A 57,671-nucleotide genomic window follows, 5' to 3' on the forward strand; every position below is an offset into this window, starting at 1 on the left:
TTTTTTAATTCGTTTCAATGAGTTAACTGGGTTTTAATTAAGTAATTATCTCCTAATTACTGCCAGTTTCCCCTGTTGAGGGGCGTATTATAGACGCTTTAAATCTCGAGTCAAGAGGTAATTTAACTTAATTCAAATAAGCTTGGTTATCCACATCACTAATCTACTTCCCTTACGATTAAATGCATCCTACGAGATCTTAAATAGAAAACAAGGAAAGTTTTTCAGAAATCTTCTAACTTCATAGATTTAATTGATTGAGCCTACTATCAAAAACAATAGTAGGCTCAAGTATTTTTTGATTTCTTAACACTAAACGTTAGTCAAAAGTATAGCTTACGCCAACGTTACCACCATTTTGGCTGCCACTACCACCAAAAGCACTACTGATAGAAAACTGTCCGTCAGATGTGGTGTAACCGACACCAAATGCATAACCTGTCTCACCTTCCCATGTACCACCGCCCAGACCAACGCTGACTTTACCCGGTACATTGGGGTAACGTAAAGCACCGAAAGCAAGCGCGCCTGCAACTGCTGAGTAGGTCTCTCCTTCTAGATCATTTATTCTTCTATCTGTATAACCGAAGGCTTCAGCACGATTTTGATCAAGCTGAGAGACATTAACTGCATCAGTTGGACTGATACCAGCGGCGACATTGGTAATTCGGCGCTGGCTGTTTGCGTTGCCCACTGATACGGTATTGTCTGCACTGGTCTGCGACCCTGCTCCTAATGCTATAGCATTGCTATGAGTTACACTACTATTAGCACCGATAGCCACTGCATTAGCTGCTTGAATGTTCACCGACTCACCGATAGCGACGGAGTTTGAGGCATTAGTCTCGTTTTCAAAAGCTGGTGTACTATTGGTACCAACTGTTGCCGCTGTAGCACCAACAGTTGCATTGCTACCTAGTACTACAGAGTTACTAGTAGTATCACCAATGACATTGTCGTTACCAACTGCATAATTGGCGTTACCACCGACGATATTGGGATCTCCAAATGCACCTGAGCGATCACCTGAAACAACATTGCCATTACCCACGCTAGTAGATTGATCGCCAGTCACTGTATTATTGATGCCTATAGCGACGCTGTCTTTACCTTTAGATTGAGCGTTAACCCCGATCGCTATCGCACCGTCAGCAGTAGCACCATTACCGCTATAATTACCTGCATCTTCGCTGTTATTAGAGTCATTAACGCTAAAAAAGCGAGCTTGGCTATCTTCGATTTTGTTTTCTAATTCAACTTTAGCTTCATCACTGATACCTGAATCACCTTTATCTCCTTTAGCGCCGTCGATACCATTTGTACCATCAGCACCGTTCAAACCATCTGTTCCGTTCTGACCTGCTGGACCAACTGGACCTTGAGCACCATCAATGCCGTCTTTACCATTTGTACCATCAGCACCGTTTAAACCATCTGTTCCATTCTGACCTGCTGGACCAACAGGGCCTTGAGTACCATCAATGCCGTCTTTACCATTGGTGCCATCAGCACCGTTTAAACCATCTGTTCCGTTCTGACCTGCTGGACCAACTGGACCTTGAGCACCATCAATGCCGTCTTTACCATTTGTACCATCAGCACCGTTTAAACCATCTGTTCCATTCTGACCTGCTGGACCAACTGGACCTTGAGCACCATCAATACCGTCTTTACCATTGGTGCCATCAGCACCGTTTAAACCATCTGTTCCGTTCTGACCTACTGGACCAACAGGGCCTTGAGCACCGACAGCACCATCTTGGCCGTTAATGCCATCCGTACCATTCTGACCGTCAATACCGTTTGTTCCATTGATACCGTCAGATCCTGCTGGACCTTGTGGACCAATTACTCCCGTATCGCCTTTAGGTCCAGGTGTGAGCTCAATCGTATTTATCTGTGTTTGTAAATCCGTTAACTTTCCGTCAACTGCGGTGAGCGCTGCACCTACATTGTTGTAGTCTGCATTGCTTATTCTATATGTGGGTGCTTGAAATACACCTGTATTACTGAACTGTGCACCCCCACCTAAAGCGGTTGCTACATTACTGAAATAAGAAATACCTGTTGTTTCTAACTTTTTTAACTGAGCAATATTCACGGCATCAGTATCGGATGTACCTGCTGCTACACCCGTAATTTGACGCGTCTGCAAGTTATTAGCATCACTAGTGTCACCGACACTGACTGCGGCTAAAGTCGATTGCCATGTGGCATCGGTTCTAGCATCAGCACCAAATCCCTGTACACCTGCGTCAACTGATGTTTTGCTTTGTGCGCCTAGAGCAATACTGTTACGAATATTAGCCGTTGATTCTGTACCCATCGCTACGCTGTCACGACCACTTGCTACTGATGTATTACCGATAGCTGTCGCGCGGATGCCGCTTGCTGTTGCGCCGATGCCTAGAGCTTCGTAGTCACTCTGTGCAAACTCAAAAATTTGACCGCCATTACCATCATCTTTAAAACGGCGATTCTGATTGTCTGTTTGTATGGGGGTGGTCGCGTCGACAAACTCAGCTTGCACCACTGCACCTACTACTGCAACTTGTGTAGAAGTACTGCCACTACCAACGGCAGTCGCGCCTGATTCTGAAGCTGTGTTACGAATACCCATCGCTGAGCTATTAAAACCTGAGGCTGTGTTACGGCTACCCATCGCTGAACTATCAATACCTGAGGCTTCATTTGCAAAACCCACTGCTGAGCTGGTAACTCCTGAGGCTGTGTTATTATTACCTAGTGCTAAGCTAGAATCTCCTGAGGCTACGTTGCCCCTACCCATCGCTGAGCTAGCAACACCTGAGGCTCTGTTAAAATTACCTATCGCTGAACTGGTAAGTCCTAAGGCTGTATTACCACTACCCATCGCTGAGCTACCATTACCTGAGGATTCATTGTTAAAACCCACTGCCGAGCTGAAACCTCCTAAGGCTTCGTTAGAACTACCTACTGCTGAGCTGTCATCACCCGAAGCAGTATTATCGTTACCTAGTGCTGAGCTACGGTCACCAGTTGCCTCATTGCTATAGCCCACCGCTGAACTATACAGCTTTGAGGCTGTGTTTAGACTACCTACCGCTGTACTACGTTCGTTGGCGGTTGAGTTGTCGCTACCTATTGCCAAGCTATAATCCCCTGCAGAGGTATTAATATAACCTACTGCTGAGCTAAAACGACCAGAAGCTACGTTCCTATGCCCTGCTCCCAAAGCCATTTGCCCATCTACTATATTGCTAGACCCTACCGCCGTACTATAAGTATTATCTACTTGGTTCAGTATGCCTAATGCGGAACTTCCTAGCTTATCAGCCCTATTTTGCGATCCTATAGCAGAACTACCAACACCTAAGGCGCTATTGTAAGCACCTATCGCTGAGCTACTTTCGCCAGAAGCAGTGTTTATAGTACCAACAGCTGAGCTATAAATATTTGAAGCTGTGTTGTCATAACCTATTGCAGTACTACGGACGCCTAATGCATCGTTTGAAAATCCACAAGCTATAGACTCTATTGATGGAGAGACACTGCCACCTGTTCCATTAAACTGCGTTAAGCACACATCTGCCTGAACACTCATCGCTGTCAATCCTAGCAATGAGCCAATTGCAACAGAAATGGCATGGCGACGTAGCGATGCGCCTGTTTGGCTAGCTGGCACAGTACCAACTTGACCTGATGTGTTGCTAGACTTTCCACCCGACTTGCTAATTTCACTAACGGCTGTATAGCAACCCGTAGAACGATTAAAAACAACGCGGTAAACATGGTTTAACATGAGAATATCCTGTGTGTATAAAGTTGCTATCGAAGCGACCATATGATGGCTATAACAAATAGAGCAACAGTTGCACTGTCGATCAAAAATATAAACGTTAATTTGAATGAATAATTACCTGTAGAATTTGATATCCGTATCGTTTGATAAGTGATAAATCAAGCACTAGATTGACTTGCTCTTGACTTAAGCTACCTACTAAATCCGTTCTTCTGATTCTAAAAAATAATTTTATATGCAATACAGACATAAAAAGAAACGTTATAAGTACATTCTGGAATGTTATGTTAAATTTGTAAAGTTCTTGTTTTGAATTTGTAACAGATGAACATATACTTTCAGGAATATATTGAAATGTCTGAAGCAAAAGGTAAAAACAACTATTTGATAGCACGCATAGAAAAGCCGCTTATTAGAAAATAAGCGGCTCTCATTACATGTATTTAATAGTTAGTCTAACATGGACTACTTTGATTTAGCTCCAGCCTGAAAACGACTAGTAATGGTATAAAGTAACATGAGATAGATATCTGTTTTAAATTTTAAATTTTATTTTGACCGTAGTAACAATACCAGACAACGCATAGATAATACCAATCGCTAAAAGGCCGACAGGGATATCATAGAGTATGATACTCATGACCAGCACACCGATGATAAGAACAACGAAAGGCACTTTCTTCTTATCAAATTCTTTGAAGCTATAGTACTTGACGTTACTGACCATTAGTAGACCACAAGTTACGACCCAAGCGGCAAACAAGAACATGACAGCTGTATCGTACTGACCAATCCACTCATTATGATCGACTGCGACCATGACAGCAGACGTCACTAAGATAGCGGCAAGTGGACTTGCTAGGCCAACAAAGTATTTTTTATCGACAATGCCAACCTGCACATTGAAACGTGCGAGGCGAAAAGCGGCACAAGCAGTAAAGACGAATGCACAGCCAATCCCGATACGACCTAACGGCTCTAAAGCAAAGCTATAAATCAAAATAGCAGGTGCAACACCAAACGCTAGCATATCTGCCAAAGAATCGTATTGCTCACCGAATGGGCTCTGTGCATTGAGCATACGTGCCACGCGCCCATCAGCCCCATCAAGAATAGCGGACAAAAATATAGCCAATGAGGCTTTATAAAACTCGCCTTGTGTACTGGCCAAAATTGAATAAAAGCCTGACAGTAGCGACAAAGTTGTAATTAAGTTGGGCGCTAAATACACACCGCGACTGACCACTCGCTGACCTTCTGTTACTTCAGCTTCAATCACTTCAAAGGTCAAACCGTCATAACTGTCATTTTCCGCTAGGCGGATATTGAACTCATGCTCATCGATAAATGGTGGCTGAGTTGCTGCACTGTCTTGTAGCAATCCATCATTTAGAGCCGTATCCTTTGAGGAAACGTGGTTTGATTGACCTGTAGATGATGGTGTATTGGTCATCTTAATATCCTTATTTGCCGACATTGCTACTCATTGAACCAGTTATTCACCGACTAACCAGCGCACATTGGTCGCGCTATCAGGTGTTAAGTCTGGCGCATCAGCTACTTTTAAAGCAGGCTGCAAGAAACGCACAATCTCACGCGCATGATTGTCAAACTGCCAAGGTGGATTGATAACCAGCAGACCTGTACCGTTAAGGCCAACCGCAACATCGTTTGGATAAATATTCAACTCACACACCAACTGACGGCGCATTTCAGTACGTTTCAGCTTTTTATAGAACAGTTCTACAGCTTCGACGTTCTTAATAGGGAACCAAAGCGCATAAGTGCCTTGTGGCCACTTATTATAAGAGTTAACCAACAAATTGATAAGGCGTGTAAAGTCTTTATGCTCTTGCTCATAAGGAGGATCAAGAAAAATTAGACCACGCTTCTCTTTTGGCGGAATAACTGCAGTGATACCTTCAAAGGCATCACGGTGATGGATACCGATTGGCAATTTATGTAGCTGATAGTTCAACGCATCATATTCGCTGGCTTTGGCTTCAAAAGCCTCGCCACGTACGCCCGCTTCCGGGTTTTTTTCGACATGATGGGCAATCCACCAAGGAGAACCAGGATAGACTTTACTGTCATAAGTGAATCTGGCTTGCTTGATGCCTTCCATATAATCTTTGACAGCAGCAGGTGCCTTTTCAGTATCGGCATTCAATAGGGCTTGAATACCACCTTTGGCCTCTCCAGTCTTGCGTGCTTCTTCACTGCTCAGTGAATAAAGTCCGCGACCGCCATAAGCGTCAAGCACATAAAAAGGTTTGTTTTTTTGCCCCAGTTGATTGAGCAGTTGTACCAATAAAATGTGTTTGACCACATCAGCAAAGTTACCAGCGTGGTAGGCGTGTTTATAGTTCATAATCTCAAAAGTTTAAATAAGAAAAATTGCATCTATGGTAGCATAGGCAGAGTAAAAGATAATGTGGTTTTGGTAAGTGCTTTCAATAAAAACGCATTGAATGACGGTATATCGACAGCTGATTGACAATAATGAGATGAAATGACGCAGATTATTAGCAACCTGAACGTGACAGAGTTGATAGCCGATCAGCCAATAGGTCCGGACAATCCACCATTACTGTTTCCAGACGGTCATAGTGACATCCCAGATATCCCAACCCAACATGTATTACAAGCCTCTGATTTTGCCGTGAGCTGGGAAGACAATCTGACTGAAATACAGCTTGATAAGTTCGTCAACGATGGTTGGATTATTATCGATGATGTCTTTAATAGTACCGCGTTGCTAGCCTTGCAAGCAGAAAGCGGTTTTATTGAATATCGTGATGCACAGCTCACTGCTGGTATTCGGGTAAGCGATATTCGCGGTGATAAAATACGCTGGATCACAGAAAACTTCTTTGCAGGCTTTTTTTATCTAGAAAGTATCAATACCCTTGCTTCCCTATTCAATCGTAGCTTGTTCGCGGGTATTCGTCATAGTGAAGCGCATTATGCCTGCTATCCGATTGGCTTTGGCTATCAATGGCACAGTGACAACCCTGCTGGGCGTGACGAACGTGTTATTTCAGCCGTGTTTTATTTGAATGATGAGTGGGCTGCCAGTGATGGTGGCGCATTAGAAGTCGTCGATAAACATGGTGTTCATCATAATGTGATGCCTGTTGCCAATAGACTGGTGATATTTGACAGTGACTTACGACATCAGGTGCAGATTGCTCATCGTCAGCGTTACTCTATCGCTACTTGGATGCGCCGAGATGGCTTGGTACCGTTCGTTGAAGAAAACAATTAAATCGTCACTTATTCATAAATAATATAATGTGATTTGAGTCGTAAACCACTATAAAAACAAACAAGTATTCCACTACTTTCGCAATATCAATCTTAAAAGTTAACTTTACACATAAAAGGTTTATCCATGTCTGACAGCAATCACCAAACTACCAATAATCAATCCGCAAGCCATCAACAAGAAGCGTTGGATTTAAGCATCGAACTGCTAGAACGTCCTTCAGTGACGCCAGATGATGATGGTTGCCAAGATATATTGTCAGAGCGATTGGAAAAAGCGGGCTTTGACTGTGAGTTTATGTATTATGGTGATAGACAGGCAAAGGGCGAACACGCTGAAGTCAAAAACTTGTGGGCGCGTCGCGGCACGACTGACCCAGTCATTTGCTTTGCAGGCCATACCGATGTCGTACCAACTGGTGATGCTAAAAACTGGACCTACCCACCATTTACCCCGACCATTGCTGATGGGTATCTATGGGCGCGCGGTGCGGCTGACATGAAAACAGGTATTGCGGCTTTTACTGTCGCAGCCGAACGTTTTGTCGCCAATCACCCTGAGCACAATGGTTCGATTGCTTTTTTAATCACCTCAGATGAAGAAGGCCCATCAATCAACGGCACAGTAAAAGTCATTGAAACCTTAGAAGCGCGTCAAGAAAAAATCACCTATTGCTTGGTTGGTGAACCATCAAGTACCGATACGCTAGGTGATATCATTAAAAATGGTCGTCGCGGCTCATTGGGTGCAGTGCTCACAGTGACTGGTAAGCAAGGTCATGTCGCCTATCCGCATCTAGCGTGCAATCCTATTCATGCTGCAATGTCAGCATTGGCTGAATTGACCTCGACTGCATGGGACAATGGCAATGACTATTTCCCAGCAACATCACTGCAAATCTCAAATATCAATGGTGGCACAGGCGCAACCAATGTCATTCCTGAAACGCTAGAAGTTGTGTTTAACTTCCGCTTTTCAACGGAAACCACTGAAGATGAACTGAAGGCAAAAACGCATGCTATCTTCGATAAGTATTTTGCCGATAATCAGATGTTAGAGAATAAGGCGAGCTACGATATCCATTGGAAGTTATCTGGTCAGCCGTTTTTGACCCCTGAAGGTAAACTGGTTTCTGCCTGTCAAAAAGCAATCAAAAAAGTTACTGATACTGATACCACGCTATCTACTTCAGGCGGTACTTCTGATGGGCGTTTTATCGCACCAACAGGCGCGCAAGTAGTCGAGCTAGGTGTGCGTAATGCGACAATTCATCAAGTTGATGAAAAGGTAGAAGTCGATGATTTGGGTAGATTGGCACAGATTTATGAAGGGATTTTAGAAAACTTACTGCTAGATTAGTTATTCGTTAAAGAAAGCAATAAAAAGCGCCAAATCTTAATTAGATTTGGCGCTTTTTATTATTTTGACTGATTTATTCAATACTAATTTTATTCGATACCGATATAAACATCAACTTGACCATACTCTAGATTGCCATCAATATAATGCTCAAAATCAACATCAAAAGTTCGGGTGTGCTCACAACTGCGATCATTAAAATAAGTCCAAGCTTTTTCCCAGGCATTCATCACAGTGTAAGGCATTCTACCCTCTTCAGAGAATACCATGTACTTTCCTGCAGGAATATCTACTGTTACTAGGTTTGTAGACTTAGCAGTCTTTTCATTGTCTGATGGCTCTTGCTCACTGACTACTTTCCAACTAGCAACCACATCAAAAGCACCGACCAAATCATCGCTCTCATAGTTATGATAGACACCATAAATATCTTCACCTTTAGGCAGATCACTGGCGTGGTTTTGGTAAAACTTCTGCCATAAACGACCCAGTTTGGCTGTTTCTTCGCTAATCTCAGCGTTGTTAGTAGTACGAACGCTAATGCCACTGCAAGCTATCGCTTCTGGTAGCTCTTTAATTTGTGAAATCATGATACGGTATATCCTGTATATTTATACGGTTTTTTATTTGAGAAAGATTGAAATGAGCGCGTACTAAAAAAGCCATTAGCGTTGCAAAGTAACTCTAATCTGCTTCATCAATCCAATTCATCTGAATGGCTTCTAAAATGCCCTCATTTGATTTTTGTGGATCATCATCAAAGCCTTCAAGTTCAGTCACCCAACGATGCAAATCGGTAAAACGTATATATTGTGGATCAGTCTCTGGGAACTTTTCATACAACTCAATAGCGATATCTAAGCTGTCCGTCCATTTTAATTTTTGCGGGATCATAGCGGCTCCTTATCTTTTAAACGATTTTGATAAAATGGTTTTGACGATTTGATAGGCGCTATTTTACCAAAATTCATCAGATGATTATAGACAAGTTAATTTTATATGGCAGCTTATACTATCTACGCCGACTTGGCAGACTTCAAAGCAGCCTGATGGTTGTTCCATGTGGCAATAGTGTCGGTCAAATGCTCCCCTACCATGTCCAATACTTCTGGCGTACACTTGCCTTTTTTATCTGTAAAGATAAATTTGGTCATACCCATACTCATCAGCTGATTTTTCACAAAGAAACGATGCTCAAAATATACATATTTCTGATCCCATCCTGCAACCTTACTACTGAGTGTCACTTTATCCAAAAACTTGATTGGTTTCAGATAAACCATCTCTTGCATAGACATCACCCAATTCAATTTCTTAATACCTTTTTGATGACAGCACGCCATTACCCAGCGAGTGACATTTAATTCAATAAAAGACAAATAGCGGTAATTAGGCAAGTGGTCACGAAACCCCATGTCATGCGGCAATACTCGATAGTTACGGACAGTCGGTGCGGTCAACGTCTCTATGCTAATGCGCTCGCTCATTGATTGCTGTTTTAGTTGTTGTTTTAGCAAGCTAACCATAATAAAAAAACGGATCAACATGTTCATAAGTAACTCCCTTAACTCTTATTTTTTATAGATATCGATGTCATATAAATGCTGCCTACTTTAACGCAAAAAAAGCCACCTCAGTGACTTTCTTTACTTAAAAATTTATAGGCAAAAGCTAACAGTTAAACATACATTTCAATGACTAATGACCTGCGCCATTGATACTACGAACCATCTCTTCGACCATTTTCTTCGCATCACCAAAGATCATCATGGTTTTGTCCATATAGAACAGACTGTTATCAAGACCTGCATAACCCGTGTTCATTGAACGCTTGATGACCATAATCGTTTGGGCTTTGGTGACTTCTAGAATTGGCATACCAAAAATTGGCGAAGTTGGGTCATCTTTCGCAGATGGGTTCACAACGTCATTTGCACCGATAACCAAGACAACATCCGTACTTGCGAAGTCTGAGTTAATCTCATCCATCTCTAAAATATCATCATAAGGTACATCGGCTTCAGCCAATAGTACGTTCATATGACCTGGCATACGACCCGCGACCGGATGAATGGCAAAACGCACATTCACACCTTCTTCTTTTAGCAGCTCGTACAACTCTTTGACTGCATTCTGCGCACGACCTTGCGCCATACCATAGCCCGGTACGATCACAACACTGCTTGCATTGGCCATTAAGAAGCCTGCATCTTCTGCCGAACCGGCTTTGTAGTTCTTCGGTGCGCCATCATCGCCGCCCGCTGCCACAGCGCCTGTACCCATACCGCCAAATAAAACGTTGAGTAATGAGCGGTTCATGGCTTTACACATGATGTAAGACAAGATCGCACCTGATGAGCCAACGAGCGACCCTGCGATAATCAGCATTGAGTTGCCAAGGGTGAAACCAATGCCTGCTGCTGCCCAACCAGAGAATGAGTTCAATAGCGATACAACCACTGGCATATCGCCGCCACCGATTGGGGCAATCCACATCCAACCGAAGATAACGGCAATCACAGCCATTGCATAAAATGCTGGTAATGAGTCAGTAACGAAATAAACGCCACCAAAACCAATCATTGCAATGAACAATAGCGCTTGGACAGGTTTTACCCAGCCGCCAACCAATGTTTTAGCCCAGCTTTTCGCTGCTAATTTACCAAAGGCAAAGACCGAGGCTGAGAACGTAATCGCACCGATGAAACAACCAATAAACAGCTCAACTCGGGCAACGGCGCCATGCTGTTGCTCAGTATGTAGCACGGTTGCCAAGGCAATGGCGACTGCAGCTAAACCGACGAATGAATGCATCAAAGCCACGGTTTCTGGCATTTGGGTCATCGCAACCGTCTTTGCCTTCCACATACCAACGAGGGCACCTAAAATCATCGCGCCAATAATTAACCAAAGCACAGGGCCTTCTGCTAAGAAGAAGGTCGTCACGACGGCAATCGCCATCGCTACCATACCAAAGCGGTTACCTCTGATAGCCGTCTTTGGGCTAGACAAACCACGTAAGGTTAAAACAAAAAGAATCGCGCCGACTAGATAGAACCAATCTGCATTTGCCGCAATCATTGCTGAGAAGTCGTTCATGCGTCACCTCCAGTTTCTGTTGCTACTGGTGCTTTTTTTACTTTCGGTTTAAACATCGCAAGCATACGCTCGGTCACGGCAAAGCCACCGAAGATATTGATACTGGCTAAAAATACGGCAAAAGCGCCAAGTATACTGGTTGGTGTAAAGATAGAGCCATCAATGGTGACGGTCTGTAGCATGGCACCAACGATGACGATACTTGATAGTGCGTTGGTGACGGCCATCAATGGTGTATGTAGTGCAGGCGTAACGCCCCAAACCACGTAGTATCCGACAAAAATAGCGAGTACAAATACGGTAAAAATCGCGACAAATGGTGTACTAGCCATTGCGGCACCAGCTGGTGCTGACGCTAAAATAGTGGCAATCATCTAATCCTCCTAAAATTTATTCATGTCTGGCAAATGTATGGTGACAACGTTAATAGTGACAGGCTGTAAAAACTTAGCCCAGTCAAACTAGCGTTTGGCCAGTCGTACCTGATTGTCATGTGTCACTGCCAGTGCGCCCTGAATCTCGTCTTCCATGTCTACGTTAAGTGCCAATTTTGCTGAAGCGTCATCTCCAGCAGGCGCAATTAAGGTCGTGATAAAGTTAACCAAGTTATTGGCATACAAATCTGAAGACTGGGCGGCAAGCTGTGAAGGGATATTGGCAGCACCAACGATACGTACGCCATTGTCCGTGGTAATGGTTTGGTCAGGCAAGCTGCCTTCCACGTTACCACCGGTACCAGCCGCCATATCGATCAATACTGAACCTGCTTTCATTTTAGCGAGGGTTGCGCCGTGCACCAGACGCGGAGCATTACGACCAGGAATCTGCGCTGTGGTAATAACGATATCCGCGTTGCTTAATGCTTTGTCTACAACAGCTGCTTGATCTTTGACATATTGCTCTGATGGCGTCCAAGCATAGCCACCTGTAGACTTGGCGGTCTCAGCCTCCTCTGCACTCATTGGCACATCCAGCCATTTACCACCGAGTGACTCCACTTGCTCACGAGCAGTCGGACGTAAATCACTAGCTTCTACCACTGCACCCAGACGCTTTGCCGTTGCAATCGCTTGTAAACCTGCCACCCCGACACCTAAGATAACAACCTTGGCGGGTTTAACCGTACCGGCTGACGTCATAAACATTGGGAATGGACGTGAATACTCATTCGCCGCTAGCAATACGGCTTTATAACCCGCAAGGTTGGCCTGTGATGACAGTACGTCCATATTCTGTGCGCGTGACAAGGTACGGGGTAATAGCTCCATGGCAAAGGCGGTTGCACCTTTAGCCGCATAACTATCAAGCTGAGTGTTGCGATAAGGGTCAAGCATGCCAATGACGATCTGACCAGATGACAAGCCATCGATGGCTTCAGCTGATAGGTCATTGACGGTGGTAATAATCTGAGACTGGGTAATGACCTCGGCACTGCTACTGGCAATGTCGGCACCAGCAGCTTGATATAGCTCATCAGCGTAGTACGCTGCTTGACCTGCATTTGACTGAATGACAACTTCAAACCCAAGTTTACGCAACTTTTTGACTGCGTCTGGGGTTATGGCTACACGGCTCTCGCTCGCGCTATCTGCACTGATTACACCGATTTTCATACCGTCTCCTTACTTACGTCCAATGACTGTACTTATAATGACTATAATTACGTCTCACGACTACCTTTAATACCCTCAACGCACATCTAAAAAGCACAGGGGACAAAAAAACCTTTGGTTTTGATTGGATCAGTATTGCGACCAAAGGTTTATCAATTTAATAAATGATAGCGACTTTGCCATCATGCCTTTTTATTATAGGTACATCGTCCACCAACTTTCATTGTTTAATGATGACCCATAAGTAAATAAAAAGTTAATTATTTGTACCATCTATATAACTTTTATTGTTATATTAAAAAAATTTATTTTTTTAATACCCTTAATGCTTTGCAAAATATAACCTTGTATCACTAGGCCACCCCCATATCACAGACCATTACCTCAATAGACACACAGCTGATAGCTCCCTCGATATTATCTGTGCTGTTTCTCTTGTTTTGATGGTTATATTTGAACTGAAGGTAAGCTCTAACAGTCACAATTGATATATTTTAGAATCGTGTGAAAAAGCAACGAGCCGGTTAAGTTCAAACGATAGGTGTCGTATAATAGGTAAGCTTGACGTGGTAATTGGATCGTCAATGACTCACTATAATAAGGAATAACGATGTATTTTTTACTCTCCCCTGCTAAATCTTTGAACGAAGCAGACGCTATACCGTTAAATCTAGGCAACTACTATAGTCAGCCTGAACTGATTGAACATTCACAAGTATTGATGCAAGTACTGAAGTCTAAAGAACCGATTGACTTACAAGAGCTGATGAGCATTTCTAATGATTTGGCACAGCTTAATGCGACGCGCAATCAGCAATGGCACTGGAGTAAAGAACAACCATTCACTGATAATACTAATGTGGCAAAACCTGCTGGGTATTTGTTCGATGGTGATGTTTATACTGGTCTTGATATGTATCACATGGATAAAGACACGACTATCTACGTCAATGAGCACTTAGGCATTTTGTCAGGGCTTTATGGTGTGTTAAAACCTTTAGATTTAATCCAACCATATCGCTTAGAGATGGGTACCAAGCTGAAAAATGAGCGCGGTAATAACTTATATGAGTTTTGGGGTGAGGAAGTGACTGAGGTTATCAATGCGCGAATGGCTGATAGCGACGATAAAACATTGATTAATCTGGCTTCTAATGAATACTTTAAGTCTGTAAAGAAAAAAGCATTGAATGCTGACATCATTACACCACGATTTGAGGATGAAAAAAATGGTCAATATAAAGTGATTAGCTTTTATGCCAAAAAAGCACGTGGACTAATGGTTAAGTATGCGGCAGATAATAAGCTGACCAATGCTGAGCAACTAAAGCAGTTCGATCTAGCAGGATATTACTACTGTGAAGAAGCATCTGATGATAAAACGTGGACGTTTAGGCGGGATAGTGTGCATCAGTAAATTTGATTTTATTATTAGTTAAAAGATACTAAACATTTATAAGAAAACCTCGATAAGCTCAGCCTATCGAGGTTTTTCTATGTGACACCCACTACCCTATTAAACTAGATACAAAAAAGCCCTGCTATCTTTCGATAGCAGAGCTTTCGGTAGTTCAAACACTTTCACAAAAATACTTATAACTACAGTGAAAAGCGCTTTATGGATTGACTAAAGCAGTACGACTAGGCGACCAAGTGAAGATTGTACTAATAGTACATCGAACGAGGTTAACAACGTCGTACAAGTTTAGTCGGGGCATAAATTACATCATGCCGCCCATTCCACCCATACCGCCCATTCCACCGCCAGCACCCATGCCAGCCATACCGTCATCACCTTGCGGTAAGTCAGTAATCATAACTTCAGTGGTAAGCATTAGGCCTGCAACAGATGCAGCGTTTTCTAGTGCTGAACGTGCTACTTTAGCTGGGTCAAGAATACCCATCTCGATCATATCGCCGTATTCACCAGAAGCAGCATTGTAACCATAGTTACCGCTACCGCTTTTCACTTCGTTTACCACAACTGACGCTTCTTCACCTGCGTTGGTTACGATTTGACGTAGTGGTGCTTCCATCGCACGACGTAGGATGTTGATACCTGCGTTTTGATCGTCGTTATCGCCTGTTAGTTCAGACAATGCGTTCATAGCACGTACTAGCGCAACACCGCCACCAGGTACAACACCTTCTTCAACTGCTGCACGAGTCGCATGTAGCGCATCGTCAACACGGTCTTTTTTCTCTTTCATTTCAGTTTCGGTCGCTGCGCCAACTTTAATAACTGCTACGCCGCCAGCTAATTTTGCAACACGCTCTTGTAGCTTTTCTTTGTCATAGTCAGAAGTAGACTCTTCGATTTGACGGTTGATAGACTCAACACGGTTTTCGATATCAGCTTTGTTACCAGCACCATCAACGATTACCGTATTTTCTTTACCAACAGTCACTTTCTTAGCAGTACCCAGTTGCTCTAGAGTAGCAGTCTCTAAGCTCAGACCAATCTCTTCAGAGATAACCGTACCGCCAGTTAGCGTTGCGATGTCTTCTAGCATTGCTTTACGACGATCACCGAAACCTGGTGCTTTAACCGCACAAGTTTTTAAGCCACCACGCATGTTGTTAACAACCAAAGTCGCTAGCGCTTCGTTCTCAACATCTTCAGCAATGATAAGCAATGGCTTGCTTTGCTGCATTACTTGCTCAAGTAATGGCACGATTTCGCGGATGTTGCTAATTTTTTTGTCAACTAGCAAGATATACGGGTTTTCAAATTCAGCAGTTAAGCTGTCTTGCTTGTTCGCGAAGTACGGGCTGATATAACCACGGTCAAACTGCATACCTTCTACAACTTCTAGGGTATCTTCGAAGCTTGAACCTTCTTCAACAGTAATAACGCCTTGCTTACCGACTTTTTGCATCGCTTGCGAAATCAACTCACCGATTTTAGTGTCTGAGTTAGCAGAGATAGAGCCTACTTGTGCAATGGCTTTTTCATCGTCAGCTGGTGTAGACAACAAATGGATTTGCTCAACAGCAGCACGTACCGCTTTATCGATACCGCGTTTAAGATCCATTGGGTTCATGCCAGCAGCCACTGACTTCATGCCTTCTTGCAAGATTGACTGAGCCAATACCGTCGCAGTAGTTGTACCATCACCAGCGACATCGTTGGTACGGCTAGCAACTTCACGTACTAGCTGTGCGCCCATGTTTTCAAACTTGTTTTCTAGTTCGATTTCTTTGGCAACTGAAACACCATCTTTAGTGATGGTAGGTGCGCCAAATGATTTATCGATAACAACGTTACGACCTTTAGGGCCTAGTGTTACTTTTACTGCGTTTGCTAGAACGTTTACGCCGTCCATCATTTGTTTACGGGCATCAATGCCGAATTTTACGTCTTTTGCCATGTTAAATTACTCCACTATTATAAGTATGAGAATACGGTTGAATGATTCGATAATATGGTTATAAATGTGCTTCGCTAACAACTGACTCAGCCAACAGGCCTCGTGAGCAATTAGCCTTCTAGCACACCCAATACATCAGATTCTTTCATAATAAGCAGCTCTTCGCCGTCAACTTTTACCGTTTGACCAGCATATTGACCGAACAAAACTTTGTCGCCAGCTTTTACATCTAACGCGCGAGTTTCGCCGTTGTCACGAATCTGACCGTTACCAGTAGCCAGTACTTCACCTTGTGAAGGTTTTTCTTGAGCTGAACCAGGAAGCAAGATGCCACCAGCCGTTTTTGTTTCTTCTTCTATGCGGCGGACGACAATACGGTCATGTAAAGGACGAATGTTCATCGATATGACTCCAAAAGTTGATTATTAAAATTGAGGGTTTATTTGAATTAATAGTCTCAATGCCAGTATCTACAAGGACTACTACTCAAAAGTAATATTCTGAAGATAAGCATTAAGCTTGTATCAAAAAGTGGGGGCAAGGTGTGTTCGCTTCAAGTGTAAAGCCTAAAATTTTACAAGAATTATCTCAGGGAGCCGCTTAGTGCTGTCGTGATCTCAAACTGTTGTACTAATCGCCTATTATTTCTTCTTAGCCAAGGTGTTTTTATAGCAACATTGACTACAAGAGCAACACACCATAGACAGCAAATACTCTTGAAAATGTAACCAAGTATGACCATTATAGTGCTTGTAAATACAATAATAGTGGTAGATAGAATCTGATATACCAACACTATATTACTTAAGGAACATCTATGATTTTTTCATCATCGAATAAAAATTCTAATAACACAAAACGTAGTAAGTCAAAAATTTTGACCGCCTTAACATCAGGCGCCAGTATTGCTGCTATCGGAGCATTAAGTATGACTGCACCTACCATCGCTAGTGCAAAGACCATCCAAGCATCAAGCGCTAACTATAGCTTTACGGTCGAAGACAAATATAAAGGCACCGCCACACGTACCTTAAGCAAGTCAGGTGATACTTGGAAATACAATGTCAATGCACGAGTTGCAGGTGTCGCTAGCGCCTCGCAAGATAGTACCTTTACCATCAATGGCAATAACGTCACACCAACACAAGCCAGCACGACTTATAAACTCTTGGGCGTTGGTCGCACACACAAACTAGATTTTAATCCAAGTAGCAAAAAAGTCGTGAGTAACTATCGAGGCAAATCAACGACAATGAACATGTCGCAACAAGCCTTTGATGACTTAAGCCTTGAAGTACAGATTCGTCAGGATTTATTAAACGGTAAATTCTCTGGCAATTACTACATGGCGAAGAAAGACAAAATCGAAAAGACCCCATTTAAGAAATCTGGCAACACCAAAATAACTGTACCAGCAGGTACTTTTGATACAGTACGTGTCGACCGTGTCCATGATGACGATAGCCGTTCTACCAGCTTCTGGTTAGCACCAAGCTTGGATTACCTACCCGTGAAAGTGAGTCAGATTAACGATGGCAAAAAAATGGATTTAGAATTGACCAAGGTTAATTAAACCGTTTGTTAAACTGCTGAAAAAATATTAAAAAAAGCGGCGCTCTAATGTAGAGCGCCGCTTTTTTTGGTTTTACACTGATAGCTAACAAACATAACTTGTTAAGCGTTGATTATTAAGCATTTGGCAAGTTAAGTATTAAGCAAGCTAGATTACTGACGAGGTTTCTTAACGACATTATTCATCGAAGGCAGACGTTTAAGCAAAATAAACAACCATACATTGATAAGCAGCAATAGTAAAAAATCCAGTAGATAGACAACTATCTCCGCCCAACTACTGCCATAAACTCGCGTAAACAACACCACGCCACTCGCACCTAAGTACACGAGTATAAACATACTGCTTATTAACAACGCATAAGGCGAGCGTCCACGCAGTATCGATGGTGTCAGGATAAATGCTGGCACTAACCACAACATTTGCCATGCGACACCGCCGACGATATCAGGACTACTTGGATTGAATACATTAATAAAAATAGGCAGTCCAAGCAATCTATAGACGAGCCAAATTAACCACGTAACCATCAAACGCTGACGGATAGGCGCAATAGGTTTACTTACTTTGGCAGGCTTACCAGTTTTCTTTACTGGTGGTGCAGCATTCATCTCACTATCGGAGCGGTTTGTAGCCATTAGATATATTTACTTCCTCATTAATAGCGTTAATAACGCTGTCGCATTTTAGGCTCAATGATCATTGTAGGCTTAACAGTACAAAGGCCCCTTAGCGACTCCAGTTAGCTTGAGCCAATGCTGTCGCACTGATAGCCAAACGGCGACCTTGGGCGATGCCTAGCTCACGCTCATCAGGTGAGATAGGCTGATCATGTGATGCCCCACTGACATGGCTAGCACCATAAGGTGAGCCGCCACGTTGGGTGCGATTGAGCGCTAGCTCCGCATAAGGTACACCAACGATAATCATACCGTGATGCATCAATGGCAACATCATCGTCAGTAACGTCGTCTCTTGACCGCCATGCATGGAGCCTGTCGCAGTAAATACTGAGGCTGGTTTGTTCTGTAGGTTTCCTGCCAGCCATAGCGTGACGGTATTGTCCCAAAAATATTTCATGGGTGCTGCCATGTTGCCAAAGTGCGTCGGACTACCAAGCGCAAGGCCGCTACAGTCTTTCAGATCTTCCATCGTGCAATAAAGATCACCCTCATCAGGTATCGCAGGCTTGCTAGATGTCGTCTCAGGAGCAACCGTTGGTACCGTACGAATACGTGCCGTCATGCCAGCGTCCTCAATACCTTGCGCGATAGCGTATGCCAATGTCTTGGTTGTACCATGATTAGAATAATAGAGTACCAATACATAAGGGGCAGTCTGACTCATTAGCAACACTTCCTTAAATCATTCATGTGGTTAATGATAGCAATATGTAGCCAACAGCTGACACTATCAATATATGTGCACATTATGCCCGAGTCATTCACTGACATGCAAACAACCTAGCTGTGCATTATCGTCAGAACACTCTATCGCGTTGACTACTGTGCATTTTGACACAATTAAAGGGCAGATGATAACCGCCTATGTTTGTTACACTATTGTCACTCTAATACCTGCTAGATGATCGATATGGAAAAGTTAGCAAAGAAAATCCCGTTTTTACACCAGCGCTGGTTTCAGTTTTTACGATTTTTGGTTAGGCATTTCTTTGAAGACAACTGCCAGCAAAAATCAGCCTCTCTGACCTATACGACCATGCTATCGATCGTACCCATGCTGACCGTACTCTTGATGATTTTGTCTTCAGTACCAGCACTTTCGTCGGTCAGAGCACAAATATATGAAGTCATTTATAACAACTTACTACCGCAATCTAGCATGCAGGTTAGTGAGTACATCAACAACTTCGCTGAAAAATCATCCAACCTGACCATTATTGGTGCGATGGTGCTGTTTTTTACAACGATTATGACATTGACGACCATTGAGCGAGCTTTTAACCAAATATGGCGGGTAGAGAATCGGTCCGGTGGCATCAAAAGCATGCTGCGCTATTGGACGATGGTGACCTTAGGCCCATTAGTGTTGGGCACAGCTTTCATCGCCTCAAGTGCGATACAAAGCATTAGTTTTTTAAATCAGCAAGTCGCCGGTTACGGCATTGATTGGTCTATCTGGATACAAGCCGTCACGATTGGCATCACTGTCTCAGGCTTCATCGGTATGTACTGGTTCATTCCAAAAGCACGTGTGCCAGCCAAAAATGCGGCCATCGCTGGCATATTTGTGGCCATCGTCTTTGAGATGATGAAGCATCTTTTTGGGACCGTGATGGCAAACTTTACCAGTTATGAAGCTATTTACGGAGCCTTTGCAGCCTTACCAATATTTTTGCTATGGATTTATTTGTCGTGGAATTTAATTCTACTGGGCGTTGAGATCAGCTATACCCTGACCATCTTTGGGACAGAAGAAGTGGAGCCACGCCATCCATTACTGAGCTTGCTAGACATGCTCAACTTAGTATATACACACCATTTAAAAGGTGAGGCCGTCAGCGAACAAGCGCTTCGCAATATGCTAGGACGCAAAGAGCTGCCGAAATGGTATACCTATATTAACTATTTACAAGACAGCAACCTCATCACCATGACCGAAGATGACGACTATGTGCTCAAAAGAGATTTGAGTAAAATGACACTGTGGGATTTTTATCGTACTTTACCTTATCCGTTACCCATCAAAGATGAGTTCGATGAGGTAAGAATAGAAGATCAAACGCCTTGGGTTAGGCTATTGATAGAGCGTTTTGAGCATACCGAAACTTATGCTAAACAACAACTAAATCTACCGTTAAGCGCTATATTTACCAATACGGAACCACGTAAAAAGGCCGCTTCTGATAAAAAAGGTAGCCATAGAAATAATGATGCCCATTTATTTAGAAAGACTTCAGCGCCGACGATGGAAACATCGGCGAAGGATGACTCAAATAAACAAAATACACCGCACTTTGAGCCCATGTCATATGACAAAGACAGTGATATAGAATGGGATGACCGTAATAATGAAATTATCATTCCCCAAGATATAAACGATGATAAGAAACAAACTCAGCCCAATAATAAGGGCGATATTATTACTGAAGCGGATAACCCCAAAGTAAGCTAACCAAAATAAAAAGAACTAGGGCGTGTCCTCATTTTAAAAATGGCGATAAAAATGAGATAAATTGCCGTCAAACGAGAAAAATAGTGCAGATAATATCGAGATATTGACCAACTATTTGACGATGTTTGGCAAAATTTAGCTATTTTTAGCCCATTTAGAGAACACTCGTTTGAATTGAGGACACGCCCTAATATGACAGTCAAAGCCCTATCGTATATTTATGAATAAGCTATAACACTATAAGTTTAATATGATAATTTTTGGATACCTCAAAGCTGATGACAGTGAATAAAGATGACAAAAAAAGCTTATGGATACGTACACTTGATATAAGCCAAAACAAGCTAAAACAGTTTGCCCAGTTATGGTCATTGCAAACCCTCACTGACCTGCCCGATCGTCTTCGAAACTTATGGCAACAGCTGATTGGCTCTTATTGGTTTATCCCAACGGCTTGCGTCATCATAGGTATATTGCTTGCGCCTTTATTAGTAACCATCGATCAGCACTTTGATCGTGAAACGGTCAGAGATATTACCTTTGCCTTTACAGGTGACGATGATGCAGCGCGCGCTATTATGACAGCGATAGCGGGTGCTGTTTTGGGTGTCGCGGGCACGACCTTTTCAATTACGATTGCCGTATTGTCAATGGCATCATCACAATTTGGGCCACGTTTGTTACGCAATTTTTTGACAGACACACCCAATCAATTGGTATTGGGTGCATTCATTGGTACCTTTAGCTATAGCTTGTTAGTACTAAAGTCTATCCATAAATACGACGTCGCTTTCGGTGTGCCACAGCTGGCTGTGACCTTTGCCATTATTATGGCCATTGTCTGCGCGCTATTGCTCGTGTACTTCGTACAGCATATGGTACATGCCATCCAAGCATCGCATGTCATCCAAAATGCGAGCAACGATGCCATTAATAATATTCACTATTGGTATGGCAGTCATTGTGACATCCAACATCAACGTGATATCGAGCATCATGATGTCGAACAGTTTCACAACTGGTCATCAATGCCTATCTATCCACCACGCTCAGGTTATATCCAACAGATTTACCTTGAGTCGCTGATTACTCTGACACAAGATTATGGTGGCGTGATACAGATTCATGTCAATCTGGGTGATTATGTGACTGATAAAAATGTCATTGGCTATTTTTACCAGCGTCCAACAGCACATCCAAATAACCGACAGAAAACATCAACACCGCAGTTGGCCGTTGTACCGCGCGCACCTGATGGTGTTTTTTGGCAACGCTTCGCAAACTGTATCCGTATCGAACAGCGACTGGTACACTCTAATGATATTGCTTATAGCTTAGGACAAATGACTGAAATCGCTGTACGAGCACTGTCTCCTGGTATCAATGACCCAAAAACAGCGGTCAACTGCGTACAATCACTGACGAGCTGTTTGAGTATTATGATGCGCTGTCAACCACCCAGCCCCTATCACTTTTATGTACCGGCACCAAATGATGATGCATCAAATGCCGAAGTTAAGCAGCAACGACTGGCTATATTAGCCGTGGTCACTCATACGCCAAAAATTTCTGACTTTATTAATACATCGCTTGGCGAAATACGTCGTTATGCAGCCGCTGATTTGATGGTTTTAAAAGCACTGTGTCAGGCAATGGTCAATCTTAATTATGCGCGAGTCAATAGCGCACAGCAGCAGACACTATTACATGAACTGACATTAATTGAGCGTGCAGGTGAAGAAAACCTAAACTATCAAGAATTGACCGATGATTTAATCGCCATGTCCAAGCAAGCCAAGCAATTTATTCTTAGTGATGATGCTCAGCATCGATATTTTGACTACGTGAGTGAGTTTGATGCTCATATCCGTAAAGCCCTGCAAACACAATCGAAATAATCATATCAAGACCCATCAATTGATATTCATTACTGGTGTCCAAGCGAGAAGATAACTACGATCCAAACCATTTAATTCTTATCAGCACTACGTTTAAGAATACTTTTCATCATTATTTGAGACCTTTTTCATGGCCCCCACAAGCAGCCTAACCATACTTGAAATCAGCGCGATATTTTTATCCATCACAGCATTATTGACCTATGTCAATCATCGCTTTATTGGTCTGCCGACCACGATTGGCGTGATGGTTATCTCCATCTTATTGTCTATTGGCGCCATATTTTTGGGATTTTTAGGCTTTGATCAGCTTATTGATTACGAAGTCAGCTTATTAGCACAGCTCGATTTTACCGAAGTCTTATTGGATGGCATGCTTTCTATGCTGTTATTCGCAGGTGCTTTACATGTCAATATTAGCGACTTAAAACGCTACAAACTGCCTATTGGCATCCTTGCCTGCATCGGCACTATTGTATCAGCGATGCTTATTGCCACTGCCCTATACTTTATGTTGCCGCTGCTCGGTTTTGGCTTGCCATTTCTGTGGTGCCTGTTATTTGGTGCCTTAATATCACCGACCGACCCCATTGCGGTGATGGGTATTCTCTCATCAGCGGGCGCCCCAAAGAGCATCGAAACTGTCATCGCAGGCGAATCATTATTTAATGATGGTATCGGCGTGGTTATCTTTGTGCTGCTACTTGGTATTTTATCGAGCGGCGACATTCCGACAGCCAATTATGTGGCGCATACCCTAGCAGTGGAAGCAGGTGGCGGCATTGTCTTTGGTTTGGTACTTGGGGCGATTTTGTATTACATGCTCAAAAGCATCGACAGTTACCAAGAGGAAGTGTTGTTAACGCTTGCAGGGGTAATCGGTGGTTATGCGCTAGCCAGCCATTGGCACCTATCAGGACCACTCGCGATGGTAATGATGGGATTAATGGTTGGTAATCGCGGGCGAGCATTAGCGATGAGCGATAAGACTCGTCATTATATTGACTTGTTTTGGGAATTAATCGATGAGATTTTAAACGCTATTCTGTTCGTGTTGATTGGTCTAGAAGTGGTCATGATTGCTTACTCAGGTAACCTGTTTATCGCCGCTGGTCTGACGATTATAATCGCCCTGCTTGCTAGATTTATTGTCGTGGGTATGACCACTAAGAGCTTTAGCCGTCAGCTTGATTTACCAACTGGCGCATGGAAGGTGCTGACATGGGGCGGATTGCGTGGTGGTATCTCCGTTGCCCTAGTGTTGCAACTACCTATGGGCACTGAGCGCGATATATTATTGGCACTCACTTATGCGGTCGTCATATTCTCTATATTGGTACAAGGCTTGAGCGTTGGTAAAGTGGCAAAAAGCATTCGTGCGGATGCCACAGAAACATAAACGGTAGATGTATTCAGTGACATAAAAGCCAGCATAAGAAGATGTCTTATGCTGGCCTTTTTTGTACCCATATATTTTGTCGTACGTTTTTATATCAGACCTTTTCGTTTCATATTGCGATAAACCACAATGACGATAAAAATATTTAAGATCAATATGCCCAATTTAAACCAGTCAAATGGGCGGGCAATTAAATAGTAAATCTCAATAGGGATAAATATGCCATAGCCAAGCACACCAAACCAATACGCCCATGTTCTGTCTTGCCATAGGCCATATGCTTCAAGAAAGCGCAGACTGGCATAGGCAAAAATCAATAATAAAAACAACGGCCAGTTTTTGCTAGCCTGTTGGGCAATTCGTACCACACTATCAAATTGCGGTGCAAACAAGTGACCAAAGCTCTGTTGCCAAGAGGCTGTTGCCGTCGTCAGCCAACGTGCAAGATTGGTATGCCATGACCATAACGCAACAGCACCGAGCAATGCACCCAACCCTTTTACCATCTCATAGATTGCTACCGCTTTGATAGACTCACTAGAAGTGCTTCGTGGCTTTTGTTTCCGGCCAATTAAGTCCGTCGCATTATCTTTTAAAGATGGTGGCGGACTGTCATTCTGTCGGGGCAAATTAGCCAAAGAATGTCTCCACAACGCGACCTTGCAACTGCTGATTAAAAAACGGTGTGTTCTTACCGTTTGACAGCATAGATTGCGCTGTCACCTGCCACTCTAGATTAGGATCGACCAATACCGCACCGCCGATACTTTCATACTGCTCACCGATACCAGCAATTTTTGCAGGATTAAGGCAGATTTTATCGACGAGTTGCTCCAAAGTTAACACCTCATCATGTACTAGCTGACATGCCAGCGCCATAAAGGTATCGAAGTTTGAAATACCTGGGGTACTCTCAGCAAACGGCGCTTTTTTGGCCGTACTGTTTAGCGGTTCATGATGACTACAAATCGCATCAATGGTGCCGTCTTTTAATCCACGGCGAATGGCCTGTTGATCAGTATTACTACGCAGTGGCGGTAACACATAAGCTTGGGCATTGAAGCCTTCTAAGTTATCATCGGTTAAGTACAATTGATGCATCGCTACATCACAAGTCACTGGCAGACCTTTGTCTTTTGCCCAGCGCATCAGCTCGATTGATGATTTGCAAGATAACTGGCTGAAGTGAGCCGCTATTCCCGTCTCTTCGACCATCAGTAGCTGAGTAGATAAGGCGACCGTTTCCGCAATCCATGGTATGCCTTGCAGCCCATGATAAGAAGCGATATAGCCTTCATGTGCTACCCCATCGCCAGACAGGCTTGGCTCATCAGGATAAAAGAATACTTTCATACCAAAGGTTGCAGCGTACTCTAACGTACGCAGTAGCACTAAATCGTTACGAAAAGGTCTACGAGCGTTAGATACTGCAATACAGCCACCTTTTTTCAATCCCGCAATATTTGAAGGACGCTCTCCTTCTAGTCCAGCCGTCAATGCACCCAATACGTGTAAGTAGATACCACCATCATCAAGCGCGCGCTCACGCAACCCTTTGAGCAGTGAGCCATTTTCTAGAATAGGATTGGTATCAGGTGGAATCACCACATGCAAAAAACCATTGCCACGAGCGGCAAGCCCTTCTGATTCCAACGTACCATGCTGCTGTTGGCCTGGTTCACGTAGGCGTGCGCATAAGTCAACCAGCGGTGGTAGCAGCCACATTTCATGTCCAGCTTCAAGCGAGGCCAGTTTATCTGTTACTGCGGTTGGCAGTGTATTTTTAATGGCTTTAGGAAGATGGTCAAATATCGGTGCATCAGTGTTTATCGTATTAGACATGAGCGTTATTACCGTATCAATAAAATGAAATAATGAAGAATAAAACAGCGTGGCGACAGGTTAATTACCAGCCGCTTGATGAGCGCGTTGCCCTTCCATCGCAAGAGAGAGTACAGCCATACGAATGGCAATACCGTTATTTACCTGCTTTAAAATGACAGATTGCGCGCCATCAGCCACGCTTGAAGCAATCTCAACACCGCGGTTCATCGGTCCTGGATGCATAACCAATGCGTCAGGCTTTGCAAGTGCCACGCGCTCTGGCGTAATACCATAGTGTTTGTAGTATTCACTCGATGACGCTAGCAATGGCGAGCCGATACGCTCGTTTTGAATCCTTAGTCCCATGATGACATCACAGTCCGTGACACACTCATTCATATTTTCATAAACTCGCACACCATAACGCTCAATGCCTTTAGGTAATAGAGTGCGCGGTGCACAGACACGGATGTCTTTGACCCCTAAAGTTTGTAGCGCATTAATATCAGAGCGTGCCACTCGTGAGTGCTTAATATCACCCACGATAGCCACTGATAACTCTTCAAAAGGGCGCGGCGCTTCCCGATGAATGGTCAACATGTCGAGCATGCCTTGCGTCGGATGTGCATGCCAGCCATCACCGCCGTTGATAATGGCAATATTAGGCGTCACTTCTGTCGCCATAAAATGAGCAGCGCCTGATGCTGAATGGCGTACTACAAAGATATCTGCTGTCATGGCTTGCAGGTTCCACAGTGTATCGCGTAGACTTTCGCCCTTTTTAGCGCTAGAGCGCTCGATATCGATATTCAGTACATTGGCACCCAGACGTTTTTCGGCCACTTCAAACGTCGTACGTGTACGCGTTGACGGCTCAAAAAACAAGTTCATCACGGTATAGCCTTCGAGCTCAGGCCGATTGATTAATTGTCCATTTTTATCAAAGAACGTTTCTGCTTTTGCGATAATCGCCTGCAATTGCTGTTTATTGAGGCCTTCTACACCCAAAAAATGACGGATACTGCCATCGGTATTGAGCTGTGGACGACTCAATGATGTATTGAGCCTTTGATGAATGGTACTAGGATCGAATTTTGCGTAGTCAGTCGGCGAGATCGTATGTAGTGAGCTGCTATCGAGAGAATTTGACATAATGGCAAGTCTTCATTGTGGGTTTGTATGTGTCTATATTAATCATTTATTCATCTTTGTTCGAGCATTTATCGTAGATATACATAGATACAAGGACATTTTGGCGCTTATTTGATACAATTTACCCCAATGACACCAGTCCTATAAATACACTCAGCCACCTGCTAGACAATGTTCGCGTAGCGACTGTGCAATATCAGTGTAGCGATCATGACCGAAAACAAGCTTACCAAAGATATTAACGAATAATAATACATATAGTGTAGCTGATTTTACGGTCAGGACAAAGACACGGTATCGCTATTTGAAAATTTGCCCGCCTAGAGTGCGCTTGTCACTGCTTATTCTTTTACTCTCAATACGACTTATCAATACCATTATTAGGAAGCTTTATGACGACTCTAACCAGTTATCTAGATCAACATCCAACCAACACTGAACTGAACGACGTGATTACCACCGTCACTAACGTTGGTAAAACCATTTCACAGCTACTTAGAAAAGGAGCCTTAGCCGATATCCTAGGCGAAGCTGGTAATCAAAATGTGCAAGGCGAAGATCAGAAGAAATTGGATGTACTGGCTAATGACTTATTGTTAGATGCATTGGCAGAAAATACGCATTGTGCAGGTGTTGCGTCAGAAGAGTTAGACAATGCTACCCCTGCCAACGCTGATGGCAGTCTACTGGTATTGTTTGATCCACTGGATGGGTCATCAAACATCGATATCAATATGGCCGTCGGTACTATTTTTTCTATCTTGCCGTACCAACGCCAAGGTCAAACAAGCAAAAACAGCGATTTCTTGCAAGCAGGCAATCAGCAATTGGCAGCAGGCTATTTGTTATATGGCACCTCTACTGTACTTGCACTAACGATAACTGAAAATGTTGTGATGTTCAGCCTAGATCCAGATACGGGTGATTATGTACTCATAGAAGACAATGTGCAAATTGATGCTGATACCAGTGAATATGCTATCAATAGCTCAAACTATCGCTACTGGCGCGCACCAATGCAACAATACATCGACGAGCTGATCGCTGGTGAAGCTGGTATACGTGGTCGCGATTTTAATACACGCTGGGTCGCTGCCATGGTTGGTGATGTGCATCGCATCTTATGCCGCGGTGGTCTATTTACCTATCCGTTTGATACCAAATACGCTCACAAAGCGGGCAAGTTACGTTTGATGTATGAAGCCAACCCAATGAGCTTATTAATTGAGCGTGCTGGCGGCGGAGCCACGGATGCTGTCAACCGTATCTTAGATATCGAACCGACTGATATTCATCAACGTGTCCCTGTCGTACTGGGAAGCAAAAACGAAGTCAATTACGTTAAAGACTTGCACGTAAATTATTCTGAAAAATAATTGATTTGAGCACATGTTAAAGACAGCTAGCAGAATGCTAATCAGTAATAAGCATTCTGCTAATTGTCCAAATGATTCCTTCAGTCTACTCTAAGCGATCCACTATGGTAACAAATCCCACTGAGCTGATTACTTCAGATAAAAATACAACGGTCAAGTTGGTGAAAGCCCTGTTGACACAGTCTCGCCAGCGTAACAAGCATGGTCAGACGGTCATTGAAGGCATACATCTTATCGATGCTGCCCTACGTAGTGACTATCCGTTCGCCCAAATGCTACTGGCAGAGTCAGCTCACAATCATCCTGAAGTTCAGCAAGTATTGTCTCGCTTGCCAACCTATACACCTATTATGACGCTTTCAGATTCGCTCTATGAGAGCATTCGAAGCTTAGGTACAGGCATCGACATTATGGCGGTTATTAAAGTGCCAATGCCGGGGCTATCGATGATCAATGAGGACTGCCTGATTCTGAATGACGTACAAGATAGCGGTAATGTTGGTACGTTACTACGTACGGCAGCAGCAGTCGGTATTAATAGCATCCTATGCACCAGCGCGACTGCGCAAGCTTGGTCTCCAAAGACGCTACGAGCAGGTATGGGTGCACAGTTTGCACTCACTATTTATGAAGGTCTAAGCACACAAGACATTTTAGATTATGTACAAGTGCCACTTTTAGCCACTAGCTCACATACCGACACTTTAATTTACGATCACAACCTCACCACTCCGACGGCGTGGATTATGGGTCATGAAGGTCAAGGTGTCAGCGATGAATTAATGCAATGTGCCACGCCCATAGCCTTACCACAGCCAAACGGTCAAGAAAGCCTAAACGTAGCGATTGCAGGTTCGTTATGTCTATATGAAACCTTGCGTCAAAGAAATTACGCTTAGCTTTGGTTTATAACTGCAATTAAAAGCTTATCTATAAATCATAAAAAACCCACTATCATTTAATAGTGGGTTTTTTATGATCTGTCTACTACTGATATAGTCCAAGAAATCTAAAACGGATACAAGGCAGCCAACTGTAGATTGTACAAGTCGTACATCTAAGGAGGGTAACGCCGTAGCCGTTTAGTAGTTCTATGACTATATATTAAACCTTGCTGGTTAATTCAGGTAGCGCTTCAAACAAATTCGCTTCTAGGAAGTAATCAGCAACGCTAGCGATAGGTGCTTCTGGGTCATTGTTGATAGCAACGATAACTTTAGAATCTTTCATACCTGCTAAATGCTGAATCGCGCCTGAGATACCTGCGGCGATATATAAGTCTGGTGCAACAATTTTACCTGTTTGACCAACTTGCATATCGTTTGGTACATAGCCTGCATCTACTGCAGCACGTGATGCACCAACAGCAGCGCCCAATTTATCAGCCAATGGTTCGATATATTTAGTGAAGTTTTCACCGTTTGCTAACGCACGACCACCAGATACTACGATACTTGCTGACGTTAACTCTGGACGATCAGATTTAGCCATCTCTTCATTAACAAAGCTTGCTTTGCCAGTCTCTTGTACATTGTCGATAGTCTCAACAGCTGCTGATCCACCTTCACTCGCCACTGGATCAAATGCAGTAGTACGTACAGTCAACACTATTTTGTCTTCTGAAGTTTTAACCGTTGCCGTCGCGTTACCTGCATAGATAGGACGCTCAAACGTTTGAGCATCTACTACAGCAGAAATTTCTGACAACATGCTAACGTCAAGTAATGCTGCAACACGTGGCATAAAGTTCTTACCAGTCGTTGTCGCTGGTGCAATGATATGGCTGTAGTCTTTAGCGACATCAGCAACCAGTAACGCAACGTTACCCGCCAATTGATGCTCATAAGCTGCGTTGTCTGCTAGCAATACTTTAGAAACGCCTTCAGCTTTAGCGGCTTCATCAGCAACCGCTTGTGCACCACTACCAGCGACCAATACATGAATATCATCGCCCATTTGCTTAGCAGCAGCGATAGTATTCAAAGTTGCCTTTTTTAGACTGGCATTGTCATGTTCTGCATATACCAAAATTGCCATGGTTCTAATCCTTTATTTATTCGTATCGTCTATTCATGTCATGAGGTTGTCTGTGTACAAAGTTACTGGTGTGGCGAATACTGAATCAGCCAAATTAAACATGTAACTTTGTACATGATATGCCGTAGCGAAGTCTTAGATTACTTTAGCTTCGTTCTTTAGCTTATCAACCAACTCATCCACTGAACCTACTGTAATACCAGCTTTGCGTTCAGCAGGTGGCACAACTTTAATAATCTCTTGCTTAGATGCCATATCAACACCGAAATCAGCTGGCGTCTTTTCATTAAGCGGTTTTTTCTTCGCTTTCATGATGTTAGGCAGTTTTGCATAACGTGGCTCATTCAAACGCAAATCAGTCGTGATGACTGCTGGCAAATCAAGCGCAACTGTTTGTAGGCCACCATCGATTTCGCGCGTTACGTTTACTTTATCGCCTTCAACTTTTACTTCTGATGCAAACGTACCCTGACCAATACCCATCAATGCCGCTAGCATCTGACCAGTTTGGTTGTTGTCATCATCAATCGCTTGCTTACCCAATAGGATAATGTCTGTAGCTTCAGACTCAGCGATACTTTTTAGTATCTTAGCGATTTGTAATGGATACGGCTTTTCGTCAGTCAAAACTAACACACCACGATCAGCACCCAATGCTAGAGCGGCACGAATCTGCTCTTGTGATTCTTTTGGGCCAATTGATGCAACAATGATTTCATCAATCACACCAGCTTCTTTTAGACGAACTGCTTCTTCTACTGCGATTTCATCAAAAGGGTTGATTGACATTTTGGTGTTTGATAGATCAACGCCAGAGTTATCGGCTTTTACACGAACTTTTACGTTATAATCAATGACACGCTTGACCGCTACTAATGCTTTCATACGTTCCTCGTTTATTAATGTTATGAATTAAAAGTTATCAATTAAGAACCAAAGGTTCATTGTTGTTCAAAATAGTGTTGAAGGTTGTTAGCGCGTCAACAGACAGTTAATAATCGAAAAAATGAAACAATACTAAAAAATATGTTTATATCATATTCTCTATCGACAAAATCCGTTAAAGCTAAGCCAACCGTTATTATCAGACCTATGTATCTTGCGTGAGCACGAGCATAAGGTCAAGACAACGCCGTGAATAATGCGTCATAAATTTATCACTATTCTATTACAAATAGTTTATAAGCGAACAATTTTACGGCTCGCTTTCACCTATATTCTAAATATCTTCAACCTTTATAGCATTGTAGGTACTTTAGTTACTTAACATTTTGTTATTACTTATTTCTTCAAAAGAATATCTCATAATGAATGTAAATATTTTCACTATTTCTTTACAAGATGAATGAGCCCCACTAATAGTGATTAGCTAAAGATACTCCCCTCATACTATATGATGACAAGAAAAATTTATATAAAAAAAGCAACCTGATGAGAGGTTGCTTTTTTTTAAAGTTGAAACAGTATTTTTATTGTTTTAACAAACAAAGTAATCAATGCGTATTGATAATTTCATTGCAATCAAGCTCACTGAAAAACAGTCTACTCAATCACTAGTAGAAATTAGATAGCTTCGATTTGCTCAGCTTGTGGGCCTTTTTTGCCATCACCTAAGATGAAAGACACTTTTTGGCCTTCAGCTAGGGTTTTGAAACCGCCACCTTGGATAGCGCTGTAGTGAGCGAATACGTCTTGTCCGCCATTGTCTTGAGCGATAAAACCAAAACCTTTAGCTTCATTAAACCACTTTACAGTGCCTTCAACTTTATCTGACATAAATTTTCCTAACTCTTTAACTGTTGGCGAGACGTGTGTCATCACCGATTAATTGATATATACCCAAATATTTTTTTGCAGAATGCGGCAGTAAAATCTACTAAATCATCCTCGGATGACTTGAATTTTTTACCTGAAATATTGTAAGTACAGCTTGATTATAGCAGCTTTTCATAATGACAACAGGTTAAATTGATGATTTTTGTAAATAATTAAAACCAATTTTTTGAAGTTAGTTCAAGCACTCATTAACCACATAACATATTGATATAAATAATATTTTTTATTCGATACTATCCACAATAAAAGTCAATAATTCAAGTAAGTTGATAAATCACAAGGTCAAAAATTGTTAGCGAGCTATAATTTAGACTGACCTTTACTGAGCTATCGGTAACCATTGTGAGGTTAATACAAGTAAGCATAGCGCAAAGAAAACCAATGAAAATGACTGGCTGTAAGCGATATATTTAGCCGGTATTACTAAGTCTTTCGGAGAGTCAGGAATACCTTTACGTTTCAGTAGACGCGTTCCGTATACCCAACCAAAAGTAGTGTAGAGACCATAGGCAGCAGGTACTGCAACCGCCAATGGTGTCAGATCAATCACATATAACATGACCACGGAAATAAAGAACCATGAGGTATCCAAAAGTGAACTGATTTTAAAAAACTTAGATTGAGGCAATTTGCCATCTGTTGTTTTGAGCATCTCCCCTTCTATCCAAATTAAAACAGCGATCACAGCACTAAGAAGAACATATATGAATTGCGGCGTTAGCCAGTCAGAATAAGATATTTGCACAACATACAACCTGTAATCTATAGGAAAAGAAGAACGGAAATTATTTGATTTGTTTCATAGCTCAAAGACGAACGGAAATAACAATAATCGCCTAACCGGACAAACCATTAGTTAATGTAATAATGCCTGTCTATATTGGGGACTACCATGGGTTTTCAACCCGTAGATAGCCTACCATAAAAGCATTAAACAAATAGAATGCATTAAAAAACCCATGCTATCAGTCGATAACATGGGTTTCTTTAAAACTAAACAGTCTTTCTATAAGTTAATACTGTCTTAGTTCTTTTCTTTATCAATGATTTTATTACCACCAATCCATGGCATCATACCACGCAGCTTAGCACCAGTAATTTCGATCTCGTGCTCAGCATTGTTACGACGACGCGCGGTCATTGATGGATAGTTGGTTGCGCCTTCAGAGATGAACATCTTCGCGTATTCACCAGACTGGATGCGTTTTAGTGCATTACGCATGGCTTCACGTGATTGCTCGTTGATGACTTCAGGGCCTGTAACGTATTCGCCGTACTCAGCGTTGTTACTGATTGAGTAGTTCATGTCAGCGATGCCGCCTTCATACATCAAGTCAACGATAAGCTTGAGCTCATGCAAACACTCAAAGTAAGCCATTTCTGGTGCATAGCCCGCTTCTGTTAGCGTCTCAAAGCCCATTTTAACCAGCTCTACTGCGCCGCCACAAAGTACTGCTTGCTCGCCAAATAGATCCGTTTCAGTTTCATCTTTGAATGTTGTTTCGATGATACCTGAACGACCACCACCAACACCAGCAGCATATGATAATGCTAAGTTTTTGGCTTGACCTGAAGCATCTTGGTAGATAGCGATCAAATCTGGAATACCGCCGCCTTTAGCAAACTCTGAACGTACAGTATGACCTGGTGCTTTTGGTGCCACCATGATGACATCAAGATCGCCACGTGGCACGACTTGGTTATAATGAATCGCAAAACCATGAGCGAAAGCCAAGGTAGCGCCTTCTTTGATGTTTGGTTCGATTACATCGTTATAAAGCTCTTTTTGAAACTCATCAGGCGTCAAAATCATGATAACGTCAGCAGCTTTTACCGCTTCTTCTACTTCAGCAACTTTTAGGCCCGCATTTTCAGCTTTTTTCCATGAACCTGAATTGGCACGTAGGCCAACAGTCACATCGACGTCTGAATCTTGTAGATTAAGCGCATGGGCATGGCCTTGTGAACCGTAACCAATAATAGCAACTTTCTTACCTTGGATAATTGATAAATCACAATCTTTGTCATAATAAACGTTCATAAATACAGTCCTTTTTCTCAATCATGGTTTGCCATGGATAGTAAACGCTTATGCAATAGCCACTATCGTAAAATGGTCACTAAGATAAGCGTTTTGTTGATTTTAAATCAATATGATTTAACTAAAATATTCTGTTATTAGACACTCAACCGATTAAAGGCTAAGCGTCTTTTCACCGCGTGAAATACCGATGACGCCCGAGCGTACCACTTCCATTATACGTTCACGACCAATTACATCAATAAAGCCATCAAGCTTGGCTTTATCACCGACGATTTGAATCGTATATAAGTTAGAATTGACGTCAACGATTTGTGCGCGGAAAATGTCTGCACTGCGTTTAATCTCTTCACGTACACTACCAGACGCTCGAACTTTTACTAGCATTAATTCGCGTTCAACGTGTACGTTTTCTGATAGGTTCAGCACTTTAACCACTTCAATCAATTTATGCAATTGCTTGGTGATCTGCTCAATTCTTTCAGGTGAAGTAATAGTTGTCACAGTCAGACGTGAGATACTTGGGTCATCAGTTGGCGCGACGTTTAGCGTTTCGATATTATAACCACGTTGTGAGAACAAACCGACTAAACGCGACAACGAACCCGCTTCGTTTTCCATTAATACCGAAATCAGATGTTGTTGTTGCATTAGGTACGCTCCCCTTTTGTTAACCACATATCACGCATTGTCTGTCCAGCAATTTGCATCGGATATACATGCTCATTACGATCGACATAAACGTCAATAAATACCAGCTTGTCTTTCATTGCCATCGCTTCTGCTATCTGTGCTTCCATAGTCGCAGGGTCAGTAATTTTGATACCGACGTGACCATAACTTTCGGCCAATTTAACGAAGTCTGGCAGTGAATTCATATATGACTGTGCGTGACGACCTTCATATAGCATGTCTTGCCACTGCTTAACCATACCCAACTGGGCGTTGTTGATGTTTAGAATTTTGACTGGCAAGTTATATTGCAAACAAGTCGATAGCTCTTGGATATTCATCTGAATAGAGCCTTCGCCAGTAATACAAACCACATCACGCTCAGGATTGGCAAGTTTGGCAGCCATCGCATACGGCAGACCAACACCCATGGTACCAAGACCACCTGAGTTCAGCCATTGGCGTGGCTCATTATAAGTATAGTAAAGCGCGGCAAACATCTGATGTTGACCAACGTCACTGGTAATAATAGCGTTACTGTTAGTCACTTTATCTAGGGCTTGTACGACACTTTGTGGCTTAATGCCATTGTCTGTGCTGGTGTCATAACACAAACCATGACGCTTACGCCATTCGTTAATCTGCGACCACCAGTCAAGCAATGCATGTTGCTCAAGTTGTTTGTCTTCACCGATAATATCCAACATATCGGTCAATACTGACTTCACATCACCAACGATAGGAATGTGAGCAAGAATCGTTTTTGAAATAGACGCAGGGTCGATATCGATATGAATAATGGTGGCGTTAGGACAGAATTTTTTGACGTTATTGGTCACACGATCATCGAAACGCGCGCCCACTGCCAAAATCACATCAGCATGATGCATACTCATGTTGGCTTCGTAGGTACCATGCATGCCAAGCATTCCTAAGAACTGATTATCAGAACCAGGGAACGTACCAAGACCCATCAATGTGTTGGTCACTGGTAAGTTTAGACGATGCGCAATATCTCTCAGCTCTTCGTGAGCCTTACTCCAAATCACACCACCACCAGCGTAGATGATAGGACGCTGTGCGGCTAGTAGCGTCTCTACGGCTTTCTTAATTTGACCACTATGGCCTTTTAGAGATGGCTGATATGAGCGAATAAATACTTCTTTCGGATATTCATAAGCAAACTTTTCGCTAGGTGCCGTCATGTCTTTTGGCACATCAATTACCACAGGGCCTGGACGTCCAGACTGTGCAATGTGAAAGGCTTTTTTAACAATCATTGGAATTTCGCTAGCATGGCGTACTTGGAAGCTATGCTTAACGATAGGACGTGATACACCAACCATATCTGTTTCTTGGAAAGCATCTTCACCAATGAGGCTGCTTGGCACCTGACCTGCGATTACAACCATTGGCACAGAGTCCATAAAGGCAGTAGCAATAGCGGTCACAGTATTGGTCGCACCAGGGCCTGATGTTGCTAGCACGACGCCAGTATTACCAGTCACTCGTGAATAAGCATCGGCCATGTGGCCCGCTGCTTGCTCGTGCCGTACTAAGATGTGCTCAATATTTTCTTGTTGAAACAAGGCATCATAGATATGAAGAACTGCACCGCCTGGATAGCCAAAGATATATTTGACACCTTCATCCGTCAGCGATTGCACCAGCATCTCAGCACCAGACAGCATTACAGGCTGTGCACTACCTTCAGCAAGGCGTTGTTGCTTTTCTTCAAAATTTTTGGCGGCATTACCCGTTTGGGTATGTCCAGTCATATTCGGACTTTGCGTGGTTTGCGTCACTGTCATCACCTTTTTTTTTGGTAAGCAGTAGCATTATTTTATAAAAGAAAACAACGACGTTTGCACATAGTTATTCAGCTCGTAAAAATGAATGCTAATATTTATCCATATCAAGAATGTGTGCCCGCTATATTTCAGTCATGCTGTTTTATAAGACAACATAATACTTAAACACAGCAATATATGTAGGGTCAGCTCTGTGATAGGAGTTTATCGATGTACAGTGACAAGATGCGAGTGCATCTATAAAAGAGGCTTATTATTGATGATTAACACGAACCAGTATCTATACTCGATTGATATATACGTAGGCATTAGAATAGGTGGAAAAATAACTTTGATAGCCAGTAACACATCGCAATATCATTAGATATTACAATAGGCTGATTGAAGATATCTCTTCCCTAAATCTTGAGCCGTGTTTAATACAATCGCTAAAACGATACTTAGCGCATTTCAAATAACAAGTTTATCTTAGTCATTGTAGACAGATAAGTCCGGAGACAATGTATATAGTTATTAATAGCTGTCATTCATAATGACTACTACCGTTGCTATATCATTATCACAAAGAAAAAAGAACGGTATGAGCCACTGATAAGTAACTCGTAGTTCTCGTTTTCAAGTGCCACGGCAATATCATAAAAGCCGCTCACTGACCAATCAACTGCTATTATATTCGACGGTTTACGAGCCATTGTCAAGAAAAACTTCTAAAGCCCATCCCTAACTATTAGTTATTAAATAATATACATTCATAAGAATTATTTGCTAAAATCAAACGCTGGTACATTTTTAGTACCATTCAAACACTAAAATGTTATATTGACACATATATAAACATCTGTTTTTTACCAATTAAGAGGATTGCTACAATGGCATATGCATCTAAGATAAATACTGCTGCCAAACTGCTTGTGAGTATGAGTACGGCGTGTATGCTAATGCTGTCCATGAATGCCAGTCATGCTATTCAGGTTTATAAGTCTGTTGGTGCACACGGCGAAGTAAAATATAGCCAACATTCTCCACAGAATGGCAAAAATATCGAACTGATTGAGTTCCGTAGTGACGGTAGACAGAACAACGCAGGAAATTTAGCTGGCAAAACAGATGCCAATCAGAGTAATGCCCCTAGTGCAGAAGAACAAAGAGTGGCAGCACTTGAGACACGTATTAAAGAGCAAGAGGCACAAGCCAATGCACAGCGTTGCCAATCATTACGCAGCAACTTGACCAATCTAAATGTTGGCGGCCGTATCTATGAAATGGATGCCAGTGGCAAACGTCAGTATCTAGATGGCCGCGAGATTGAGCTTAAGCGTGAGCGCGTACAGCAAGCGATTGACCAGTATTGTGGCAATCCTACTACCTAGTCTCAACGCTAGTTTTAGGAATCAACCAGCAACTGCATAACATGACGAATGGCTACTGGCATATCTTGAGCTTGTAGCCCTCGTTGTCCTATCAAGAGATGACCGCGATCACTCTTGCCACTATTATATTGATTCGTCTGACTAACCAATATATCCCCTGCTAACCCATGTATGATAACCGCTTGATGCAAACTGCGCATCTCCGGCTCCAAATCCTGTTGTGCTAACAACCCAGCAATGACACCAGACAACACATCGCCCATACCAGCGGTTGCCATGCCAGCATTACCAACACCACAAACATAGATCTGCTGTTGATCTAAGCCACTCTCTAAAACCAAAGACCCTGCACCTTTGAGCACCCAATTGCCACCATACGTCTTCGCACATAGTTTGATGGCTGATAATCTATCTGACTCTATCTCATGTATTTTTTTATTCAGCAACTTAGCAGCTTCACCACTGTGCGGTGTTAAAAAAACCTCATTATCAGTACTATACTCTCGCAATTGGGTGATGATTTTATCACTTTTCAACTGTAACGATGCCAAGTGATAAAGCCCGTCAGCATCTATAACTATTGGCTTTTTCGCTGTCATAGCAGCTTGTATATAATTTACGAATAATGCCTGTGCTTTATCGTCACGGCCCAACCCCATACCAATAGCTACCACACTGGCTGCCTTGATTAAGTGCTGCACACCTTGAGTATCATGCAAATTGATAGTCATGGCATCTGGTAGTGACGTTAATAGTGCGCCATGAAAAGCCTCATGGCAGGCAACGGTGATTTTTCCCGCTCCTGCCGCCATCGAACTTGAAGCAGACAATATCGCTGCTCCGCCCATACCTTGTGAGCCATCGATACGATTACCACCGATGACCAGTACATGGCCATAGCTGCCTTTATAGCTATTTTGGCGTCGTGGACTGAGAGCATGTGCAGTAGTAATCAATTTGGCTACTGGCTCAAACTCTATATTACCCACTTGGTAAGGTATTAGCGGTATATCAGTCACTTGCCCGCTATAATCTCCCCCGTCTTTGGTATGCAATCCAAATTTCCGCGCAATCAAACATAAAGTTGCAGCCGCTTGTATTGCTATACGGTCGAACACTTCACCAGTCGAAGCCACCACACCACTTGGAATATCAACCGCAATGGCTAGCCCATTATTTTGCTCCGTTAATTCATTAAAAGCTCCAATTGCCTGCTTATAAATACCATCAGGTGCACGCTCTAGCCCTATACCAAATAGCGCATCGATATAGACGTCAGCCTGTAGCGCTGTTGCTCTCAAATCATTTTGGCTATCTTCAAAGCGCTCATACTTGCAATTAGCAGATCGTGCTACCTGTAAAGCCTTTTGGGCATCCGTTATTGAGCTTTTGCTATTAGAAATTGCTGTTGTATCACTTTTATCAGAATTAACCTGATCAGAGTCACTATAGTTAAAGTCACTATCCTCAAAACCCACTGTGACTATCTGTACCTGCCATCCAGCTTGCTTGAGATAGTAGGCAATCAGCCAACCATCACCGCCATTATTACCTTTGCCTACCCATATACTTACTCGATACTGGTGGTTATGCTTATGACGATGAGAGAAATCAACCGACGCTGATGACTGAGGGTTTAAATACTTTTTCTCATAAAGCTGCTCGATATGCTTCGCCATTTGCCAAGCCGCTTGTTGCATTAATCCAAAACTATCATGACCTTCACTAAACCATGCTTGTTCCATTGCATAGAGCTGTTTACTGCTATATAGCGATATAGGATGTTTTTTATCTATGAATGAATGACCGTGTATTTGCATGACTTGCCCTCAACTGTTTTTATTAGATTGTTTTATATTATTCTGAAGCCTGATGATTCCTCATTGATATGAAGACATATCCTAGCTTAGCAAAAGCCAACTTTGACTTGTGTATCAATATGAATGCGAGTTTATTTTCTTTTATGCTTGCGCTATTGGCTCACTCGCTTATCATAACGGTACTCACATCAACGCTTACTATTACACATGAATAACTCATCCACACCAAGCCTAACAATATCTTCTACCAAACAAGTAGCTGGCCAACAAAGAGCCGCTGCGATTGATAATGCACTCGCAAACAAGATTGAGATTAATAATACTTCAACATTCACCACCACAGCAGACGTTAAACAATGGATTAAAACTCAAGCACAGGCGCTAGGGTTTGCTGACTGCGGCTTTCTATCCGTGCACCATCCTTTGTTTGCTAAACAAATTGTACAACTGCAGCAATGGCTAGAGAAAGGTTACGAGGGACAGCTACAGTTTATGCACAGCAATCATGAGCTACGGGCGAACCCTGAGCAATTGGTCGATGGTGCAAGGACTATCATCAGCGTTCGTATGGATTACCTGACTCAAGCACCGAAACCCCGTGCTGTCACTGACAATGATCTTCCCAACCAAGGTATCATTGCGCGTTATGCCAGAGGACGTGATTATCACAAGACAATGCGTAGCCGTTTAAAGCAATTGGCATTAAAAATAGAAACAATGCTTCCTGAATGGCAACATCTCAATATTGGGTCAGAGCGAGATTTTATCTTTAGGCCATTTAGCGACTCTGCACCTATCTTTGAACGCCCTATCGCTGATGCTGCTGGCCTTGGATGGACAGGTAAGCACACACTACTTATTAATAAACAAGCAGGCTCATTTTTTGTGTTGGGCGAGCTATTTATTAGCCTTGAGTTGCCAGATGACCAACCTATCAAAGAGCATTGTGGTAGCTGTAGCGCCTGTATTGATATTTGCCCTACCCAAGCGATTGTTGCACCCTATGAGCTCAACGCTTCAGCCTGTATCTCCTACCTTACTATCGAGCATAAAGGTACCATTGATACCAAGTACCGCCGAGCGATTGGTAATCGCGTCTTTGGTTGTGATGACTGTCAGCTTATCTGTCCTTGGAATCGCTATGCCAATATCACACCTGTAGAAGACTTCGCACCACGGCACAACCTTGATAGTAGTAGCCTACTTGAACTATGGCAGTGGCAAGAAGCTGACTTTATGAAAAAGACTGAAGGTAGTCCACTTAGACGTACAGGGTATGTTAGCTTTTTACGCAATATCGCAATTGGACTTGGAAATGCCAATGCCAGTACAGATACTGTTGCTCAATTACAGTCAAAACTGGGTGTACACAATGAGATATTAGATGAGCATATCCTTTGGGCAATAACTGAGCAGCAAGATAAATTAAAGGCTATTGAGTCTTAGGCTTGTATTTGTCTGAACGAAAAAATGCCTCTTATTTATAAGAGGCATTTTTGTTAGCGCATATTTTTGTGCTATTTATTACTAATATTATGGCTTAGGAATACGTAATACTTGGCCTGGATAAATCTTATCAGGATCAGAAAGCATTGGCTTATTCGCTTCAAAAATCTTCATGTAGTCACTTGCTGAACCATAAACATCTTTGGCAATCTTAGATAAGTTATCGCCAGACTTAACCGTATACATGGTTGACTCAGGAGCATCTTCTTCGATATCAATATTATCGATGACTTTTGCAACGTTCTGTACGTTACCAATTGCGATGATTGCTTTTTCGCGGTCTGCTTGTGTTTTGGCTTTACCACTGATCTCAGCAGTATCTGTTGAGCCATTGTATTTAATCTTTAGATCGCTGATATTTAGATTTTGCTGCTGAACACGACGAAGCAAGATATTAGCGACTGACTGTGCTGAAGGCTCACTACTCTGTACTGGCGTATTAGCATCTGCTTTGGTTTCTGATTTAGCATCATGCTCGGCTTCATCACGATTGAATATCTTATCACCGATGTCTTTTGCAAAACTGAACATACCCATATAATTGCTCCTTAAAATATTATTATTAATCATTATTTTCGATGACGCATAAAATCAGATAGTGAGGTAAACACCTGAATTTCGTCATACTTTATTACTGCTTACCAAGATGAGTATAGACAAAGGTAGTTGAACTGGCTAGTAATAGTATGTTGAATAATGTTGAATTGACGTAGCTTATGTTAATAAATACGATTCACTCATATGGAAAGCTCATTTTACAAGACATAAAAAAACCGCTTATCGATTAAGATAAGCGGCAATACAAAACTTGCTAAGCTAATATAGAATTATAGCTGTGCTTGTACGTAATCAATTGCTTTTTGAACAGTCGTTAGCTCGGCTGAATCTTCATCAGGAATAGTGATGCCAAAATCGCTTTCGAATGACATAACCAATTCAACTAGATCCAATGAATCTGCGCCTAAGTCTTCCATAAATGAAGCATCGTTGCTGATTTCTTCAACGTTCATACCCAATTGCTCAGCTACTGCAGCTTTAACTCTTAGCTCGGTATCATTACTCATGTAGATTTCTCCTTTTTGATCTATTATTTTGACAAACTACTATAGTTCTATTATTAGATTCTATAGCATTGTATATAAGTGAGACTTTCAGATTAGTATCGCTATCTGAATGCTTTATAACGGATTATACGTTTTGACTAATGTCTGGTAAAGCTCTGCTATCATACAGTGCTTTGGCCTAAAAGTGTCCGTCATTATAGCACCCTTTATTATAGTTTACACTCGTTCACACAGTTTTTTATTATCACTATGTAACACTTGTGCGTCACTTACATATACATGCCGCCATTGACAGGAATAACGGCGCCTGTGATATAGCTGGCCTCATCGCTGGCCAAGAAATGCACTGCTGCTGCAATGTCTTCTGGCTGACCTAAACGGCTAATAGGGACAGCATCTAACATCGAGTTTAGCAGACGCTCATCAAGCTCATCCGTCATATCTGTTTCAATCAAACCCGGAGCGACACAGTTGATAGTCACTTGGCGTGAACCAATTTCACGTGCTAGGGTACGGCTAAACCCTTCTACACCTGCTTTGGTTGCAGCATAATTAGATTGACCTGCATTACCCATCTGCGCGACTACAGAGGTAATATTAATGATGCGGCCACGGCGGGCTTTCATCATGCCGCGTACAGCACGTTTGCTCATGCGATATACTGACGTTAAGTTAGTGTCTATGACATTGCCCCAGTCATCATCTTTCATGCGCATTAGCAAGCCGTCTTGCGTGATACCAGCATTATTGACCAGTACCTGTACCGCACCATAGACGCTTTCGATCTCTTCAAACAATTTATCAATTTGCGCCGTATCACGTACATCTAAGACTCGACCAATACCACCACTGTCATGAAGATAGTCATCGATAAGCTCAGCGCCTTTTTCAGTCGTCGCTGTACCAATGACAAAATGACCTTCTTTAGCAAAACGTTTGGCAACAGCTTTGCCAATGCCACGGCTCGCGCCTGTTACTAATGTAATCGTACGGCTCATGATAATAACTCCATTAATTTCTCAAGGCGGGCAGGTTTGTCAGTAGGATAGCTGGCAATTGGCTGGGCTTGACGCTTCGCCAAATTACTCAATACATTACCACTGCCACACTCGATTAAAATATTAATTTGCTTGTCAGCCAGCTCTTGCATGGTTTTTGACCATAATACAGGTTGGCTTAGCTGTTCAGTCAATGCTTGCTTGATACCCAACGCACTGGTTTCGACACGTGCATGACGATTTTGAATAACAGGAATCGTGGCTTGCTCAAATTTGATGTCTGCCAAAATTTCAGCCAAAGCACTACTCGCTGGCTCCATTAGTGCGCAATGCGATGGAACACTAACCTTTAGCGGAACAGATTTCTTACCGGTATTTTTTACTTTATCAATAACAGCATTAACGCCATCGGCATTACCTGATATAACGACTTGGCCTGGGCTATTAAAGTTGGCTGCACCAACAATCGCGCCATCAACATGTTCAGTCGCTTGCTCACATAAATTTTCGACCCGATTGTCTTCAAGACCTAATACTGCTGCCATCGCTGTATCAATTCCTACAACAGCCTCTTGCATTAACTGACCACGTTTATGAACCAGTCTTACTGCATCAGCAAGCGATATCACATCAGCTGCACAGAGCGCGCTATACTCACCTAGAGAGTGCCCTGCTAAATAACAAGGCTCTGTGACTACTTTCTGTTTCAAGATTCGCCAGATAGCTATGCTAGCCGTCAATAATGCTGGCTGAGTATAGTGGGTTTGATTGAGCTTTTCTTCATCCTGACAGATTGCCCATAAGTCTTCACCAAGTGCATCACTTGCTTCAGCGAAAGTATCACGAATCTCTGGATAGGTTTCAGCAAGCTCACTCGTCATACCAACGACTTGTGATCCTTGACCAGGGAAAATTACCGCGATCCGCGAAGGCTGCTTTTTTGCCATATCGGGTACAGAGGCCATAACCAATATTCCTTATTCAATTGGAAACATCCCTAAAAATAATGGGAGTTGTTATATTATTAGGTACGACACAGAGCCGTTGCGTTCGTTATTTTTCGAAAAATTAGCTGTTAGTGAACTATACACTGACAGGCTCTATTATCATAGTGAGTGCCACCTAAACTGGTGTAGCAGAGAATATCACTAAAATTGTAATAATAGATTGTATCAGTTCACTTTCATATTTACTAAAGGCTAAAAATAAAATATTTTTTTTAAAAAACCATAGCAAAAAGCCAAGTTATCTAGCCACATAATATATGATAGCGAAATAACTTGGCTTTCTTTAGCTCAAAACTCATTGCTTGATACAGCTATGCAAAAGCAATAATAGTCACCAGTACTATGACTACTTTTGCATTAGCTAACAAACAACTTAGGCGTCTTGACTTACCTTGAACAACTGACGACCACGGTAAAAACCATCTTTAGTCATGTGATGACGACGATGTTTTTCACCAGTAGTAGCATCAATGCTCAGCTCAGCCACTTCCATACGATGGTGTGAACGGCGCATGTCACGACGAGAACGGCTTTTACGACTTTTTTGAACAGCCATGATATAGCTCCTATACTTAAAAGGGATAAGCTTGAAATTCAGCTTTAATCGATACTGACAGAGGCCATATAATCACAACAACCTAAGTCTTACGCATCATTAGTTAAATAGATTGCCACTCACATAAAATGCTAACTATGTCTAAAATCTATAGTAAATTTGCATAGTCAGCTTCTATCAGCAAGCAACTTGTTGCTAGAATGCAATAAACCGGACATTATACGCATGTTTAATGGATTAATAAAGCCCTGCATCTCACTCTTCTGTAGAAAGCTGATGAAAGGTATCACAAATTCATTAAGTAGTACATTTATATGTGAATTGCTTTTAATGAAACTACAACTTGCCTTTTAGCGAGGCTAAAGCGGCAAAAGGATTTTCTGTTTCTTCTTCTTCTGGAATCTCACCAAATTGCTCTACCGTCATCTCACAGTCATCATGCTTTGGTGACATTGGCGTCTTGAGTAGTATCTCGTCTTCAACCAATTTCTTGAATGGCAATAGCTTCTCTGGTGATTGCTCTGTAATGATTTCATCAAGTAATAAATAATCTTGCTCTTCATTCACTAAGCGTACTTGGCTCTCTTTTTCAAGCAAAGCAATATTAAAATCATCAGACAAATCGATAGACACTGGCTGCAGACAGCGCTGACAAGTTAGCCAAACCTGACCAGTTAATGTAAATGTCAAATGTAAGACATTATTACGGCGATACAAGCTAGCACTGAGCTGTATTTTTTCTTGCTCGTGTTCAGTAGCTAAAATAAGCGCCAGACGTTTGAACGCACTTGGCTCTACTTCTCCTGACCATTCATAACCAGTATCTGCCCACTTATCTAAAGAAATAGAATCGGGCATGCTGGTAGGTAACGGCACTTTTTTGTTATCAGTATGCATTGCTGACGGTTTACTTTCTGGAGTGCTTGACATGCGCGGCCTCATTCATCAAAACGGTGTATAATATTGCCTGCCATACTAACGGAAAGCATTGAATGACGCTAGCGCTAGTATGTTAATATTTTTGATATTGGCACGATTTAACATGACCTGTTCTTCGCCTTTATACTAAGGTGATAGTTTTCATTTTCACCACTTATATGACCAGTATTTCACTTATGAATTCGTTTAACAATAAAATTGACTTTGCTAACTTACTCTCATCATCCAAAGCAAAAATACTACTGAAATGTCTTACCGAGTTGGTCGGTGATATGAACTCTACTTCTACCGATTCATCAAATCTTGAGAAGGATAGAGCGTTAGAGCGCCTGAGAAATGAATGGCAAGGCCTAGCTACTACCGAAACTGACGATAACGACCAACAATTAGCTGATAATAATGAGCGAGTAGCTACCGACTGGCTCATTCAATTATTCAATGCTTTATTTGCTGATCAAAAGGTCATATTGGTTCATAGTGAAGGTGAACCCGAATACTTTCCTGCCCAAAACAATGAACCCGCAAGAATTGAATTTGCTCATGGTTTTTTTGCCAGTGCATTGCATGAAGTCAGCCATTGGTGTGTGGCCGGAGAAGCTCGTAGAAGGTTGCCTGACTTTGGCTACTGGTATGCACCAGATGGACGATCAGCAGCTCAGCAGCAGTCTTTTGAGCGCGTCGAAATTAAGCCGCAAGCATTGGAATGTCTATTTACTTTAGCTTGCGGGCAACCTTTCCAAGTATCGCAGGACAATTTATTTGCAGCGTTTGATACGAGTGATAGCACCTTCGAACATGACGTTTATCGACAAGCAGAACAGTATATTACTGAGCCTCAGACACTACCACGTGATGCTAAAAAATTATTACTTACTTTACTTGAGGTTTCCACACCCAATTAGACTAAACCAATGGCAATATAGCTTTCAATGATATGATTTTTATAACGCAAATGGTTAAGGATCTTATACGAACAATAACGCCTTGCCACTAAAGTTACATGTGCTATGCGCTATACTAATAATCAAATCGATATTTTAAACCAATAAACTTTATTAACGTTTAAAATATACTTTATGAATCACGCCCTATATTAAACAGACTTAACTCAGCCACCGAAACACTTATTTAAATGAAGAAAAACCTCATAATTATAAGATAAGGAAGCACTATGCAAGTATTCTATATTCACCCAGACAATCCACAGCCTCGATTGATTGAGCAAGTGGCTGACCTGCTACGTAAAGACCAACTGATCATCTACCCTACCGATACCAGCTATGCCTTTGGTTGTCGTCTGGGTGCCAAAGATGCGTTAGAAAAACTTAAACAAATTCGCGAGCTTGATGATAAACACCAATTTACCTTATTATGCCGTGACCTAAGTGAGATTGCTAATTACGCTACAGTAGATAATGTGCAGTTTAAACAGCTAAAAGCACATACCCCAGCACCTATTACATTCATCCTAAACGCAACAAAAGATGTACCAAAGAAACTGTCTCATGCCAAGAAAAAAACAATCGGTATCCGAGTACCGAGTAACGCTATTGCTCAAGCACTTTTAGAAGCTATGGATGAACCAATATTGACCAGCTCACTAATCTTACCTAACCGTGATGACATACTTGACGATCCATTCGAGATTGAGGATATCTTAGGCAATCAAATTGATGGTCTAATCAATGCAGGTATAAAAACAACCAAGCTAACCACCATTGTAGATATGACTAGCAGCCAACCTGAGATTGTCAGGCAAGGTGCTGCTGATGTTGATTCACTACTGCTCTAATAAAATGAATAATGTGATTAACCAAATTCAAGACATAAAAAAAAGCTCCAATTAATTGGAGCTTTTTTATGAATCATATATTCAGTATAAAACTAGTCACGATCAACTAATTCTACATATGCCATTGGCGCATTGTCACCATCACGATGACCGCATTTTACGATACGCAAATAACCACCTGGACGAGTCTGGTAACGAGGACCTAACGTGCCAAATAATTTGCCTACCATAGCTTTGCTACGCATACGGCTGAATGCTAAACGACGGTTAGCAACGCTGTCTTCTTTAGCCATAGTGATTAATGGCTCGGCAACGCGACGTAACTCTTTTGCTTTTGGTAAAGTTGTTTTGATCAGTTCATGCTCAAATAATGAGTTAGTCATGTTCTGAAACATTGCCTTACGATGACTGCCGGTACGACCCAGCTTGACTCCACTCTTACGATGGCGCATAGTCAAAAATCCTTAAAGTTTAACGGCTACGATAAGAAAAGCGATCATCAACACGTAAATCAGCTGGTGGCCAGTTATCTAGGCGCATACCGAGCTCTAAATCTTTAGACGCTAAAACGTCTTTGATTTCAGTTAATGATTTCTTACCAAGATTTGGGGTTTTTAGAAGTTCAGTCTCTGAACGTTGTACCAAATCACCGATATAGTAAATGTTTTCAGCTTTCAAGCAGTTGGCTGAGCGAACCGTTAGTTCAAGATCGTCCACAGGGCGTAATAGCACCGGATCAACCTCTTCTTTCTCTTTCACAGGCTCAGGCGCTTCTTCAGCTTCTAGGTCAACAAAGATAGAAATCTGTTGTTGTAAAATAGTGGCTGCTTTACGAATTGCTTCCTCTGGATCTATAGTGCCATTAGTTTCAAGCTCAATGATAAGACGATCAAGATCAGTACGCTGCTCTACACGAGCGTTCTCAACCTGATAAGCAACACGAAGCACAGGACTAAAACTTGCATCAAGCTTTAAGCGTCCAATTGCTTTAGTATCACCATCTTCACGGCGCTGGTTTGCTGGCTCATATCCACGACCCATTACTACGCGCAAACGCATCTTAAGATGACCACGATCACTCAATGTACCCAATACCAATTCTGGATTGATGATGTCAACATTGTGCGGTAACGTGATATCTGCAGCAGTAATAGTGCCTGGACCTTGTTTATCCAAGGTCAAAAATACTTCATTTTGGTCATGAAGCGTAATTGCCAAGCCTTTTAAGTTCAAAAGCAAGTCAAGTACATCTTCTTGTAGCCCTTCAAGCGTAGAGTATTCATGGTCAACACCATCAATCTCGGCTTCAATGACTGCAGCACCAGGTAATGAAGATAACAAGATACGACGTAAGGCATTACCTAGGGTATGCCCAAAGCCGCGTTCTAACGGTTCGAGCGTGACTTTCGCAATCGTTTCGTTAACCGTATCCACGTTAATGGCATTCGGCGTTAGAAACTCAGTTGCATTTAGCATCATGATGTCACCTCGATTTATTAAACTGGTTTAATTAACGTTAATTGCTCAATGCCATTTTCATGACATCGAGCAGTACGTCATTTACTTAGAGTATAGCTCAACGATCAAGCTTTCGTTGATTTCAGCAGGTAGATCAATACGATCAGGCGCATGTTTAAACGTGCCTTGTAGTTTGCTGTGATCAACATCTAGCCATTCTGGAATACCACGTTGTGTCGCTAGTTCAATAGCGTTTTTAATACGTAGTTGTTCGCGAGACTTCTCTTGGATAGCGATGACATCACCATCTTGAAGCTGAATTGATGGAATGTTCACACGAACAAACTCATCACGGCCAGCTTTTTTTACCATAACAGTACGATGACTGACTAGCTGACGTGCTTCTGCGCGAGTTGAGCCAAAGCCCATGCGATATACAACGTTATCTAGACGGCTCTCAAGCATGGCTAGTAGGTTTTCGCCTGTAGCACCGCGCTTACGAGCAGATTCTTTATAGTAATTAGCGAATTGACGCTCTAGTACACCATAAATACGCTTAACTTTCTGCTTTTCACGCAGTTGTAGAGCATATTCAGAGGTCTTGTTACGGCTTACGCCATGTTGACCTGGTGGACGACCAGCTTTTTTCGTTTTTACGTCGTATGGTTTAACGCCAGACTTAAGGCCTAAATCCGTACCTTCACGACGTGATAATTTGAGTTTTGGTCCAATATAGCGGGCCATTGTTATGTCTCCTATAAGCTTTCAATATAAAAAGCTTCGTCTTTAATATTAGACGCGGCGCTTTTTCGGCGCACGGCAACCATTGTGTGGGATTGGGGTTACATCAGAGATGCTGTTGACTTTATAACCCAATGCACCTAGTGCTCTTACCGCAGACTCACGACCCGGTCCTGGTCCTTTGACCAAAACGTCGATATTCTTAACACCATATTCTTGGGCCGCTTTACCAGCGACTTCAGCTGCAACCTGAGCTGCAAATGGTGTAGATTTACGTGAACCACGGAAGCCTTGTCCACCTGAAGTGGCCCAAGCCAATGCATTACCCTGACGATCGGTAATCGTAACAATGGTGTTATTAAAAGACGCATGGATATGGGCTACGCCCTCCGATACTGAACGGCGAGTCACCTTTTTGCGACTGCGAGTGTCTTTTGCCATCTTTTAGCTTCCTAAGTTAATTATCTTTTGAGAGGGCGTGTCGGACCCTTACGAGTACGAGCGTTGTTCTTGGTGTTCTGACCTCTAACTGGTAGGTTACGACGATGGCGGATGCCACGGTAACAACCAAGATCAACTAAACGCTTGATATTCATTGAAACTTCACGACGAAGGTCACCTTCAGTCATGTAATTTGCAATTTGTGCACGGATAGCATCTAACTGTGTATCATCTAACTGACTGACTTTAGTAGTAGGGGCAATGCCAACTGCTTCTAAGATTTTCTGAGCAGTGGTACGACCTACACCAAAGATGTAAGTTAGTGAAATAACAGCATGCTTATTATCCGGAATGTTTACGCCGGCAATACGAGCCATTGATTTCTCTCCATTAAAGAAAAATAAGCGTTATCTAACGATAAGGCATTACTTTTCAGATTTGTTGCTGTCAATACTAAAGCCTTTGTAATCTCAATCTCTGCTTTGGTCTGATAACAGACTTATTCTTCGATAGTATTATAAAAGTTTTTGCATAAACTACGGCAAGTGGCGGATGATATCGCATCCGCCGTTATTTTTCAAGTATTAATTTAAATAGTAACAAAAACCTAAGGCTTTGTGATACTAAGTATTAACCCTGACGTTGCTTGTGGCGAGGTTCTGCTGTACAAATAATATGTACACGGCCTTTACGGCGCACAACTTTACAGCTACCACAAATCTTTTTAACTGATGCTTGAACTTTCATAGCATGCTCCTTGAAATATCGTACCGCTCATTTAAGATTGAGTGGGCGATTGAATTAACGTCTGATCATGATATTGATGGGTCATCAAATGCGCTTGAATCTGCGAGATGAAGTCCATTACCACAACCACCATAATCAGTAAAGACGTACCACCGAGTTGAAACGGCACACCAAACGATGACTGGACGACCATTGGCATTAAACAAATAACCGTCATATACATCGCGCCAATAAAGGTCAATCGGTTTAATACATGATCGAGGTAACGCTGAGTTTGTTGTCCTGGGCGAATACCTGGGATATACGCACCACTACGTTTAAGGTTTTCAGCTACTTCACGTGGGCTAAATACTAGCGCCGTATAAAAATAGCAGAAGAAAATAATCATTGCACCAAACAATACTAAATATAGCGGCTGCCCTGGAGACAATACTAACGCCATATTCTGCAATATTTTTTGTGTAAAGGTAGGATCAGTTGATTGACCAACCCACTGCCCTAAACTTGCCGGAAACAACAATAAAGAACTCGCAAAGATAGCGGGAATAACCCCTGCCATGTTTAGCTTCAACGGCAGATGAGACTGCTGCTGAGCATAAATTTTACGACCCTGTTGCTGCTTTTGTGCGTAGTTTACGGGAACACGGCGTTGAGCACGTTCAATATAAACAATGCCAGCAGTAACCGCGATACCTAGTAACACAAAAATAAATAGTACAATCAAGTTCATCTGACCTTGATTGACCTGTTCGATAGATTGCGAAATCATACCTGGCGTACCAGCCACAATGCTTGCAAAAATGAGCATTGAGATACCGTTACCTACACCACGCTCTGTAATCTGCTCACCAAGCCACATTAGGAACATAGCGCCTGCTACTAAAGAAGTAACAGCTGGAATATAAAAAGTAAGACCAGAAGATAAGGTAAGGTTTTGACTGATTAAGCCAGCACACATCCCTAATGACTGTACTAGGGCTAAAGCAAGCGTTCCCTGACGGGTATACTTGTTTAGCTTGCGTCGTCCCGCTTCACCTTCTTTTTTGAGGGCTTCAAGCGATGGCAATACCGCAGACATCATCTGGACAATAATCGATGCTGAGATATATGGCATAATACCAAGTGCCATAATAGACATACGCTCTAGTGCACCACCTGAGAACATATTAAACATGCTCAGGATGGTGTTTTCGTTGCGCGAAAACAGATCAGCCAAGTTAACCGGATTGATACCCGGTACTGGAATATGTGACCCTAAACGATAAACAATCAATGCGCCGATTAAGAATAATAAACGCGTCCATAATTCGTCATACTTGCGTATAAATGCAAATGGATTGAGCGGTATACCAGTCGATGACATTGATTGTTTTGACACGTTATTACTCCTCGATGCTACCACCAGCAGCTTCGATTGCTAGCTTAGCGCCTTTAGTCACTTTGATACCTTTAAAAGTATAAGCTTTAGTGACTTCGCCTGATAACATAACACGGGCACGCTTCATATCATGACGGATAAGGTTAGCAGCTTTAAGTGTTTCAATGCTAACAACATCGCCTTCAACTTGGTTTAGTTCAGACAGACGTACTTCAGCTGTCTTCATTGCCATTTTACTGGTAAAACCAAATTTAGGTAGACGACGATATAAAGGCATTTGACCACCTTCAAATCCTGAGCGTACGCTAGAACCTGAACGAGATTTCTGACCTTTTACACCACGACCACCAGTCTTACCAAGACCTGAACCGATACCACGACCACGACGTTGTGCAGTTTTCTTTGCACCAACACCTGGTGATAATTCATTTAATCTAAGACCCATTACGCTTCCTCCACTTTTACCATGTAGTTAACGCGATTTACCATACCACGAGTTGAAGGAGTATCTTCTACTTCAACAGTATGGTTAATACGGCGTAAACCCAATCCTTTCAAGCTCGCTTTGTGGCTCTTTAGGCGATGGGCACCCGATTTAAATTGAGTGACTTTCATTTTTTTCATCGTAACTCACCTAGTCTAAGTTAACCCAAGATTTCGTCTACAGATTTACCACGTTTAGCTGCCATCTTCTCTGGAGTTGACATATCACGTAAACCGTTAAACGTTGCGCGAACAACGTTAGCAGTATTGGTAGAACCATAACATTTAGTCAAAACATCTTTGACACCAGCAACTTCTAATACAGCACGCATTGCGCCACCAGCGATTACGCCAGTACCTTCAGATGCAGGCTGCATATAGACTTTACTAGCACCATGACGTGCTTTGATCGGATGATACAAAGTTGCATCATTTAGCTCAACAGTAATCATATTACGTTTGGCAGCTTCTAGTGCTTTTTGGATAGCAGCTGGCACTTCACGTGCTTTACCGCGACCAAAACCAACACGACCGTTGCCATCACCCACTACAGTTAGTGCAGTGAAAGAGAAAATACGACCACCTTTAACAACTTTTGCAACACGATCAACGGTAACTAAGCGTTCTACTAGACCGTCAGTCTGTTCATTTTTATCATTTTTATCATTTCTAGCCATGATTAAAACTCCAATCCGTTCTCGCGAGCTGCTTCTGCTAAAGCTTTAACTCGACCATGATATTTGAAACCACTACGGTCAAAGGCAACTTTAGTGATACCAGCTGCTTTTGCGCGTTCTGCGATCAATTGGCCTACAGACGTTGCTGCATCAGCATTACCAGTAGCGCCTGAGCGCAAGCTGACGTCTAAGGTAGATGCCTGAGCAATCACTTCACCACCGTTCGGAGAGATAATCTGGGCATACATATGTTTTGGCGTGCGGTTAACCGTTAAGCGATTAACGCCTAAAAAACGGATATGCGCGCGGGTTTTCTTAGCTCGACGCAGACGAGCTGCTTTTTTATCAAACATTTCAACTCACCTTATTTTTTCTTGGCTTCTTTGCGAATCACATGCTCGTCACTATAACGAATACCTTTGCCTTTATAAGGCTCAGGTGGGCGGAAACCACGGATATTAGCCGCTGCTTGACCAAGCTGCTGCTTATTGTTTGATTTCAAAACAATTTCAGTTTGCGTTGGGGTTTCAGCTGACACACCTTCAGGTAACGTATACTCTACTGGATGAGAGTAACCAACGTTCAAAGTTACTTTGTTGCCAGTAACTTGTGCGCGGTAACCAACACCAATTAATTGAAGACGTTTTACAAAGCCTTCATTCACGCCTGTAACATAGTTGTTAAGCAGAGCGCGCATGGTGCCAGTGTGCATCATAGCTTCTTTTGAATCGACTGTAGGTGAGAAAATGATAACATCATCTTCCTGTTTCAGCTCGACCAATGCATGCAGGCGTAAAGACAAATTGCCGTTCTTGCCTTTAACTTCGACCTGCCGATCGTTCAAAGTAACGCTTACGCCATTTGGCAGCGTCACTGGGGCTTTAGCCACACGAGACATAGGAATATTCCTTAAAAAATTAACTTCTTTATATTAGCGAAAAAACTAACAGGCTAAAAAGCGTGTTAGTTTAGCATAGTTGACCGCGTTAGACACCTAACAATGTTAAATAATTCATCATTACCACATTGATAGAAGCCCAACAGCGTCAAATAGACTTTATCGTCGTGTAACTTACGCTACAAATGCGACGATTTCACCACCGATACCAGCAGCGCGTGCAGCACGATCACTCATGATACCTTGGCTAGTTGATACGATAGCAACACCCATACCTTGCTTAACAGTAGGGATAGCGTCTTTGCCACGGAACTGGCGTAAACCAGGACGGCTAAAACGTTGAATAGTTTCGATGACAGCACGGCCTTCGAAGTATTTTAGTTCAATAGTAAGGCTTGCTTTGTTGTTTGCTTCTTCAGTAACAACAGCACTAGCCACATAACCTTCGCTAACTAGCAAATCAGCAATTGATTTACGTAATTTAGAGCTCGGCATTGCTACCGATACTTTGTTAGCCATTTGTGCGTTACGAATACGGGTTAGCATATCCCCAACGGTATCTTGCATACTCATATAGTTACCCCTTACCAGCTTGCTTTACGAACACCAGGCACATCGCCTTGCATGACACGCTCACGCAGCATATTGCGTGATAAGCCAAACTTGCGGAAGTAACCGTGAGGACGACCGGTGATAGCACAACGATTGCGCAGACGTACTGGTGATGAGTTACGTGGAAGAGCTTGTAGCTCTAACATCGCTTCCATACGAGTTTCGTCACTTGCAGTCATATCACTGATAGTTTCTTTTAGCTTGATACGCTTATCAGCGTACTTAGCAACCATTTTTTCGCGCTTCAATTCGCGGTTAATCATGCTCTTCTTTGCCATAACGTCTTTACCTTATTTAAATGGGAAGCCGAATGCTTTAAGCAACGCACGACCTTCTTCATCAGATTGAGCTGACGTGGTGATTGTCACATCCATACCGCGGATACGATCAATCTTGTCAAAATCTACTTCTGGGAATACAATTTGTTCTTTGATACCCAATGAGTAGTTACCACGTCCGTCAAAGGCTTTAGGTGAAAAACCGCGGAAATCACGAATACGAGGAATTGCAATGGCAACGAGACGATCTAAAAATTCGTACATTTGCTCACCGCGTAGCGTTACTTTACAGCCAATTGGCCATTCTTCACGAATCTTAAAGCCAGCAACTGATTTACGCGCTTTGGTGACAACAGGTTTTTGACCAGCAATTGCAGTCATATCAGCTACAGCACCTTCAAGCAATTTCTTGTCTTGAGACGCACCGCCTACACCCATGTTAAGTGTGATTTTAGTGATTTTAGGCACTTGCATCACATTCGCCAAACCAAGCTCTTCTTGGATTTGCTGCTTTAATTTATCGTTATATAAAGATTTTAATCTTGCCATTACCATTACACCCTTAGTGTCTTACGCAGTCGCCACTACTTCACCGTTCGAACGATAGACGCGTTGTTTCTGGCCGTCTTCGCTGAACTGATAAGTAATACGATCAGCTTTTTGGGTTTGCGCATTTAATATTGCGACATTTGAAATATGTAGGAAAGCTTCTTGCTTAAGAATGCCGCCTTCAACGCCAGCTGCCTGATTTGGCTTCTGATGTTTAGTGACAATGTTAATGCCTTCTACTTTAATACGATCATTTTTTACAGCTTGTACAGTACCTTGCTTGCCTTTATCTTTACCAGCAATCACGATAACTGTATCGCCTTTACGTAATTTTGACATGGATTACCTCACAATACTTCTGGTGCTAGTGATACAATTTTCATAAACTGATCACCACGTAGTTCACGAGTTACCGGTCCAAAAATACGAGTTGCAATCGGTGCTTTGTTTTGGTTCAACAATACCGCAGCATTGTCGTCAAAACGTAACACAGAACCATCAGGACGACGAACGCCTTTTTTGGTGCGTACAACTACAGCATTCATCACGTCGCCTTTTTTAACACGACCACGCGGAATGGCTTCTTTAACCGTTACTTTAATAATGTCGCCAACTGATGCATAACGACGATGAGAACCACCCAGTACTTTAATGCACTGAACTCGTCTTGCACCGCTATTGTCTGCAACTTCCAGCATTGACTCAACCTGAATCATAGCGTTACTCCACACGTATGAGCAATAAAAACCAGTTGCTGCCGCTAGCACAGTATGAGTAGACGGCATTGTAATATAAATAACCGCGACTTACTCTTAATGTGAGTGATATACGCTCGGCGCAATCAGCATCCTTAAAAAGGCGGATATTTTAACAGCTTCTGGCTTTTAATGCAATTTACTTAGATTTTTTCTACTTTTTCAACCACATCAACCAAAGTCCAAGACTTGGTTTTTGAGATTGGACGCGTTTCTTTGATACGGACAAGGTCACCTTGTTGGCAAACGTTGTTCTCGTCATGTGCTTTGATTTTTGTAGAACGACGAAGCTGTTTGCCATATAGAGGATGACGAACCAGACGCTCAATCAAAACTGTGATGGACTTGTCCATCTTG

61 protein-coding genes (1 of these 61 running past the window's edge) are annotated in these 57,671 nt (G+C 42.4%); 13 read left to right on the plus strand and 48 right to left on the minus strand.

From position 1 onward, the window contains the following. Positions 1-319 precede the first annotated feature (319 nt). The 3 genes from I6E83_RS12240 to I6E83_RS12250 form a co-directional block, all read right to left on the minus strand. Complete coding sequence (locus I6E83_RS12240; RefSeq protein ID WP_197102275.1) at positions 320-3,781, minus strand: ESPR-type extended signal peptide-containing protein; 3,462 nt, start codon at positions 3,779-3,781, stop codon at positions 320-322. Between the two features lie 535 nt (positions 3,782-4,316). Then, on the minus strand, positions 4,317-5,234 hold the full coding sequence (gene pssA / locus I6E83_RS12245) for a CDP-diacylglycerol--serine O-phosphatidyltransferase (protein ID WP_227680941.1): 918 nt from the start codon (positions 5,232-5,234) through the stop codon (positions 4,317-4,319). A 42-nt stretch (positions 5,235-5,276) separates the two neighbouring features. Then, a complete protein-coding gene (locus I6E83_RS12250) occupies positions 5,277-6,152 on the minus strand; it encodes a 23S rRNA (adenine(2030)-N(6))-methyltransferase RlmJ (protein ID WP_110923987.1) in 876 nt (291 codons plus the stop codon). Positions 6,153-6,293: 141 nt separating this feature from the next. On the opposite strand from I6E83_RS12250, the gene I6E83_RS12255 reads away from it, so the two are divergent. Both I6E83_RS12255 and dapE read left to right on the plus strand, forming a co-directional pair. Continuing rightward, the gene (locus tag I6E83_RS12255) at positions 6,294-7,049 is read left to right on the plus strand and encodes a 2OG-Fe(II) oxygenase (RefSeq protein ID WP_197102277.1); all 756 of its coding nucleotides are present in this window, start codon (positions 6,294-6,296) and stop codon (positions 7,047-7,049) included. A gap of 126 nt (positions 7,050-7,175) precedes the next feature. Next, positions 7,176-8,408, plus strand: coding sequence for a succinyl-diaminopimelate desuccinylase (dapE, locus tag I6E83_RS12260; protein ID WP_197102279.1), 1,233 nt, complete (start codon positions 7,176-7,178; stop codon positions 8,406-8,408). Between the two features lie 89 nt (positions 8,409-8,497). Here the strand turns inward: dapE and I6E83_RS12265 are convergent, their stop codons facing one another. The 6 genes from I6E83_RS12265 to I6E83_RS12290 form a co-directional block, all read right to left on the minus strand. Next, positions 8,498-8,998, minus strand: a complete 501-nt coding sequence (locus I6E83_RS12265) for a GyrI-like domain-containing protein (protein ID WP_197102281.1) — start codon at positions 8,996-8,998, stop codon at positions 8,498-8,500. Between the two features lie 94 nt (positions 8,999-9,092). Beyond that, positions 9,093-9,302 (minus strand): Fe-S cluster assembly protein IscX, encoded by a 210-nt coding sequence (iscX, locus tag I6E83_RS12270; RefSeq protein ID WP_010196865.1) that lies wholly within the window; start codon positions 9,300-9,302, stop codon positions 9,093-9,095. Positions 9,303-9,424: 122 nt separating this feature from the next. Continuing rightward, a complete protein-coding gene (locus tag I6E83_RS12275) occupies positions 9,425-9,961 on the minus strand; it encodes an acyl-CoA thioesterase (protein WP_197102283.1) in 537 nt (178 codons plus the stop codon). A gap of 145 nt (positions 9,962-10,106) precedes the next feature. Then, entirely contained in the window at positions 10,107-11,507 is a 1,401-nt protein-coding gene (locus I6E83_RS12280; RefSeq protein WP_413787069.1) for an NAD(P)(+) transhydrogenase (Re/Si-specific) subunit beta, read from the minus strand. Then, entirely contained in the window at positions 11,504-11,839 is a 336-nt protein-coding gene (locus tag I6E83_RS12285) for a proton-translocating transhydrogenase family protein (protein ID WP_197102426.1), read from the minus strand. Before I6E83_RS12285 ends, I6E83_RS12280 begins: the two co-directional genes overlap by 4 nt. A gap of 129 nt (positions 11,840-11,968) precedes the next feature. After that, positions 11,969-13,120: a Re/Si-specific NAD(P)(+) transhydrogenase subunit alpha gene (locus I6E83_RS12290; RefSeq protein WP_197102285.1), complete on the minus strand. Its 1,152-nt coding sequence runs from the start codon at positions 13,118-13,120 to the stop codon at positions 11,969-11,971. A gap of 610 nt (positions 13,121-13,730) precedes the next feature. On the opposite strand from I6E83_RS12290, the gene yaaA reads away from it, so the two are divergent. Beyond that, a complete protein-coding gene (gene yaaA, locus I6E83_RS12295) occupies positions 13,731-14,537 on the plus strand; it encodes a peroxide stress protein YaaA (protein ID WP_197102287.1) in 807 nt (268 codons plus the stop codon). 304 nt (positions 14,538-14,841) lie between these two features. Here yaaA and groL read toward each other — a convergent pair whose 3' ends face one another. Together groL and I6E83_RS12305 are read right to left on the minus strand one after the other, a co-directional pair. Beyond that, positions 14,842-16,491, minus strand: a complete 1,650-nt coding sequence (groL, locus tag I6E83_RS12300; RefSeq protein WP_110923978.1) for a chaperonin GroEL — start codon at positions 16,489-16,491, stop codon at positions 14,842-14,844. Between the two features lie 110 nt (positions 16,492-16,601). Then, entirely contained in the window at positions 16,602-16,892 is a 291-nt protein-coding gene (locus I6E83_RS12305) for a co-chaperone GroES (RefSeq protein WP_010196840.1), read from the minus strand. Between the two features lie 416 nt (positions 16,893-17,308). Here I6E83_RS12305 and I6E83_RS12310 point away from each other — a divergent pair, with 416 nt between their 5' ends. Further along, complete coding sequence (locus I6E83_RS12310; RefSeq protein WP_197102289.1) at positions 17,309-18,064, plus strand: DUF3108 domain-containing protein; 756 nt, start codon at positions 17,309-17,311, stop codon at positions 18,062-18,064. Between the two features lie 152 nt (positions 18,065-18,216). Here the strand turns inward: I6E83_RS12310 and I6E83_RS12315 are convergent, their stop codons facing one another. Both I6E83_RS12315 and wrbA read right to left on the minus strand, forming a co-directional pair. Continuing rightward, positions 18,217-18,702 carry a hypothetical protein gene (locus I6E83_RS12315; protein WP_197102290.1) on the minus strand — a complete coding sequence of 162 codons (486 nt, stop codon included), beginning with the start codon at positions 18,700-18,702 and terminating at the stop codon, positions 18,217-18,219. A gap of 91 nt (positions 18,703-18,793) precedes the next feature. After that, complete coding sequence (wrbA, locus tag I6E83_RS12320; RefSeq protein WP_197102292.1) at positions 18,794-19,411, minus strand: NAD(P)H:quinone oxidoreductase; 618 nt, start codon at positions 19,409-19,411, stop codon at positions 18,794-18,796. Between the two features lie 246 nt (positions 19,412-19,657). Here wrbA and I6E83_RS12325 point away from each other — a divergent pair, with 246 nt between their 5' ends. The 3 genes from I6E83_RS12325 to I6E83_RS12335 all read left to right on the plus strand — a co-directional run bounded on the left by I6E83_RS12325 (position 19,658) and on the right by I6E83_RS12335 (position 24,496). Next, the gene (locus I6E83_RS12325; protein ID WP_197102294.1) at positions 19,658-21,199 is read left to right on the plus strand and encodes a YihY/virulence factor BrkB family protein; all 1,542 of its coding nucleotides are present in this window, start codon (positions 19,658-19,660) and stop codon (positions 21,197-21,199) included. Positions 21,200-21,459: 260 nt separating this feature from the next. Then, entirely contained in the window at positions 21,460-23,097 is a 1,638-nt protein-coding gene (locus I6E83_RS12330) for a DUF2254 domain-containing protein (RefSeq protein ID WP_227680943.1), read from the plus strand. A gap of 130 nt (positions 23,098-23,227) precedes the next feature. Next, complete coding sequence (locus tag I6E83_RS12335) at positions 23,228-24,496, plus strand: cation:proton antiporter (RefSeq protein ID WP_197102296.1); 1,269 nt, start codon at positions 23,228-23,230, stop codon at positions 24,494-24,496. Between the two features lie 89 nt (positions 24,497-24,585). Here I6E83_RS12335 and I6E83_RS12340 read toward each other — a convergent pair whose 3' ends face one another. The 3 genes from I6E83_RS12340 to I6E83_RS12350 form a co-directional block, all read right to left on the minus strand. Continuing rightward, complete coding sequence (locus I6E83_RS12340; protein WP_227680944.1) at positions 24,586-25,134, minus strand: DUF2127 domain-containing protein; 549 nt, start codon at positions 25,132-25,134, stop codon at positions 24,586-24,588. Beyond that, a complete protein-coding gene (locus I6E83_RS12345) occupies positions 25,127-26,284 on the minus strand; it encodes a dihydroorotase (RefSeq protein WP_197102429.1) in 1,158 nt (385 codons plus the stop codon). Before I6E83_RS12345 ends, I6E83_RS12340 begins: the two co-directional genes overlap by 8 nt. Positions 26,285-26,398: 114 nt before the next feature. Then, complete coding sequence (locus I6E83_RS12350; RefSeq protein ID WP_197102298.1) at positions 26,399-27,472, minus strand: aspartate carbamoyltransferase catalytic subunit; 1,074 nt, start codon at positions 27,470-27,472, stop codon at positions 26,399-26,401. Positions 27,473-27,864: 392 nt separating this feature from the next. Between I6E83_RS12350 and I6E83_RS12355 the strand changes: the two genes are divergently transcribed. After that, positions 27,865-28,848 (plus strand): class 1 fructose-bisphosphatase, encoded by a 984-nt coding sequence (locus I6E83_RS12355; protein ID WP_197102300.1) that lies wholly within the window; start codon positions 27,865-27,867, stop codon positions 28,846-28,848. 104 nt (positions 28,849-28,952) lie between these two features. After that, the gene (locus tag I6E83_RS12360; RefSeq protein WP_197102302.1) at positions 28,953-29,747 is read left to right on the plus strand and encodes a TrmH family RNA methyltransferase; all 795 of its coding nucleotides are present in this window, start codon (positions 28,953-28,955) and stop codon (positions 29,745-29,747) included. Between the two features lie 205 nt (positions 29,748-29,952). On the opposite strand, the gene I6E83_RS12365 is transcribed toward I6E83_RS12360, so the two are convergent. The 7 genes from I6E83_RS12365 to I6E83_RS12395 all read right to left on the minus strand — a co-directional run bounded on the left by I6E83_RS12365 (position 29,953) and on the right by I6E83_RS12395 (position 37,125). Then, entirely contained in the window at positions 29,953-30,885 is a 933-nt protein-coding gene (locus tag I6E83_RS12365) for an electron transfer flavoprotein subunit alpha/FixB family protein (protein WP_197102304.1), read from the minus strand. A 135-nt stretch (positions 30,886-31,020) separates the two neighbouring features. After that, the gene (locus I6E83_RS12370) at positions 31,021-31,770 is read right to left on the minus strand and encodes an electron transfer flavoprotein subunit beta/FixA family protein (protein ID WP_197102306.1); all 750 of its coding nucleotides are present in this window, start codon (positions 31,768-31,770) and stop codon (positions 31,021-31,023) included. Positions 31,771-32,448: 678 nt separating this feature from the next. Continuing rightward, positions 32,449-32,661, minus strand: coding sequence for a cold-shock protein (locus I6E83_RS12375; protein WP_010196799.1), 213 nt, complete (start codon positions 32,659-32,661; stop codon positions 32,449-32,451). A gap of 379 nt (positions 32,662-33,040) precedes the next feature. Next, a complete protein-coding gene (locus tag I6E83_RS12380; protein WP_197102308.1) occupies positions 33,041-33,466 on the minus strand; it encodes a hypothetical protein in 426 nt (141 codons plus the stop codon). A 279-nt stretch (positions 33,467-33,745) separates the two neighbouring features. Beyond that, positions 33,746-34,762 carry a ketol-acid reductoisomerase gene (ilvC, locus tag I6E83_RS12385; protein ID WP_110923966.1) on the minus strand — a complete coding sequence of 339 codons (1,017 nt, stop codon included), beginning with the start codon at positions 34,760-34,762 and terminating at the stop codon, positions 33,746-33,748. A 153-nt stretch (positions 34,763-34,915) separates the two neighbouring features. Beyond that, positions 34,916-35,413: an acetolactate synthase small subunit gene (ilvN, locus tag I6E83_RS12390; protein ID WP_110923965.1), complete on the minus strand. Its 498-nt coding sequence runs from the start codon at positions 35,411-35,413 to the stop codon at positions 34,916-34,918. Then, entirely contained in the window at positions 35,413-37,125 is a 1,713-nt protein-coding gene (locus I6E83_RS12395) for an acetolactate synthase 3 large subunit (RefSeq protein ID WP_197102434.1), read from the minus strand. The genes ilvN and I6E83_RS12395 overlap by 1 nt, the downstream gene beginning before the upstream one ends. 989 nt (positions 37,126-38,114) lie before the next feature. Between I6E83_RS12395 and I6E83_RS12400 the strand changes: the two genes are divergently transcribed. Continuing rightward, complete coding sequence (locus I6E83_RS12400) at positions 38,115-38,615, plus strand: DUF4124 domain-containing protein (RefSeq protein ID WP_110923963.1); 501 nt, start codon at positions 38,115-38,117, stop codon at positions 38,613-38,615. Positions 38,616-38,629: 14 nt separating this feature from the next. Here I6E83_RS12400 and I6E83_RS12405 read toward each other — a convergent pair whose 3' ends face one another. Continuing rightward, complete coding sequence (locus tag I6E83_RS12405) at positions 38,630-40,435, minus strand: NAD(P)H-hydrate dehydratase (protein WP_197102310.1); 1,806 nt, start codon at positions 40,433-40,435, stop codon at positions 38,630-38,632. A 207-nt stretch (positions 40,436-40,642) separates the two neighbouring features. Here I6E83_RS12405 and queG point away from each other — a divergent pair, with 207 nt between their 5' ends. After that, complete coding sequence (gene queG, locus I6E83_RS12410) at positions 40,643-41,881, plus strand: tRNA epoxyqueuosine(34) reductase QueG (RefSeq protein WP_197102312.1); 1,239 nt, start codon at positions 40,643-40,645, stop codon at positions 41,879-41,881. A gap of 87 nt (positions 41,882-41,968) precedes the next feature. Here the strand turns inward: queG and lysM are convergent, their stop codons facing one another. From lysM to I6E83_RS12440, 6 genes are all read right to left on the minus strand, one after another. Further along, a complete protein-coding gene (lysM, locus tag I6E83_RS12415; RefSeq protein ID WP_110923960.1) occupies positions 41,969-42,478 on the minus strand; it encodes a peptidoglycan-binding protein LysM in 510 nt (169 codons plus the stop codon). A gap of 290 nt (positions 42,479-42,768) precedes the next feature. After that, on the minus strand, positions 42,769-43,005 hold the full coding sequence (gene acpP, locus I6E83_RS12420; protein ID WP_010196746.1) for an acyl carrier protein: 237 nt from the start codon (positions 43,003-43,005) through the stop codon (positions 42,769-42,771). Positions 43,006-43,274: 269 nt separating this feature from the next. Then, entirely contained in the window at positions 43,275-44,003 is a 729-nt protein-coding gene (fabG, locus tag I6E83_RS12425; RefSeq protein ID WP_110923959.1) for a 3-oxoacyl-ACP reductase FabG, read from the minus strand. After that, positions 44,000-44,968: an ACP S-malonyltransferase gene (gene fabD / locus I6E83_RS12430; protein ID WP_197102314.1), complete on the minus strand. Its 969-nt coding sequence runs from the start codon at positions 44,966-44,968 to the stop codon at positions 44,000-44,002. The genes fabG and fabD overlap by 4 nt, the downstream gene beginning before the upstream one ends. Positions 44,969-45,383: 415 nt before the next feature. Next, positions 45,384-45,566: a 50S ribosomal protein L32 gene (rpmF, locus tag I6E83_RS12435; protein WP_068408434.1), complete on the minus strand. Its 183-nt coding sequence runs from the start codon at positions 45,564-45,566 to the stop codon at positions 45,384-45,386. 336 nt (positions 45,567-45,902) lie between these two features. Next, the gene (locus I6E83_RS12440) at positions 45,903-46,496 is read right to left on the minus strand and encodes a YceD family protein (RefSeq protein ID WP_197102316.1); all 594 of its coding nucleotides are present in this window, start codon (positions 46,494-46,496) and stop codon (positions 45,903-45,905) included. 185 nt (positions 46,497-46,681) lie between these two features. Here I6E83_RS12440 and I6E83_RS12445 point away from each other — a divergent pair, with 185 nt between their 5' ends. Both I6E83_RS12445 and I6E83_RS12450 read left to right on the plus strand, forming a co-directional pair. Next, positions 46,682-47,407 (plus strand): elongation factor P hydroxylase, encoded by a 726-nt coding sequence (locus I6E83_RS12445; protein ID WP_197102318.1) that lies wholly within the window; start codon positions 46,682-46,684, stop codon positions 47,405-47,407. A 269-nt stretch (positions 47,408-47,676) separates the two neighbouring features. Continuing rightward, on the plus strand, positions 47,677-48,297 hold the full coding sequence (locus I6E83_RS12450) for an L-threonylcarbamoyladenylate synthase (RefSeq protein WP_197102320.1): 621 nt from the start codon (positions 47,677-47,679) through the stop codon (positions 48,295-48,297). Between the two features lie 92 nt (positions 48,298-48,389). Here the strand turns inward: I6E83_RS12450 and rplQ are convergent, their stop codons facing one another. The 18 genes from rplQ to rpsQ form a co-directional block, all read right to left on the minus strand. Next, the gene (rplQ, locus tag I6E83_RS12455) at positions 48,390-48,749 is read right to left on the minus strand and encodes a 50S ribosomal protein L17 (RefSeq protein WP_010196736.1); all 360 of its coding nucleotides are present in this window, start codon (positions 48,747-48,749) and stop codon (positions 48,390-48,392) included. Positions 48,750-48,768: 19 nt separating this feature from the next. Further along, positions 48,769-49,776, minus strand: coding sequence for a DNA-directed RNA polymerase subunit alpha (locus I6E83_RS12460; RefSeq protein WP_011279808.1), 1,008 nt, complete (start codon positions 49,774-49,776; stop codon positions 48,769-48,771). 81 nt (positions 49,777-49,857) lie between these two features. Further along, entirely contained in the window at positions 49,858-50,499 is a 642-nt protein-coding gene (rpsD, locus tag I6E83_RS12465; RefSeq protein WP_110923954.1) for a 30S ribosomal protein S4, read from the minus strand. A gap of 48 nt (positions 50,500-50,547) precedes the next feature. Continuing rightward, entirely contained in the window at positions 50,548-50,937 is a 390-nt protein-coding gene (gene rpsK, locus I6E83_RS12470; protein WP_058368279.1) for a 30S ribosomal protein S11, read from the minus strand. Between the two features lie 20 nt (positions 50,938-50,957). After that, positions 50,958-51,314 (minus strand): 30S ribosomal protein S13, encoded by a 357-nt coding sequence (gene rpsM, locus I6E83_RS12475; RefSeq protein ID WP_010196723.1) that lies wholly within the window; start codon positions 51,312-51,314, stop codon positions 50,958-50,960. 253 nt (positions 51,315-51,567) lie between these two features. Next, positions 51,568-51,684, minus strand: coding sequence for a 50S ribosomal protein L36 (gene rpmJ, locus I6E83_RS12480; protein ID WP_010196721.1), 117 nt, complete (start codon positions 51,682-51,684; stop codon positions 51,568-51,570). A gap of 31 nt (positions 51,685-51,715) precedes the next feature. Continuing rightward, complete coding sequence (gene secY / locus I6E83_RS12485; protein ID WP_181416317.1) at positions 51,716-53,047, minus strand: preprotein translocase subunit SecY; 1,332 nt, start codon at positions 53,045-53,047, stop codon at positions 51,716-51,718. A gap of 19 nt (positions 53,048-53,066) precedes the next feature. Then, positions 53,067-53,507, minus strand: a complete 441-nt coding sequence (gene rplO / locus I6E83_RS12490; RefSeq protein WP_197102323.1) for a 50S ribosomal protein L15 — start codon at positions 53,505-53,507, stop codon at positions 53,067-53,069. Then, positions 53,507-53,686 (minus strand): 50S ribosomal protein L30, encoded by a 180-nt coding sequence (rpmD, locus tag I6E83_RS12495; RefSeq protein ID WP_010196714.1) that lies wholly within the window; start codon positions 53,684-53,686, stop codon positions 53,507-53,509. Before rpmD ends, rplO begins: the two co-directional genes overlap by 1 nt. Positions 53,687-53,706: 20 nt before the next feature. Continuing rightward, on the minus strand, positions 53,707-54,222 hold the full coding sequence (gene rpsE / locus I6E83_RS12500; protein WP_010196711.1) for a 30S ribosomal protein S5: 516 nt from the start codon (positions 54,220-54,222) through the stop codon (positions 53,707-53,709). Positions 54,223-54,224: 2 nt separating this feature from the next. Beyond that, the gene (gene rplR / locus I6E83_RS12505; RefSeq protein WP_110923951.1) at positions 54,225-54,575 is read right to left on the minus strand and encodes a 50S ribosomal protein L18; all 351 of its coding nucleotides are present in this window, start codon (positions 54,573-54,575) and stop codon (positions 54,225-54,227) included. An 11-nt stretch (positions 54,576-54,586) separates the two neighbouring features. Further along, positions 54,587-55,120, minus strand: coding sequence for a 50S ribosomal protein L6 (gene rplF / locus I6E83_RS12510; RefSeq protein ID WP_110923950.1), 534 nt, complete (start codon positions 55,118-55,120; stop codon positions 54,587-54,589). Positions 55,121-55,294: 174 nt separating this feature from the next. Further along, positions 55,295-55,693, minus strand: coding sequence for a 30S ribosomal protein S8 (gene rpsH / locus I6E83_RS12515; protein ID WP_110923949.1), 399 nt, complete (start codon positions 55,691-55,693; stop codon positions 55,295-55,297). Positions 55,694-55,704: 11 nt separating this feature from the next. Next, positions 55,705-56,010: a 30S ribosomal protein S14 gene (rpsN, locus tag I6E83_RS12520; protein ID WP_021813378.1), complete on the minus strand. Its 306-nt coding sequence runs from the start codon at positions 56,008-56,010 to the stop codon at positions 55,705-55,707. A 12-nt stretch (positions 56,011-56,022) separates the two neighbouring features. After that, entirely contained in the window at positions 56,023-56,559 is a 537-nt protein-coding gene (gene rplE, locus I6E83_RS12525; protein ID WP_110923948.1) for a 50S ribosomal protein L5, read from the minus strand. A 21-nt stretch (positions 56,560-56,580) separates the two neighbouring features. Next, positions 56,581-56,898: a 50S ribosomal protein L24 gene (gene rplX, locus I6E83_RS12530; RefSeq protein ID WP_110923947.1), complete on the minus strand. Its 318-nt coding sequence runs from the start codon at positions 56,896-56,898 to the stop codon at positions 56,581-56,583. A gap of 8 nt (positions 56,899-56,906) precedes the next feature. Further along, the gene (rplN, locus tag I6E83_RS12535; protein ID WP_010196702.1) at positions 56,907-57,275 is read right to left on the minus strand and encodes a 50S ribosomal protein L14; all 369 of its coding nucleotides are present in this window, start codon (positions 57,273-57,275) and stop codon (positions 56,907-56,909) included. 182 nt (positions 57,276-57,457) lie between these two features. After that, positions 57,458-57,671: the 3' portion of a 30S ribosomal protein S17 gene (gene rpsQ / locus I6E83_RS12540; RefSeq protein WP_021813375.1), read on the minus strand. Its footprint extends 62 nt past the window's final position; the window shows 214 of its 276 coding nt (coding positions 63-276); its start codon lies beyond the right edge, outside the window — the gene reads right to left on this strand; it ends in the stop codon at positions 57,458-57,460.

The sequence above is a fragment of the Psychrobacter sp. SZ93C1 genome (assembly GCF_015864635.1).
GTDB classification, from domain to species: Bacteria; Pseudomonadota; Gammaproteobacteria; order Pseudomonadales; family Moraxellaceae; genus Psychrobacter; species Psychrobacter fozii.

Excerpts from the sequence above, each read along its gene's own strand:
- I6E83_RS12310 (WP_197102289.1), top strand. The coding sequence starts at position 17,309 with ATGATTTTTTCATCATCGAATAAAAATTCTAATAACACAAAACGTAGT.
- rpmD (WP_010196714.1), bottom strand. The coding sequence starts at position 53,686 with ATGAAAAAAATGAAAGTCACTCAATTTAAATCGGGTGCCCATCGCCTA.
- I6E83_RS12445 (WP_197102318.1), top strand. The coding sequence starts at position 46,682 with ATGAATTCGTTTAACAATAAAATTGACTTTGCTAACTTACTCTCATCA.
- rpmJ (WP_010196721.1), bottom strand. The coding sequence starts at position 51,684 with ATGAAAGTTCAAGCATCAGTTAAAAAGATTTGTGGTAGCTGTAAAGTT.
- acpP (WP_010196746.1), bottom strand. The coding sequence starts at position 43,005 with ATGAGTAATGATACCGAGCTAAGAGTTAAAGCTGCAGTAGCTGAGCAA.
- I6E83_RS12285 (WP_197102426.1), bottom strand. The coding sequence starts at position 11,839 with ATGGCTAGTACACCATTTGTCGCGATTTTTACCGTATTTGTACTCGCT.
- fabG (WP_110923959.1), bottom strand. The coding sequence starts at position 44,003 with ATGAGCCGTACGATTACATTAGTAACAGGCGCGAGCCGTGGCATTGGC.
- I6E83_RS12265 (WP_197102281.1), bottom strand. The coding sequence starts at position 8,998 with ATGATTTCACAAATTAAAGAGCTACCAGAAGCGATAGCTTGCAGTGGC.
- rpsN (WP_021813378.1), bottom strand. The coding sequence starts at position 56,010 with ATGGCAAAGAAGAGCATGATTAACCGCGAATTGAAGCGCGAAAAAATG.
- rplE (WP_110923948.1), bottom strand. The coding sequence starts at position 56,559 with ATGGCAAGATTAAAATCTTTATATAACGATAAATTAAAGCAGCAAATC.
- rplF (WP_110923950.1), bottom strand. The coding sequence starts at position 55,120 with ATGTCTCGTGTGGCTAAAGCCCCAGTGACGCTGCCAAATGGCGTAAGC.
- I6E83_RS12375 (WP_010196799.1), bottom strand. The coding sequence starts at position 32,661 with ATGTCAGATAAAGTTGAAGGCACTGTAAAGTGGTTTAATGAAGCTAAA.
- I6E83_RS12250 (WP_110923987.1), bottom strand. The coding sequence starts at position 6,152 with ATGAACTATAAACACGCCTACCACGCTGGTAACTTTGCTGATGTGGTC.
- yaaA (WP_197102287.1), top strand. The coding sequence starts at position 13,731 with ATGTATTTTTTACTCTCCCCTGCTAAATCTTTGAACGAAGCAGACGCT.
- I6E83_RS12365 (WP_197102304.1), bottom strand. The coding sequence starts at position 30,885 with ATGGCAATTTTGGTATATGCAGAACATGACAATGCCAGTCTAAAAAAG.
- I6E83_RS12400 (WP_110923963.1), top strand. The coding sequence starts at position 38,115 with ATGGCATATGCATCTAAGATAAATACTGCTGCCAAACTGCTTGTGAGT.
- rplX (WP_110923947.1), bottom strand. The coding sequence starts at position 56,898 with ATGTCAAAATTACGTAAAGGCGATACAGTTATCGTGATTGCTGGTAAA.
- rpsE (WP_010196711.1), bottom strand. The coding sequence starts at position 54,222 with ATGGCTAGAAATGATAAAAATGATAAAAATGAACAGACTGACGGTCTA.
- I6E83_RS12255 (WP_197102277.1), top strand. The coding sequence starts at position 6,294 with ATGACGCAGATTATTAGCAACCTGAACGTGACAGAGTTGATAGCCGAT.
- rpsM (WP_010196723.1), bottom strand. The coding sequence starts at position 51,314 with ATGGCTCGTATTGCCGGCGTAAACATTCCGGATAATAAGCATGCTGTT.
- rpsK (WP_058368279.1), bottom strand. The coding sequence starts at position 50,937 with ATGGCAAAAGACACTCGCAGTCGCAAAAAGGTGACTCGCCGTTCAGTA.
- rplN (WP_010196702.1), bottom strand. The coding sequence starts at position 57,275 with ATGATTCAGGTTGAGTCAATGCTGGAAGTTGCAGACAATAGCGGTGCA.
- fabD (WP_197102314.1), bottom strand. The coding sequence starts at position 44,968 with ATGGCCTCTGTACCCGATATGGCAAAAAAGCAGCCTTCGCGGATCGCG.
- rplQ (WP_010196736.1), bottom strand. The coding sequence starts at position 48,749 with ATGCGCCATCGTAAGAGTGGAGTCAAGCTGGGTCGTACCGGCAGTCAT.
- I6E83_RS12305 (WP_010196840.1), bottom strand. The coding sequence starts at position 16,892 with ATGAACATTCGTCCTTTACATGACCGTATTGTCGTCCGCCGCATAGAA.
- I6E83_RS12360 (WP_197102302.1), top strand. The coding sequence starts at position 28,953 with ATGGTAACAAATCCCACTGAGCTGATTACTTCAGATAAAAATACAACG.
- I6E83_RS12405 (WP_197102310.1), bottom strand. The coding sequence starts at position 40,435 with ATGCAAATACACGGTCATTCATTCATAGATAAAAAACATCCTATATCG.
- I6E83_RS12280 (WP_413787069.1), bottom strand. The coding sequence starts at position 11,507 with ATGAACGACTTCTCAGCAATGATTGCGGCAAATGCAGATTGGTTCTAT.
- I6E83_RS12440 (WP_197102316.1), bottom strand. The coding sequence starts at position 46,496 with ATGTCAAGCACTCCAGAAAGTAAACCGTCAGCAATGCATACTGATAAC.
- dapE (WP_197102279.1), top strand. The coding sequence starts at position 7,176 with ATGTCTGACAGCAATCACCAAACTACCAATAATCAATCCGCAAGCCAT.
- I6E83_RS12350 (WP_197102298.1), bottom strand. The coding sequence starts at position 27,472 with ATGTCAAATTCTCTCGATAGCAGCTCACTACATACGATCTCGCCGACT.
- ilvN (WP_110923965.1), bottom strand. The coding sequence starts at position 35,413 with ATGCAACAACAACATCTGATTTCGGTATTAATGGAAAACGAAGCGGGT.
- iscX (WP_010196865.1), bottom strand. The coding sequence starts at position 9,302 with ATGATCCCGCAAAAATTAAAATGGACGGACAGCTTAGATATCGCTATT.
- I6E83_RS12315 (WP_197102290.1), bottom strand. The coding sequence starts at position 18,702 with ATGGCTACAAACCGCTCCGATAGTGAGATGAATGCTGCACCACCAGTA.
- rplO (WP_197102323.1), bottom strand. The coding sequence starts at position 53,507 with ATGGGTCTTAGATTAAATGAATTATCACCAGGTGTTGGTGCAAAGAAA.
- secY (WP_181416317.1), bottom strand. The coding sequence starts at position 53,047 with ATGTCATCGACTGGTATACCGCTCAATCCATTTGCATTTATACGCAAG.
- rpsD (WP_110923954.1), bottom strand. The coding sequence starts at position 50,499 with ATGGCCCGCTATATTGGACCAAAACTCAAATTATCACGTCGTGAAGGT.
- rplR (WP_110923951.1), bottom strand. The coding sequence starts at position 54,575 with ATGTTTGATAAAAAAGCAGCTCGTCTGCGTCGAGCTAAGAAAACCCGC.
- I6E83_RS12355 (WP_197102300.1), top strand. The coding sequence starts at position 27,865 with ATGACGACTCTAACCAGTTATCTAGATCAACATCCAACCAACACTGAA.
- I6E83_RS12335 (WP_197102296.1), top strand. The coding sequence starts at position 23,228 with ATGGCCCCCACAAGCAGCCTAACCATACTTGAAATCAGCGCGATATTT.
- I6E83_RS12450 (WP_197102320.1), top strand. The coding sequence starts at position 47,677 with ATGCAAGTATTCTATATTCACCCAGACAATCCACAGCCTCGATTGATT.
- groL (WP_110923978.1), bottom strand. The coding sequence starts at position 16,491 with ATGGCAAAAGACGTAAAATTCGGCATTGATGCCCGTAAACAAATGATG.
- wrbA (WP_197102292.1), bottom strand. The coding sequence starts at position 19,411 with ATGAGTCAGACTGCCCCTTATGTATTGGTACTCTATTATTCTAATCAT.
- I6E83_RS12290 (WP_197102285.1), bottom strand. The coding sequence starts at position 13,120 with ATGAAAATCGGTGTAATCAGTGCAGATAGCGCGAGCGAGAGCCGTGTA.
- lysM (WP_110923960.1), bottom strand. The coding sequence starts at position 42,478 with ATGGGTATGTTCAGTTTTGCAAAAGACATCGGTGATAAGATATTCAAT.
- I6E83_RS12395 (WP_197102434.1), bottom strand. The coding sequence starts at position 37,125 with ATGCTGTCTGGTGCTGAGATGCTGGTGCAATCGCTGACGGATGAAGGT.
- I6E83_RS12240 (WP_197102275.1), bottom strand. The coding sequence starts at position 3,781 with ATGTTAAACCATGTTTACCGCGTTGTTTTTAATCGTTCTACGGGTTGC.
- I6E83_RS12275 (WP_197102283.1), bottom strand. The coding sequence starts at position 9,961 with ATGAACATGTTGATCCGTTTTTTTATTATGGTTAGCTTGCTAAAACAA.
- I6E83_RS12325 (WP_197102294.1), top strand. The coding sequence starts at position 19,658 with ATGGAAAAGTTAGCAAAGAAAATCCCGTTTTTACACCAGCGCTGGTTT.
- pssA (WP_227680941.1), bottom strand. The coding sequence starts at position 5,234 with ATGACCAATACACCATCATCTACAGGTCAATCAAACCACGTTTCCTCA.
- rpmF (WP_068408434.1), bottom strand. The coding sequence starts at position 45,566 with ATGGCTGTTCAAAAAAGTCGTAAAAGCCGTTCTCGTCGTGACATGCGC.
- I6E83_RS12460 (WP_011279808.1), bottom strand. The coding sequence starts at position 49,776 with ATGATGCTAAATGCAACTGAGTTTCTAACGCCGAATGCCATTAACGTG.
- rpsH (WP_110923949.1), bottom strand. The coding sequence starts at position 55,693 with ATGAGTATGCAAGATACCGTTGGGGATATGCTAACCCGTATTCGTAAC.
- queG (WP_197102312.1), top strand. The coding sequence starts at position 40,643 with ATGAATAACTCATCCACACCAAGCCTAACAATATCTTCTACCAAACAA.
- I6E83_RS12370 (WP_197102306.1), bottom strand. The coding sequence starts at position 31,770 with ATGAAAGCATTAGTAGCGGTCAAGCGTGTCATTGATTATAACGTAAAA.
- ilvC (WP_110923966.1), bottom strand. The coding sequence starts at position 34,762 with ATGAACGTTTATTATGACAAAGATTGTGATTTATCAATTATCCAAGGT.